This is a genomic window from Glutamicibacter sp. MNS18 (assembly GCF_026107515.2).
Classification (GTDB): Bacteria; Actinomycetota; Actinomycetes; order Actinomycetales; family Micrococcaceae; genus Glutamicibacter.
Genome location: NZ_JAPCHW010000003.1, coordinates 287,644 through 345,314, shown reverse-complemented (window position 1 = coordinate 345,314; position 57,671 = coordinate 287,644). Strand labels below are relative to the sequence as shown.

At 62.9% G+C, this 57,671-nt stretch carries 57 protein-coding genes and 1 pseudogene (2 of these 58 only partly in view); 31 read left to right on the top strand and 27 right to left on the bottom strand.

Going from position 1 to position 57,671, the window contains the following annotated elements; genetic code table 11:
- The 17 genes from OK351_RS05190 to OK351_RS05110 form a co-directional block, all read left to right on the top strand.
- Positions 1-101 carry the 3' portion of a hypothetical protein gene (locus OK351_RS05190; RefSeq protein WP_265156468.1) on the top strand. 1,720 nt of this gene lie to the left of the window's left edge, so 101 of the gene's 1,821 nt are visible here — the last part of the coding sequence; the start codon falls outside the window, past its left edge; the stop codon is at positions 99-101.
- 9 nt (positions 102-110) lie between these two features.
- A complete protein-coding gene (locus OK351_RS05185; RefSeq protein ID WP_265156466.1) occupies positions 111-824 on the top strand; it encodes an HAD family hydrolase in 714 nt (237 codons plus the stop codon).
- Entirely contained in the window at positions 821-1,942 is a 1,122-nt protein-coding gene (locus tag OK351_RS05180; RefSeq protein WP_265156464.1) for a site-2 protease family protein, read from the top strand. Before OK351_RS05185 ends, OK351_RS05180 begins: the two co-directional genes overlap by 4 nt.
- Before the next feature lie 48 nt (positions 1,943-1,990).
- Positions 1,991-3,022, top strand: a complete 1,032-nt coding sequence (locus OK351_RS05175) for a tRNA (adenine-N1)-methyltransferase (protein WP_265156462.1) — start codon at positions 1,991-1,993, stop codon at positions 3,020-3,022.
- 168 nt (positions 3,023-3,190) lie between these two features.
- A complete protein-coding gene (arc, locus tag OK351_RS05170; protein ID WP_265156726.1) occupies positions 3,191-4,828 on the top strand; it encodes a proteasome ATPase in 1,638 nt (545 codons plus the stop codon).
- Positions 4,825-6,450, top strand: coding sequence for a depupylase/deamidase Dop (dop, locus tag OK351_RS05165; protein ID WP_265156460.1), 1,626 nt, complete (start codon positions 4,825-4,827; stop codon positions 6,448-6,450). Before arc ends, dop begins: the two co-directional genes overlap by 4 nt.
- A 57-nt stretch (positions 6,451-6,507) precedes the next feature.
- Positions 6,508-6,678, top strand: a complete 171-nt coding sequence (locus OK351_RS05160; RefSeq protein WP_371931383.1) for a ubiquitin-like protein Pup — start codon at positions 6,508-6,510, stop codon at positions 6,676-6,678.
- A 45-nt stretch (positions 6,679-6,723) separates the two neighbouring features.
- Positions 6,724-8,097 carry a Pup--protein ligase gene (pafA, locus tag OK351_RS05155; RefSeq protein ID WP_265156456.1) on the top strand — a complete coding sequence of 458 codons (1,374 nt, stop codon included), beginning with the start codon at positions 6,724-6,726 and terminating at the stop codon, positions 8,095-8,097.
- Positions 8,098-8,211: 114 nt separating this feature from the next.
- Entirely contained in the window at positions 8,212-9,144 is a 933-nt protein-coding gene (locus tag OK351_RS05150; RefSeq protein WP_265156454.1) for an FKBP-type peptidyl-prolyl cis-trans isomerase, read from the top strand.
- Between the two features lie 39 nt (positions 9,145-9,183).
- Entirely contained in the window at positions 9,184-9,579 is a 396-nt protein-coding gene (locus OK351_RS05145) for an FKBP-type peptidyl-prolyl cis-trans isomerase (protein WP_265156452.1), read from the top strand.
- Positions 9,580-9,671: 92 nt separating this feature from the next.
- On the top strand, positions 9,672-11,666 hold the full coding sequence (locus tag OK351_RS05140) for a helix-turn-helix transcriptional regulator (protein ID WP_265156450.1): 1,995 nt from the start codon (positions 9,672-9,674) through the stop codon (positions 11,664-11,666).
- Positions 11,666-12,025, top strand: a complete 360-nt coding sequence (locus tag OK351_RS05135) for a hypothetical protein (RefSeq protein WP_265156448.1) — start codon at positions 11,666-11,668, stop codon at positions 12,023-12,025. Before OK351_RS05140 ends, OK351_RS05135 begins: the two co-directional genes overlap by 1 nt.
- Positions 12,026-12,061: 36 nt before the next feature.
- Entirely contained in the window at positions 12,062-12,280 is a 219-nt protein-coding gene (tatA, locus tag OK351_RS05130; RefSeq protein WP_265156446.1) for a Sec-independent protein translocase subunit TatA, read from the top strand.
- Between the two features lie 77 nt (positions 12,281-12,357).
- Entirely contained in the window at positions 12,358-13,110 is a 753-nt protein-coding gene (gene tatC / locus OK351_RS05125; protein WP_371931382.1) for a twin-arginine translocase subunit TatC, read from the top strand.
- A gap of 67 nt (positions 13,111-13,177) precedes the next feature.
- Entirely contained in the window at positions 13,178-15,961 is a 2,784-nt protein-coding gene (locus tag OK351_RS05120; protein ID WP_265156441.1) for a DEAD/DEAH box helicase, read from the top strand.
- Between the two features lie 37 nt (positions 15,962-15,998).
- Positions 15,999-17,597, top strand: a complete 1,599-nt coding sequence (locus OK351_RS05115; protein WP_265156439.1) for an amidohydrolase — start codon at positions 15,999-16,001, stop codon at positions 17,595-17,597.
- 372 nt (positions 17,598-17,969) lie between these two features.
- Complete coding sequence (locus OK351_RS05110) at positions 17,970-18,701, top strand: polyprenol monophosphomannose synthase (RefSeq protein ID WP_265156437.1); 732 nt, start codon at positions 17,970-17,972, stop codon at positions 18,699-18,701.
- A gap of 99 nt (positions 18,702-18,800) precedes the next feature.
- Here OK351_RS05110 and OK351_RS05105 read toward each other — a convergent pair whose 3' ends face one another.
- From OK351_RS05105 to zapE, 6 genes are all read right to left on the bottom strand, one after another.
- A complete protein-coding gene (locus OK351_RS05105; RefSeq protein WP_265156435.1) occupies positions 18,801-19,148 on the bottom strand; it encodes an RNA polymerase-binding protein RbpA in 348 nt (115 codons plus the stop codon).
- 169 nt (positions 19,149-19,317) lie between these two features.
- Positions 19,318-20,247, bottom strand: a complete 930-nt coding sequence (locus OK351_RS05100; protein ID WP_265156433.1) for an SPFH domain-containing protein — start codon at positions 20,245-20,247, stop codon at positions 19,318-19,320.
- Between the two features lie 51 nt (positions 20,248-20,298).
- Positions 20,299-20,769, bottom strand: coding sequence for an NfeD family protein (locus OK351_RS05095; protein ID WP_265156432.1), 471 nt, complete (start codon positions 20,767-20,769; stop codon positions 20,299-20,301).
- Between the two features lie 116 nt (positions 20,770-20,885).
- The gene (locus tag OK351_RS05090) at positions 20,886-21,719 is read right to left on the bottom strand and encodes a putative RNA methyltransferase (protein ID WP_265156430.1); all 834 of its coding nucleotides are present in this window, start codon (positions 21,717-21,719) and stop codon (positions 20,886-20,888) included.
- A complete protein-coding gene (locus OK351_RS05085) occupies positions 21,719-22,360 on the bottom strand; it encodes a peptide deformylase (protein ID WP_265156428.1) in 642 nt (213 codons plus the stop codon). Before OK351_RS05085 ends, OK351_RS05090 begins: the two co-directional genes overlap by 1 nt.
- A gap of 15 nt (positions 22,361-22,375) precedes the next feature.
- On the bottom strand, positions 22,376-23,428 hold the full coding sequence (zapE, locus tag OK351_RS05080) for a cell division protein ZapE (protein ID WP_265156426.1): 1,053 nt from the start codon (positions 23,426-23,428) through the stop codon (positions 22,376-22,378).
- 315 nt (positions 23,429-23,743) lie between these two features.
- Here zapE and OK351_RS05075 point away from each other — a divergent pair, with 315 nt between their 5' ends.
- Positions 23,744-24,094 (top strand): ArsR/SmtB family transcription factor, encoded by a 351-nt coding sequence (locus tag OK351_RS05075; RefSeq protein ID WP_265156424.1) that lies wholly within the window; start codon positions 23,744-23,746, stop codon positions 24,092-24,094.
- Between the two features lie 788 nt (positions 24,095-24,882).
- On the opposite strand, the gene OK351_RS05070 is transcribed toward OK351_RS05075, so the two are convergent.
- Positions 24,883-25,653 (bottom strand): VOC family protein, encoded by a 771-nt coding sequence (locus OK351_RS05070; protein ID WP_265156422.1) that lies wholly within the window; start codon positions 25,651-25,653, stop codon positions 24,883-24,885.
- A 336-nt stretch (positions 25,654-25,989) separates the two neighbouring features.
- On the opposite strand from OK351_RS05070, the gene OK351_RS05065 reads away from it, so the two are divergent.
- On the top strand, positions 25,990-26,589 hold the full coding sequence (locus tag OK351_RS05065) for a class I SAM-dependent DNA methyltransferase (protein ID WP_265156420.1): 600 nt from the start codon (positions 25,990-25,992) through the stop codon (positions 26,587-26,589).
- A 358-nt stretch (positions 26,590-26,947) separates the two neighbouring features.
- Here the strand turns inward: OK351_RS05065 and OK351_RS05060 are convergent, their stop codons facing one another.
- Entirely contained in the window at positions 26,948-28,063 is a 1,116-nt protein-coding gene (locus OK351_RS05060; protein WP_265156418.1) for a DNA alkylation repair protein, read from the bottom strand.
- Between the two features lie 188 nt (positions 28,064-28,251).
- Between OK351_RS05060 and OK351_RS05055 the strand changes: the two genes are divergently transcribed.
- Positions 28,252-28,632: a DUF3054 domain-containing protein gene (locus OK351_RS05055; protein WP_265156416.1), complete on the top strand. Its 381-nt coding sequence runs from the start codon at positions 28,252-28,254 to the stop codon at positions 28,630-28,632.
- On the opposite strand, the gene OK351_RS05050 is transcribed toward OK351_RS05055, so the two are convergent.
- Both OK351_RS05050 and OK351_RS05045 read right to left on the bottom strand, forming a co-directional pair.
- Positions 28,615-29,157, bottom strand: a complete 543-nt coding sequence (locus tag OK351_RS05050) for a hypothetical protein (RefSeq protein WP_265156414.1) — start codon at positions 29,155-29,157, stop codon at positions 28,615-28,617. The two genes, OK351_RS05055 and OK351_RS05050, sit on opposite strands and share 18 nt — an antisense overlap.
- Before the next feature lie 8 nt (positions 29,158-29,165).
- Positions 29,166-29,657, bottom strand: coding sequence for a SatD family protein (locus tag OK351_RS05045; RefSeq protein WP_265156412.1), 492 nt, complete (start codon positions 29,655-29,657; stop codon positions 29,166-29,168).
- 265 nt (positions 29,658-29,922) lie between these two features.
- On the opposite strand from OK351_RS05045, the gene OK351_RS05040 reads away from it, so the two are divergent.
- Positions 29,923-30,204: an Lrp/AsnC family transcriptional regulator gene (locus tag OK351_RS05040; protein ID WP_265156410.1), complete on the top strand. Its 282-nt coding sequence runs from the start codon at positions 29,923-29,925 to the stop codon at positions 30,202-30,204.
- 99 nt (positions 30,205-30,303) lie between these two features.
- On the opposite strand, the gene trpD is transcribed toward OK351_RS05040, so the two are convergent.
- Positions 30,304-31,377 carry an anthranilate phosphoribosyltransferase gene (gene trpD, locus OK351_RS05035; RefSeq protein WP_265156408.1) on the bottom strand — a complete coding sequence of 358 codons (1,074 nt, stop codon included), beginning with the start codon at positions 31,375-31,377 and terminating at the stop codon, positions 30,304-30,306.
- 288 nt (positions 31,378-31,665) lie between these two features.
- Between trpD and OK351_RS05030 the strand changes: the two genes are divergently transcribed.
- The 4 genes from OK351_RS05030 (at position 31,666) to OK351_RS05015 (ending at position 35,957) form a co-directional block, all read left to right on the top strand.
- The gene (locus tag OK351_RS05030; protein ID WP_265156406.1) at positions 31,666-32,304 is read left to right on the top strand and encodes an aa3-type cytochrome oxidase subunit III; all 639 of its coding nucleotides are present in this window, start codon (positions 31,666-31,668) and stop codon (positions 32,302-32,304) included.
- Positions 32,305-32,380: 76 nt separating this feature from the next.
- On the top strand, positions 32,381-33,172 hold the full coding sequence (locus OK351_RS05025) for a cytochrome bc1 complex diheme cytochrome c subunit (RefSeq protein ID WP_265156404.1): 792 nt from the start codon (positions 32,381-32,383) through the stop codon (positions 33,170-33,172).
- A gap of 68 nt (positions 33,173-33,240) precedes the next feature.
- Positions 33,241-34,290, top strand: a complete 1,050-nt coding sequence (locus tag OK351_RS05020; protein WP_265156402.1) for a cytochrome bc1 complex Rieske iron-sulfur subunit — start codon at positions 33,241-33,243, stop codon at positions 34,288-34,290.
- Between the two features lie 2 nt (positions 34,291-34,292).
- Positions 34,293-35,957, top strand: a complete 1,665-nt coding sequence (locus tag OK351_RS05015; RefSeq protein WP_265156400.1) for a cytochrome bc1 complex cytochrome b subunit — start codon at positions 34,293-34,295, stop codon at positions 35,955-35,957.
- A 541-nt stretch (positions 35,958-36,498) separates the two neighbouring features.
- On the opposite strand, the gene OK351_RS05010 is transcribed toward OK351_RS05015, so the two are convergent.
- Together OK351_RS05010 and OK351_RS05005 are read right to left on the bottom strand one after the other, a co-directional pair.
- On the bottom strand, positions 36,499-36,930 hold the full coding sequence (locus OK351_RS05010) for an arsenate-mycothiol transferase ArsC (protein WP_265156398.1): 432 nt from the start codon (positions 36,928-36,930) through the stop codon (positions 36,499-36,501).
- A gap of 3 nt (positions 36,931-36,933) precedes the next feature.
- Positions 36,934-37,320: an ArsR/SmtB family transcription factor gene (locus OK351_RS05005; RefSeq protein WP_265156396.1), complete on the bottom strand. Its 387-nt coding sequence runs from the start codon at positions 37,318-37,320 to the stop codon at positions 36,934-36,936.
- Positions 37,321-37,409: 89 nt separating this feature from the next.
- On the opposite strand from OK351_RS05005, the pseudogene arsB reads away from it, so the two are divergent.
- From arsB to OK351_RS04990, 3 genes and pseudogenes are all read left to right on the top strand, one after another.
- Positions 37,410-38,528 (top strand): annotated as a pseudogene (arsB, locus tag OK351_RS05000) (ACR3 family arsenite efflux transporter).
- The gene (locus OK351_RS04995) at positions 38,525-38,965 is read left to right on the top strand and encodes an arsenate reductase ArsC (RefSeq protein WP_265156393.1); all 441 of its coding nucleotides are present in this window, start codon (positions 38,525-38,527) and stop codon (positions 38,963-38,965) included. Before arsB ends, OK351_RS04995 begins: the two are co-directional and overlap by 4 nt.
- A 6-nt stretch (positions 38,966-38,971) precedes the next feature.
- The gene (locus OK351_RS04990; protein WP_265156391.1) at positions 38,972-40,384 is read left to right on the top strand and encodes an FAD-dependent oxidoreductase; all 1,413 of its coding nucleotides are present in this window, start codon (positions 38,972-38,974) and stop codon (positions 40,382-40,384) included.
- Between the two features lie 94 nt (positions 40,385-40,478).
- Here the strand turns inward: OK351_RS04990 and OK351_RS04985 are convergent, their stop codons facing one another.
- From OK351_RS04985 to OK351_RS04955, 7 genes are all read right to left on the bottom strand, one after another.
- On the bottom strand, positions 40,479-41,156 hold the full coding sequence (locus OK351_RS04985; RefSeq protein WP_265156389.1) for a hypothetical protein: 678 nt from the start codon (positions 41,154-41,156) through the stop codon (positions 40,479-40,481).
- 18 nt (positions 41,157-41,174) lie between these two features.
- Entirely contained in the window at positions 41,175-41,957 is a 783-nt protein-coding gene (locus tag OK351_RS04980) for a GntR family transcriptional regulator (protein ID WP_265156387.1), read from the bottom strand.
- An 89-nt stretch (positions 41,958-42,046) separates the two neighbouring features.
- Positions 42,047-42,448, bottom strand: coding sequence for a cytochrome c oxidase subunit 4 (locus OK351_RS04975; protein WP_265156385.1), 402 nt, complete (start codon positions 42,446-42,448; stop codon positions 42,047-42,049).
- A 2-nt stretch (positions 42,449-42,450) separates the two neighbouring features.
- Entirely contained in the window at positions 42,451-44,169 is a 1,719-nt protein-coding gene (gene ctaD / locus OK351_RS04970; protein WP_265156383.1) for an aa3-type cytochrome oxidase subunit I, read from the bottom strand.
- A 6-nt stretch (positions 44,170-44,175) separates the two neighbouring features.
- Entirely contained in the window at positions 44,176-45,066 is an 891-nt protein-coding gene (gene coxB, locus OK351_RS04965) for an aa3-type cytochrome oxidase subunit II (protein WP_265156724.1), read from the bottom strand.
- 211 nt (positions 45,067-45,277) lie between these two features.
- The gene (locus tag OK351_RS04960) at positions 45,278-45,652 is read right to left on the bottom strand and encodes a HesB/IscA family protein (RefSeq protein WP_265156381.1); all 375 of its coding nucleotides are present in this window, start codon (positions 45,650-45,652) and stop codon (positions 45,278-45,280) included.
- Positions 45,653-45,789: 137 nt separating this feature from the next.
- Positions 45,790-47,199: a dipeptidase gene (locus tag OK351_RS04955; RefSeq protein WP_265156379.1), complete on the bottom strand. Its 1,410-nt coding sequence runs from the start codon at positions 47,197-47,199 to the stop codon at positions 45,790-45,792.
- A gap of 169 nt (positions 47,200-47,368) precedes the next feature.
- Here OK351_RS04955 and OK351_RS04950 point away from each other — a divergent pair, with 169 nt between their 5' ends.
- Entirely contained in the window at positions 47,369-47,956 is a 588-nt protein-coding gene (locus tag OK351_RS04950) for a DUF3043 domain-containing protein (RefSeq protein WP_265156377.1), read from the top strand.
- 344 nt (positions 47,957-48,300) lie between these two features.
- Here the strand turns inward: OK351_RS04950 and OK351_RS04945 are convergent, their stop codons facing one another.
- Complete coding sequence (locus OK351_RS04945; RefSeq protein ID WP_265156375.1) at positions 48,301-49,365, bottom strand: quinone-dependent dihydroorotate dehydrogenase; 1,065 nt, start codon at positions 49,363-49,365, stop codon at positions 48,301-48,303.
- A gap of 62 nt (positions 49,366-49,427) precedes the next feature.
- Between OK351_RS04945 and OK351_RS04940 the strand changes: the two genes are divergently transcribed.
- Positions 49,428-50,459 carry an alpha/beta hydrolase gene (locus OK351_RS04940; protein WP_265156373.1) on the top strand — a complete coding sequence of 344 codons (1,032 nt, stop codon included), beginning with the start codon at positions 49,428-49,430 and terminating at the stop codon, positions 50,457-50,459.
- Positions 50,460-50,462: 3 nt separating this feature from the next.
- On the opposite strand, the gene OK351_RS04935 is transcribed toward OK351_RS04940, so the two are convergent.
- The 3 genes from OK351_RS04935 to leuA form a co-directional block, all read right to left on the bottom strand.
- Positions 50,463-51,272: an isoprenyl transferase gene (locus OK351_RS04935; protein WP_265156371.1), complete on the bottom strand. Its 810-nt coding sequence runs from the start codon at positions 51,270-51,272 to the stop codon at positions 50,463-50,465.
- Positions 51,269-52,018: a DNA repair protein RecO gene (recO, locus tag OK351_RS04930; RefSeq protein WP_265156369.1), complete on the bottom strand. Its 750-nt coding sequence runs from the start codon at positions 52,016-52,018 to the stop codon at positions 51,269-51,271. The genes OK351_RS04935 and recO overlap by 4 nt, the downstream gene beginning before the upstream one ends.
- A 140-nt stretch (positions 52,019-52,158) precedes the next feature.
- Entirely contained in the window at positions 52,159-53,901 is a 1,743-nt protein-coding gene (leuA, locus tag OK351_RS04925; RefSeq protein WP_265156367.1) for a 2-isopropylmalate synthase, read from the bottom strand.
- A gap of 292 nt (positions 53,902-54,193) precedes the next feature.
- On the opposite strand from leuA, the gene OK351_RS04920 reads away from it, so the two are divergent.
- Positions 54,194-55,372, top strand: a complete 1,179-nt coding sequence (locus tag OK351_RS04920) for an FAD-dependent oxidoreductase (protein WP_265156365.1) — start codon at positions 54,194-54,196, stop codon at positions 55,370-55,372.
- 19 nt (positions 55,373-55,391) lie between these two features.
- Here the strand turns inward: OK351_RS04920 and era are convergent, their stop codons facing one another.
- The 3 genes in view from era to ybeY are tightly spaced (at most 3 nt apart) and all read right to left on the bottom strand, a layout consistent with a single transcriptional unit that may run on beyond the window.
- Positions 55,392-56,354, bottom strand: coding sequence for a GTPase Era (gene era / locus OK351_RS04915; protein ID WP_265156363.1), 963 nt, complete (start codon positions 56,352-56,354; stop codon positions 55,392-55,394).
- The gene (locus OK351_RS04910) at positions 56,347-57,636 is read right to left on the bottom strand and encodes a hemolysin family protein (protein ID WP_265156361.1); all 1,290 of its coding nucleotides are present in this window, start codon (positions 57,634-57,636) and stop codon (positions 56,347-56,349) included. Before OK351_RS04910 ends, era begins: the two co-directional genes overlap by 8 nt.
- A 3-nt stretch (positions 57,637-57,639) precedes the next feature.
- Positions 57,640-57,671, bottom strand: the 3' portion of a protein-coding gene (gene ybeY / locus OK351_RS04905) for an rRNA maturation RNase YbeY (RefSeq protein ID WP_265156359.1). It continues 442 nt past the right edge of the window; 32 of the gene's 474 nt are visible here — the last part of the coding sequence; the start codon falls outside the window, past its right edge; the stop codon is at positions 57,640-57,642.

The window sequence follows — 57,671 nt, the reverse complement described above, 5'->3', positions numbered from 1 at the left end:
TCGAGCAGAACGAACCGCTGACCCTCAGTCGGCGCGGTCCAGGGCCCACGCGCCGTCGTCTGTTGGCCGGCGGACAGCGCCGGTTTGCTTCCCTCACGTAGAATTGAGTCATGCCAACCCACAGTTCGACACCACACCCCGCACATCCCACCAGCCACCTGCAGGCCGTGCTGTGGGATATGGACGGAACCCTGATCGACACCGAACCCTACTGGATGGCCGCCGAGGCCAACCTGGTCACCTCCTTCGGTGGCAGCTGGAGCCCGGAGCAGGCCCACGCGCTGGTCGGTGCCGCGCTGCCCGATGCGGCCACGGTGCTGCAGCAGGCGGGGGTGCGCCTGACCTCGCGCGAGATCATCGACGCGCTGTCGGGCGAGGTGATCCGCGGGCTGCGGACCGAACTGATCTGGCGCCCCGGGGCGCTGGAACTGCTCGCCGCACTCTCCGCGGCAGGCATCCCCCAGGCGCTGGTGACCATGAGCGAACGCGGTATCGTCAGCGACTTCCTGGCGCAACTGCCCGGCAGCTACTTCGACGTGACCGTCGCCGGTGATGAGGTGCCCAGCGGCAAACCCACCCCGGTGCCCTACCTGCGCGGCCTGGAACTGCTCGGCGAGAAATTCGAAACACGGCTGGACCCGGCCCGCTGCGTGGGATTCGAGGACTCCCTGCCCGGGATCACCGCCGCCAGCCGGGCCGGGCTGCATGCGGTGCTGGTTCCCAACGCCACCGATCCAGGCCAGGGGCCATGGCGCCGTCTGGACAGCCTGGCGGACCTGACCCCCGGCCACCTCGAGAACTGGTTGGAGCCGATCAACGCGTGAGCGCAACGAAAGACAAAGCCCCCGGCCTGAAGCTCGGGCGGATTGCCGGGGTGCCGGTCTACCTGGCCTATTCGTGGTTCCTGATCACCGCGGTGATCACCGTGGTGTTCGGGATGCAACTGCAACGTGCGCAATGGGTCCCGGCGCCCACCGCCTACCTGCTGGGGTTCACTTGTTCGATCATGATCGCGTTGGCGGTGCTGATCCACGAGGTCGCCCACGCCATGGTGGCGCGGCACTACAAATGGCCCGACGCGCATATCGTGTTGACGCTCTGGGGCGGGCACACCCAGTTCGGTTCGTTCAAGGCCACCCCGGGCGCGTCGCTGGCCGTGGCCCTGGCCGGACCGCTGAGCAACTTCGTGATCGCCGGGGCCGGCTGGCTGGTGAACTCCCTGGTGGAGCTGCCCTTCGTTCCCGGGGCGATCCTGAACTTCGTGATCTACGCTAACCTGCTGCTCGGGGTGTTCAACATCCTGCCCGGACTGCCGCTGGATGGCGGACGGCTGGTGGAAAGCGCGGTCTGGAAGGCCACCGGAAGCCAGGAACGCGGCACCATCGCCGCTTCCTGGGTCGGTCGGGCCATCGCCGTGGGCATCGTCATCTGGTTCGCGGTCATCCCGCTGGTCAGCGGACGTGAACTGGAGATGACCACCCTGGTCATCGGGGTGATGGTGGCGCTGTTCATGTGGCAATCCACCACCGGGCTGATCGCCCATTCCAAGCTGCGCATGCGGCTGCCTGCGCTGAAGGCCGGAAGCCTGATGAGCCCTGCCAGCGGGATGGGCAGCTCGGCTACCGTCGCCGATATCCGCCACCGTCTGGCCCAACGCGGCGGGCAGATCGTCCTGGTTAGCCCGCAGGGGATGCCGATCGCCGTGGTGGACCAAGGGGCGCTCAGCGCGGTGCCGGAATCCGCGGCCGCGCAGACCCCGGCCACCGCGATCAGCCGCGCCCTGGGTAATGGTGCGGTGATCGCCGACGACGCCGACGGGGACGCGCTGATCCACTACCTGGCCACCGTGGAAACCGCCGAGTACGCCGTGATCAACGACGAGGGTTATATTGTCGGGGTGCTGCACCAGGAACAGATCCTGCGCGCCCTGAACGTGCGTTAACCAACTCTTCAACAACTTCGTGATGCAACTAGTCAAAGGAACAGCTCAGTGAGCCAGAACAGCACCACCCAGCCCACCGGGGCGTCGTCCCGTCGAGGCCCCTTCCGGATCGGCGACCGGGTCCAGCTGACCGACGAGAAGCGCCGGATCAACACCATCACCCTGGAAGCCGGAGGCACCTTCCACTCGCATAAGGGCATCCTGCCGCACGAGGACATTATCGGGCTGCCCGACGGCTCGGTGATCGAGAACGCCGACGGCTACCGCTACCAGCTGCTGCGTCCGCTGGCCAAGGACTTCGTGCTCTCGATGCCACGCGGGGCCGCGGTGATCTACCCGAAGGATTCGGCCCAGATTGTCGCCTTCGGCGACATCTTCCCCGGCGCCCGTGTGGTGGAGGCCGGGGTGGGTTCCGGGGCGCTGTCGATCTCGCTGTTGCGCGCCATCGGCGATCACGGGTCCCTGCACTCCTTCGAACGGCGCGAGGAATTCGCCGAGATCGCCCGCGGCAACGTGGACACCGTCTTCGGCGGACCGCACCCGGCCTGGAAGATCTCCATCGGGGATTTCCAGGACAAGGTGGTGGAACTGGAGGAGCCGGGCAGCGTGGACCGCGTGGTGCTGGACATGCTCAGCCCCTGGGAATGCCTGGACGCGGTCGCCACCGTGCTGGCCCCGGGCGGGGTGTGGACCAACTACGTGGCCACCGTCCCGCAGATGTCCCGCGTGGTGGAAGCCATCCGCGCCTCCGGCCAGTTCACCGAGCCCGACTGCTTCGAGACGCTGGTACGCGGATGGCATGTGGACGGGCTGGCGGTCCGCCCCGACCACCGCATGGTCGCGCACACCGCATTCCTGATCACCGCCCGCCGGCTGGCCGATGCCGCCTCGGGCATCCCCAAGGCCAAGCGGGTCAAGGAGCACAACTTCGCCGCCGAGGACGTCTCGGCCTGGACCCGGGACCATGACGACGAGCAGTGGAACCCCCAGGCCCTGGGGGAGCGCGGGATCTCGGATAAGAAACTGCGTCGTGCCGCCCGGGATGCCTCGCGTCCTGCGCGGGCCCGCGAACAGGAGTAGATTTCACTATGTGGGCAATATCGCGTCGCCGAATTCCGGTGACGCGGTGTTCCTTCGTAGGATGACCTAATACGGGCCGGCCGGAAATGGGTAGGGTGCCGTTGCCGATGTCATGGGAGTGATCAAGTGTCCGAGCAGAACGAACCACAGCTCACCGAACGCCTGTCGATGAGTGAACGACAGGTCAATGTGTTGCGGGAGAAGAACCGCAACCTGGATCGGCAACTGGCCACGCTCAGCGGCAACAACCAGCGGCTGGTGGCGATGCTCGAGCGCACCCGCGAACAGATCATCGATCTGAAGTCCGCGCTGGAAAAGGACGGGGACACCCCCTTCAGCCATGGCACCATCCTGGCCAAGTTCCCGCGCAAGCACCCCGAACCGGGCCTGGGGATCGAGTCCACCGCCGTGCAATCGGTGGATGTCAGCCAGGGCGGACGGCGCCTGCGGGTGGGCATCAGCCCGCTGCTGGACTTCGACAAACTGCATATCGGCCAGCAGGTGCTGCTGAATGAGGCGATGGTCGTGGTGGCCGGACTGGGCTACGAGAACACCGGTGAGCTGGTCACGGTGAAGGAGATCCTGGAGAACCACCAGGTGGTGGTGATGGCCCGGGCGGACGACCAGCGGGTGATCGAGCTGGGCCAGCCCTTGCGTGAGGAGCACCTGCGGGTCGGCGACCAGCTGACCCTGGACGGGCGTACCGGTTTAGCCATGGCCCGGGTGCAGCTGACCGACATGCAATCATTGGTGCTCGAGGAGGTCCCGGATATCTCGTATTCGGATATCGGAGGGCTGAGCAACCAGATCGAGGCGATCCAGGATGCGGTGGAGCTGCCCTTCAGCCACCCGGAACTGTACCGCGAACACGGGTTGAGCGCGCCCAAGGGGATCCTGCTCTATGGCCCTCCGGGGTGTGGCAAGACCCTGATCGCCAAGGCCGTGGCCCATTCGCTGGCCCAACGGGCTGCCGCCAAGTCCGGGCGGGAGACCGCGCGCAGCTACTTCCTGAACATCAAGGGCCCGGAACTGCTGGACAAGTACGTGGGCGAAACCGAACGCCACATCCGGCTGATCTTCGCCCGCGCCCGCGAGAAGGCGCTGCACGGGGACCCGGTGGTGGTGTTCTTCGACGAGATGGACTCGCTGTTCCGCACCCGTGGAACCGGGGTGTCCTCGGATGTGGAAACCACCATCGTCCCGCAGTTGCTGGCCGAGATCGACGGTGTGGAACGGTTGGACAACGTGATCGTGATCGGCGCCTCGAACCGCGAGGACATGATCGACCCGGCGATCCTTCGCCCGGGACGGTTGGACGTGAAAATCAAGATCCGCCGCCCCACCGCTGAAGGGGCCGCCGAGATCTTCGGCAAGTACCTGACCACCGAACTGCCGCTGCATGATGCGGAGGTCGACGCCGATAACGGCAACGCGCAGGCCACCGTGGAACGGATGATCGCCAAGACCGTGGAAGCAATGTACGCACTGGAAAGCTACAACGAATACCTTGAGGTCAGTTACGTCAACGGGGATACCGAGATCCTGTACTTCAAGGATTTCGCCTCCGGAGCGGTGATTCGCAACGTGGTGGACCGGGCGAAGAAACAGGCCATCAAGGCGCTGCTGACACAAGGCGAGCGCGGGCTGAAGATGGACTACCTGCTCAACGCGGTCCGCGAGGAATTCGCCGAGCACGAGGACATGCCCAATACCACCAACCCGGATGACTGGGCCCGGATTTCCGGGCGCAAGGGCGAGAAGATCAGCCACATCCGCACCCTGGTCAGCTCGCGGGGTACCGCGTGAGTGCCCGCCGGCTGGTGGGCCTGGAAACCGAATACGGCATCATCCGCCCTTCCATGCCCAAGGCCAACGCCACGGTATTGTCGGCGCAAATCGTCGATGCCTACGCCCAGCTGGTGCGCCAGGGCCGGATCCACCTGGGCGCGGCACGCTGGGACTACAGCGATGAAAGCCCGTTGCAGGATGCCCGCGGCTACCGGGTCAGCCGCGAGAACGCGCACCCCACCCAGCTGACCGACGTGGAACCCAGCGTGGGGGAGCAGCGGGTCTGGGACGCCGAATCTGTGGCATTGGACGCCGGGGATGCGCGGATCGGGCAGACGATCTACCAGGAGCAGGACAGCAACGAGGTGGTCATGAACATGGTGTTGGGCAACGGGGCCCGATTCTATGTGGACCACGCCCACCCCGAGTACTCCAGCCCCGAGGTCACCACCCCACGCGCCGCAGTGCTCTGGGATCAGGCCGGGGACGAGGTGATGCGCCAGGCCGCCGAACAGGTGCGGTTGCTCGGCGGCGGGGAACTGCTGCTGTACAAGAACAACACCGACAACAAGGCCGTCTCCTACGGGGCACACGAGAACTACCTGGTGCCGCGCGCGGTCGAGTTCTCCTCCATTGTGGCGGGGCTGACCCCGTTCTTCGTCTCCCGCCAGATCTTCTGCGGCTCCGGACGAGTGGGCCGCGGGCAGCTGGGCCAGGACCCGCACTTCCAGATCTCGCAACGTGCCGACTTCTTCGAGGCCGAGGTCGGACTGGAAACCACGGTCAACCGCCCGATCATCAACACCCGGGATGAACCGCATGCCAGCTGGGAAAAGTACCGCCGGCTGCATGTGATCATCGGGGATGCGAACCTCGGCCAGGTGTCCACCCTGCTGCGGGTGGGCACCACCAACCTGGTGCTGGAGCTGATCGAGACCGGAAACGCCCCGGTACTGGAATTGGACGACCCGGTGGCGGCCCTGCAGCAGATCAGCCACGACACCGGGCTGCGGGCCACCGTGCGTTTACGCGACGGCCGGTTGATGACCGCGATCGACATCCAGCACGAGTACCTGAACGCCGCCGAGGCCTACTGCGCCCAACACCTGGTCACCGATGCGGACACCACCGAGATCCTCACCCGCTGGCGGCGGACCCTTGAGCTGCTGGCCAGCGACCCGGCCGCGGCGGCCTCCACCGTGGACTGGATCGCCAAACACCAGTTGATGACCTCTTTCGCCCAACGCCACCAGGTCGGTTTCGACGACGCGCGGATCGCGCTGATGGACCTGCAATGGGCGGATCTGCGCCAGGACAAGGGCCTGTACTACAGGTTGGCGGCCCGCGGCCGCATGGAAACCCTGTTCAGCGCCGAACAGATCGCCCACGCCGTGACCAGCCCGCCGGAGGACACCCGCGCCTACTTCCGTGGCATGGTCCTGCAGCGTTACCCGGAGAACGTGATCGCGGCGAACTGGGATGCGATGTCCTTCTCGCTGCCCGGGGCACGCAAACTGCGTCGGGTGCCGATGCCCGACCCGCTGGCATCGAACCGCGCCGAACTGGGCGCACTGTTCGACGCCGAGCTGGAAATCAGCGAATTCATCGGCGAACTGGCCAAACACCAGTCAGTTGGCTGACAATGGCCCCAGCAACCACCCATACCATCCAAGGAGCAGAAGATGAGCCAGGAAAGCATCTCAGCACGCAGCAACAAGCAGACCCAGGGCCAGGAGGTCGACCAGCAGGCCATCAACGTGCAGGGCACCGATGCCGGGGTTGACGACCTGCTTGATGAGATCGATTCGGTGTTGGAGTCCAATGCCGAGGAATTCGTGCGCGGCTTCGTGCAAAAGGGCGGCCAGTAACCCGATCCCGGCATATATCCGCAGCACGCTTCGAAGGGAAAACAGGTGGATCGCAGGATCTTTGGCATTGAAACCGAATACGGACTGAACTACGTCCCCAGCGACGGCCGCCGGCTGACCCCGGAGGACGCCGCCCGGCACCTGTTCAAACCGGTGGTCGAATGGGGCAGGTCCTCGAATGTGTTCCTGGGCAACGGCTCTCGGCTGTACCTCGATGTGGGCTCCCACCCGGAATACGCCACCGCAGAATGCGACCAGATCGACCAGCTCATCGCCCACGACCGGGCCGGTGAAATGATCCTGCTCGATCTGGTGGAACAGGCCGAGGAGGAGCTGGCCGACGCCGGGCACCGGGGGCGGCTGTTCCTGTTCAAGAACAACGTGGATTCGGCCGGAAACTCCTACGGCTGCCATGAGAACTACCTGATCCCGCGGCGCACCGAGTTCAAACGGCTGGCCGATATGCTGATCCCGTTCCTGGTGACCCGCCAGATGCTCACCGGTGCCGGGAACCTGGTGAAGGTCCAGGACCAGACCCGCTTCGTCTTTTCACAGCGGGCCGACCACGTCTGGGAAGGGGTCTCCTCGGCCACCACCCGGTCCCGGCCCATCATCAACACCCGCGACGAGCCGCATGCCGATGCCGAGCACTACCGCCGGCTGCATGTGATCGTGGGCGACTCATCGATGAGCGAGACCACCCAGTTGCTGAAGATCGGCGCCACCGACCTGGTGCTGCGGATGATCGAATCCGGTGAGATCTACCACGATTTGCGCCTGGAAAACCCGATCCGCTCCATCCGCCAGGTCTCCCATGACTTCACCGGGCGCAGCGTCGTGCGCCTGATGGGCGGGGATGAACCTACCGCCCTGCAGATCCAATGGCAGCTGCTGGAACTGGTCAGCGACTTCGTGGCACGCCACGGTGCCCACAACGAGCACGTGCCGAGGGTTCTCGAATTGTGGGAACGTACCCTGAACGCCGTGGAAAGCCAGGACTTCAGCACGATCGATAGGGATATCGACTGGGCGATCAAGCACAAGCTGATCACCGGCTACGCACGGAAGAACGGGCTGGATCTGGATTCGCACCGGGTCGCGCAACTGAACCTGACCTACCACGACATCGATCCGGAGCGTGGCCTGTTCCACCTGCTGGCCCGACGCAATCTGGCCAGCACGGTGCTGACCCCGGATCAGGTCAAACACGCGGTGATGAACCCCCCGGCCACCACGCGGGCGGCCATCCGCGGCAAATTCGTCACCGCCGCCAGGGCCACCGGACGCCGCTACTCCACCGATTGGGTCCATATGAAATACGAGGAGGGGCCCGGGGGAGTGGTGCTGTGCAAGGACCCGTTCGCCACCGAGGATGCGCAGGTCGATGAGCTGATCGAACTGATGCGGCAACCCGTTTAACCAGCGAAAGATTAGAACTTTCACAGATACCACCATTAATCTGGAATCAGTGGTTCGTGCCCCCCGGGTCCACGACACCAGAGATAACCAACCCCTGCTACGAAAGTAGAACCTGTGCGCAAAGTCCTGGCAGCATCCGCCCTTGCCTCCATCCTGGCCCTGGCCGCCTGTGGCTCCGGCTCCGGCGGAGCCCTGAGCGACATCGAGGTCAAACCCGGTGCGGATGAGAACAGCGAACCGTCGGTGCAGATCGATGCGCCGCTGCTGACCGAGAAGTCCGAAGCCGTGGTGCTCATCGACGGCGAAGGCGAGCAGATCAGCGAAGGGCAGAACATCACCCTGAAGTCCGGGATCTACAAGAACATCGATGGCCTGCAGACCGATGCCAACTTCACCGGTGCTGCCGTGCCGATGACCGTGGATGCGGCCATGAAGGAACAGATGCCCGAGCTCTACGACGTGCTGCTGAAGGCCAAGGTCGGTGCCTGGATCGCCTACACCACCGTGGACGGCACACCGAACCCCGATGGCAGCACCGCCGAACCGGTCGATGGTGCCCGCGCCGAACGGGTCATCGTGCTCAACGTCCAGTCCGCCAGCAGCCCGAGCAGTGCGCTGGGCGATGAGGAGGTCAGCGAGCTGAAGGACAGCGGCAAACTTCCCAGTGTCGACACCAGTGGCGATGAGCCGACCATCAGCATTCCCGAGGATACCGACGCCCCGGCCGGCCTGGCCATCGACGTGCTGGAGGAAGGCGACGGCGAGGTAGCCACCGAGACCTCGGATGTGGAGGCCTTCTACACCGGCGTCCGCTGGGAGGACGGCGAGGTCTTCGACGGCAACTTCGACAGCGACAGCGCCGCCGCCTTCAACCTGCAGGGTGTCATCAAGGGCTGGACCCAGGGGTTGAGCGGCCTGAAGGAAGGTTCCAAGGTGCTGCTGAGCATCCCGTCGGACCTGGCCTACGGCGAGGATGAGAGTTCCGGACGGCCCACCGGCCCGCTGGTGTTCTACGTAGAATTGACCAAGGTTAGCAACGCCGAGTAATTCGGCAACCATCACGGAAACAAGAGGAAGGCCACAAGTATGTCCTTTGGCGAACGCAACTACGATCGCACCAAGCCGGAAATCGATTTCCCGGGCACCGAGGCACCCACCGAACTGGTCATCACCGACCTGATCGAGGGCGACGGCAAGGAAGTCACCGCCGGGGCGACCGTCCAGGCCCATTACGTGGGTGTGGCCTGGTCCACCGGCGAGGAATTCGACGCCTCCTGGAATCGCGGCTCCACCCTCGATTTCCCGGTGGGTGTGGGCATGGTCATCAAGGGCTGGGACCAGGGCCTGCTGGGCATGAAGGTCGGCGGACGCCGCCGCCTGGAAATCCCCTCGGACCTGGCCTACGGTGCTGCCGGCGCCGGCGGGGCCATTGGCCCGAATGAAGCACTGATCTTCGTCGTCGACCTGATGGGCATCAAGTAATCCACCGCCCGGAACTGTGGCCCCGAAAGCTTTTCGGGGCCACAGGCGCTTAACCTGGCAAATCATCTACCAAGATTGGTTATTGTAGGCTCGTGAGCACTAAGCAAAGTGAAGGGCCCACCAGGGCCGAACGGCTGACGAGCCTGATCTACGCGTTGGCGACCAACGAGCGCCAATGGACCAGCGAACGGATCGGGAAGTACCTGAATCCCGAGGGCACCGAGGAGGCGCGTCAGAAGGCGATCGAACGGGCCAAGGACGAGATCCGCAACGAGTTCGGCCTGCGCCTGCTGGCCGAGGACCACGGCGGGGTGGTGCACTACCGGATCGACACCACCGACTGGTACCTTCCCGCCATCGAGTTCAGTGCCGCCGAAAGCGCGCTGATCGCCCTGGCTTCCAGCCTCTGGAAGGACAGCAAACTGCAGTCGCTGGCGTTGAACGCCACCAGCCGCATCACCGGGGAAACACACACCGAAGCGGATATCGCCCCCTATCTGGGCACCTACCTGCCGCGTTTGTCGATGGACGATCCGAACTTCAAGGACTGCGCCCTGGCGGTCTTCAACCGCAAAACCGTGCACTTCAGCTACCGGGCCGCCAACGGGCAGAAAAGCAGGCGCATCCTGGACGTGTGGGGCATCGGACAGCGCTTCGGTTACTGGTACTTCACCGGCTGGGATCACACCCGGGCCGATACCCGGGTGTTCCGGCTCTCCCGGGTGGTGGGCAAGATCACCCTGGGTAACGCCCCCAAAACCGGTGGCGGCTACCGGAAGCGTCCGGCCGGGTTCTCGATGAGCCAGGTGCTGCAGGACTTCGACCTGCACAACCCGGCCCACCTGGCCACCATTGAATTGCATGGCCAGGCAGCGATGCCGTTGCAGGCCCGTGCCCTGGAACGCGACGGGGACACCATCACCCTGGCCTACGCGGATCTGGAGGCGCAGGCCACCGAACTGGCCAGCTACGGCCCCAACCTCAAAGTGCTCTCGCCGCTGGAGCTGGCCGCACGGGTGCGGGAACTGCTCGCGGCGGCACGCCAGGCCCAGGAACAGGCCATCACCGGTCTGGGTTCCGGAACGGTGAAATACCATCCCACCCGCGCCGCAGGACGCACCTCCACGGCCTCCCAGGTCATGCGCAATATCGACATGATCCAGTACGTGGTCGCCCACGGCGTGGCCACCGTGGACGAACTGGCCCAACGCTACGGAATGACCGCGGCCAAGGTGCGCCAGGAACTGTCGCTGATCATGATGTGCGGTGTGCCCGGCGGGCAACACGACGAGCTGATTAACGTCAATGACGGGGACCTGGACTCCGAGTCGGTGTCCATCTCCAACGCGGCGCTGCTGGCCGAACCGCAGAAGCTGGCGCCGATGGAAGCGGTGGCCGTGCTGGGCGGGCTGAATGCGCTGGCCTCCATCCCCGACTTCGAACACCGGTCCACCCTGGATTCGGCGCTGGGCAAGATCAATGACGCCGTGGCCCGCTATGAGGGCTGGAATGGTGCCCTGGGTTTCGCCCTGAGTCAGGTGCAGGAACAGGACTCCGACATGATGCTGGCCACGGCCATCCGGGAGCACCGGGTGGTCGAAATCGACTACTACTCCCCGAAAGCCGGAAGTCACCAGCTGCGCTTGGTGGAACCGGTACGGATCTTCGAGGACGGGGACCTGCGCTATCTGCGCGGCTACTGCCGCACCCGGCAGCAGCTGTTGACCTTCCGGCTGGACAGGATCCTGCAGGCACGCGCCACCGAGGAGTCCTTCGAACCGACGGCCCGGCACCGGGACGACACCCGGATCGAGCTGCGCTACAACGCCAGCGAGGCGGACGTGGAGGTCGAACTCTACCTGCACCAGGACGTGTTGCCGGTGATCGAGGCCTACAAGCCCATTGCCTGGTCCTCGAAGGTCGGCTCCGGCTACCTGGCCAAGGTGCGCTTCTCCCACCACTCCGTGTTGGCGCCCTTGCTGGCCCGCCACGCGGGTAGGATTGCTGTGGTCGCTCCGCAGTCCACTGCGGATCAGGTCAACCTGTGGCTGGATAGTGCAATGCAAGTTTACGAGGATGGTGCCTAATGCTTCCCTGGTGGTTTTGGATCCTGATCTGGACCGTACTGGTGCTGTCCATGCTCCTGGCCGCCGTGCTGGCCGGGATCCGGCTCTTCCGGCAGGGCATGGGGGTCATCGGCGCGTTGGGGGATGCTGCGGAGAAGTTCTCCCACGACCTGGCGCAGGAGGGGACCGTGGTGCAGTACACACCGCGCACGCGCATCTACCCCTCGGGTACCGACGCCACCCACGCCGATCCGGAGTGGATCAGGCAGCTGAAAGACACCGGGAAAGCCGAGCGGATCGAGGCCCGTCGCATCCGGCGTGTGGCCCGGCGTACGGCGCGTTCCCAGCCGCAGAACGTGTACGACCTGCACTTGTTTTAGCGTAGACTTTGAGGCAAGAGAAAGAAGGGAAACCCCGTGGGTGGAATTCAGGGATGGCATCTGGTCATCATCATTGTGTTGGCACTGTTGCTGTTCGGTGCCCCGAAATTGCCTGGAATGGCACGTTCCATGGGACAGTCGCTGCGGATCTTCAAGTCCGAGGTGCGCAAGATGAAGGACGACGACGAGGATCCCAAGGGTGAAACCATCGACGGTCACGTTGTGGATCCCAAGACCGACGAAAAGAACGACTGATAACGCTTTCGAAAGTGGCAAAAAAACCAGATTCCGGCGCACCAAGGAAGAAGCGACCCAAGAACGCCGAAGGGCGGATGGCGCTACGCGAACACCTCGCCGAAGCCCGAACCCGTTTGTTCAAGTCCCTGATCGCCCTGGCCCTGGCCACGGTTGGCGGATTTTTCCTCTATAACGAGATCCTCGAGTTGCTGATCCGCCCGGTGAATGCCGCCGGTGGGGCAGTGAATTTCGTCGCGGTGATGTCGCCCTTCGACATCATGCTCAAGGTCTCGCTCTTTGTCGGGCTGGTGCTCTCCTCCCCGGTGTGGATCTACCAGATCTGGGCGTTCATCGTCCCCGGACTGAAGAAAAACGAGCGCCGCCTGGGGTACTCCTTTGCTGCGGCCGCCGCCCCGTTGTTTGTCGGTGGGGTGGCGATGGCCTACTTCGTCTTGCCTTTTGCCCTGCAATTCTTCATCAGCCTGGCCCCGCAGAACTCCGAGATGCTGGTCAGCATCGACACCTACCTGCCTTTTGTCTTCCGGCTGCTGCTGGCCTTCGGTCTGGCCATGCTGGTCCCGGTGCTGATGGTCGGACTGAACATGGTCGGCGTACTCAAGGCCAGGATGATCCTGAAGAACTGGCGAATCACCGTCTTCCTGATTGCGCTGGTTGCCGCCATGGCGGCCCCCGGCGGAGATGCGATCACCATGTTCGCGCTGGCCGGCCCGCTATTTATCACCTTTGCCGCGGCCACCGTGATTTGTTGGCTCAATGACCGCAAACGTGTGAAGAAACTGGCCGCCCAGGAAGCGGAAAACGAACGTATGGCCCGCGGAGAGGGCTAAGCCCCCTGGTTGCCGGGACCAACCCTCCGGCAACCGACACCCCAACCCAAGGAGACTGCGACACAAAGTGAGCACCCCGGCGGAACGCTACCAGCAGGCCAAGGCGCGAACGGTGGAACGCGGAACCGTCCTGCCCGACTTCAGAGCCAGCATCGGATTCGAGCTTGATCCCTTCCAGGAGCAGGCCTGCCAGTCGGTGGCGCAAGGCCACGGGGTGCTGGTGGCCGCTCCCACCGGCGCCGGGAAGACCGTTGTTGGTGAATTCGCGATCTTCCAGGCCCTGGCCGAGGGCCGCAAGGCCTTCTACACCACGCCGATCAAGGCGCTGAGCAACCAGAAGTACTCCGATCTGGTCAAGGCCCACGGGGCCAAGAAGGTCGGGCTGCTCACCGGGGACACCTCCATCAACTCCGAAGCACAGATCGTCGTGATGACCACCGAGGTCCTGCGCAATATGCTCTACGCCGACTCGCAGACCCTGGACGGGTTGGGCTATGTGGTGATGGACGAGGTGCACTACCTGGCCGACAAGTTCCGCGGTGCGGTCTGGGAGGAAGTGATCCTGCATCTGCCGCAGAACGTGCAGATCATCTCGCTGTCGGCCACCGTGTCCAATGCCGAGGAGTTCGGCGGGTGGCTGGACACCGTGCGCGGGAACACCGACATCATTGTCTCCGAGCACCGTCCGATTCCGTTGTTCCAGCACGTGCTGGTGGGCAACCGGATGCTGGACCTGTTCGCCGAGGACCTGTCCTTTGACGAAAGCGCCGGCCAGGAGGGTGCCAAGGCGGTGGTTAATCCCGAACTGCGCAAACTCACCAGGTCCTTCCGTCCCGGTGGGCGCAACCTGCGCGGCCGCGGACCCAGGGACCGTGGGCGGGAGAACCGTCCGGATGCCAGCCGTGCCACCCGTTCGCAGACCATCATCTCGCTGGATCGGGCCGGGTTGCTGCCGGCGATCTTCTTCATCTTCTCGCGCAAGGGCTGCGATATGGCGGTCCACCAATGCGCGATGGGCGACCTGCGGCTGACCACCGAAGCCGAAGCGGCGCAGATCGCCGAGGTGCTCGACGAGGTCGCCTACCGGATCCCGTCCGACGACCTGGAAGTGCTGGAATTCTGGTCCTGGCGCGATGCGCTGATGCGCGGTTATGCCGCACACCATGCCGGGTTGTTGCCGATCTTCAAGGAGATCGTCGAGGAGCTGTTCACCCGGGGCCTGCTGAAGGTGGTTTTTGCCACCGAGACCCTGGCCCTGGGCATCAACATGCCCGCCCGCAGCGTCGTGCTGGAGAAACTGGTCAAGTTCAACGGCGAATCCCATGTGCAGATCACCGCGGGGGAGTACACCCAGCTGACCGGGCGCGCCGGCCGGCGTGGCATCGACGTGGAAGGCCACTCCATCGTGGTGTGGACCCCGGAAGTTGAACCCGAGTCCCTGGCCGGTCTGGCCTCGAAACGGACCTACCCGCTGAACTCCAGCTTCCGCCCCACCTACAACATGTCCACCAACCTGTTGGCCCAATTCGGCCGGGAACAGACACGCCAGATCCTGGAATCCTCCTTCGCCCAGTACCAGGCGGACCGTTCGGTGGTCGGCCTGGCCCGCCAGGTCCGCTCACGCGAGGACTCCCTGGCCGGATACCAGAAGTCCATGGAATGCCATCTGGGGGACTTCGGCGAATACGTGGCCCTGCGCCGCAAGCTGACCACGGCGGAAAAGAACGCCTCGAAGAACCGGCAGCATGAGCGCCGGTCGGCGGCCGAGCAATCGATGCAGTCGGTGATCCGCGGCGACGTGGTGGATCTGCCGGGTAGCCGGACCTTCGGCAGGGCGGTCATCGTGGAAGTGGATCCCTCGCTCTACGGGCCGCGGCACACCATCCTGACCGAGGAAGGCCGCCTGAAGCGGTTGTCCGTCGCGGATTTACGCGGTCCGTTGCAGATCGTTTCGCGGATCAAGGTTCCCAAGTCCTTCAGTGGCAAGTCACCCAAGGAACGCCGCGACCTGGCCTCCTCGCTGCGCAACGCCATCCATGAACACCGTCCGCCGCGTAAGGACGCCTCCAGCTTCGACTTCACCGGGGCCGACGACTTCGAGCGCGAGGTCGAATCCCTGCGCACCGCCTTGGCCAACCACCCGTGCCATCACTGTTCGGACCGCGAAACCCATGCACGTTGGGCCGAACGCTATTGGAAGCTGAAGAAGGAAACCGACCGGCTGCGCCGCCAGATCTCCGGGCGCACCAACACCATTGCCAAGCAGTTCGACAAGGTCTTCTCGGTCCTGGAACACTTCGGATACCTAAGCCAGGACCAGGGCGACGGGGAATTGGTGATCACCGATTCCGGGCGCCGGTTACGCCGCATCTACGGGGAGAAGGACCTGCTCACCAGCCGGATCCTGGAAGCCGGTGCGCTCCAGGGGCTGAACGCCGAGGAGCTGTGCGCCGTGGTCGCCGCCCTCGTGTACCAGAGCCGCAGGGACTACGATCGCGCCGACCCGAAGATGCCCACCGAACGGATCACCACGGTCTGGGACGACCTGGTCCGCGCCTGGGCCGAACTGTCCGACGTGGAGGAGACCAAGGGCATCGAACCCACCGACCCGCCGGAGTCCGGATTGATCTGGCCCATGTACAAATGGTCCCGCGGGGCATCGCTGAACACCTGCCTGCGCGGGTCGGATTTGGCCCCGGGAGACTTCGTGCGCTGGGCCAAACAGGTCATCGACACCCTGGACCAGCTGGCCAAGAACTCCGAGCTGCCCCCACGCCTGGTCAAGAACGCCCGCAAGGCGGTTGACCTGGTCAAGCGCGGTGTCGTCGCGTATTCGAATGTATTGGACTAGTACCGGGTACACGGTGCGAACTGAGGACAGGAAGAACATGGCTCTCACGCTATACCGCAACGGATCGATCTATTCCCCGGCCGATCCCTTCGCCACCGCGATGCTCGTTGACGGGAACACCGTCGCCTGGCTCGGGGGCGAGGAAGCCGCCGAGCGCCAGGGGCAACGCGCCGAGACGGTCATCGACCTGCAGGGTGCGCTGGTCACCCCGGCCTTTGTCGACTCGCATACCCATCTGGCCGCGCTCGGCGCGGTGCTTGCCGGTGCCGACCTGTCCTGCACCGCCAGCGCCGCCGACCTGCTGCAGGCCGTCCGCGAGGCGGCAACGGCCGGCTCCCGGCAGGTGACCGGGCACGGGTGGGATGAATCCGGTTGGTCCGATCCGACGCTGCCCACGGCCGTTGAGCTGGAACAGGCCGGCGCCGGACAGGGTGTCTACCTGGCCCGTGTTGACAAGCACAGTGCCCTGGTCAACCAGCGGCTCCTGCAGGAGCTGGGACTGCACGGGATCACTGCCGGGCTGGTATCCGGCCAGGAGCATGAGCGGATCTGCCGGGCCCTGGTCCAGGACCCGGCCAGGGTGGCCGCCGACCAACGCAGGGCCCTGGAACACTACGCCTCCCGCGGCTTCGCCGTCGTGGTGGAGATGGCCGCCGAGCACCACGGAGGCCGCGCGGGCCTGGAACAGCTGCTGGCCCACGCGGATCCGGCGCTGCCCGAGGTCTACGCCTATTGGGGCGAAGCGGTTCAGGGTGCCGAACAGGCCAGGGAACTGGTCGCCGGGTTCAACTCCAGCAGGTTGCTGGGCCTGGGCGGCGACCTGTTGGTTGACGGCTCGCTGGGCAGCCGGACCGCGGCACTACGCGAACCCTATGCCGATGAACCGTCCAGCCGCGGCACCCTGTACCTGGACGCGCGGCAGATCGCCGCCCACCTTCTGGCATGTACCGCAGCCGGGATCCAGGCAGGATTCCACGTCATCGGGGATGCGGGGCTCGATGAGGTGCTCGCCGGCTTCGACCTGGCCGCCGAACAGGTGGGTGTGCCGGCGCTGCAGGGCGGACGCCATCGACTCGAACACGTGGAGATGGTGGATGAAGCCAACCGCGAACGGCTGCTGGCCTATTCCATCACCGCCTCCATGCAACCACGCTTCGACGAATACTGGGGCGGCGAGCACGGGATGTACCAGGCCCGGCTGGGGGAGCGCGCCGGGATGATGAACAACCTGGCGGCCATGCTCTCGGCCGGTGTGCCGGTGGTCTTCGGCTCCGATGCGCCGGTCACCGCGGTTGATGGCTGGGCCGTGGTGCGTTCGGCCATGGCGCTGAACAATGTGTCCGGACGGATCTCCGCCCGCGCCGCCTTTATCGCGCAGAACCGTTCGGCCTACCGCTCCATTGGGATGATGAACCCCTATGCGGGACAGCTGGTGATCGGTGCCCCGGCCACCTTCGCCATCTGGAGCGCCTCGGAATTGGCCGTGCAGACACCGGATAGCCGTATCTCCTCGTGGTCCACCGACGCCCGGGCCGGAACCCCGCTGCTGCCGGTGGTGGACGAGGAAATCCCGCAGTGCCTGCGGACCGTACGTGAGGGCGTGACGCTGTTCGACGCACTGTCCGTCAGCGCTTAGCCATGAGCGAAACAAAGCCCAACCGCAACTTGCGATTTTTCCCGAATTGTAGACTGACATGGGAAAAATTTGTGTATCTTGTGGTCACGTTGCGGTTGACACAACCCGTGGGTAGGGGGCTAGGCTGGTGATCAGCGCCACGTCGTGGAGCCCGGGTTCTCCGGCTTCGCGCGACGCAGCATAACTGGTTAATCCCCGGAGACATTAGATAACATCACGCGTCGGTTGAGGTGTGATAGGGCCGAAGTCACCGGGGATTAGCTGTGTCCAATCAGGGTTCACCCAATCCCGGGTGCCTATAATTTGTGTTTGGACTAGATTCTCGGGCCAACGAGCCTTGGGAAGTAGTGAACACTTCGAGAAAGGTGTCGCGTGCGCGTCATTACGATCATCCCCACGTATAACGAGCTGGAATCACTGCCATTGACAGTGGGGCGGCTGCGTCAGGCAGTTCCGGAGGTTGACGTACTGATCGCCGATGACAATTCCCCGGACGGTACCGGTCAACTGGCGGATAAGCTGGCCGCGGAGGATTCGCAGATCCATGTCATGCACCGCAAGGGCAAGGAAGGGCTGGGTGCGGCCTACATCGCCGGGTTCCGCTGGGCCCTGGAACGCGACTACGACGTGATCGTGGAAATGGATGCCGACGGTTCGCATATGCCCGAGCAGCTGCCTCGCCTGCTCGAAGCCAGCGCAGCCGGTGCGGACCTGGTGATCGGTTCGCGGTGGGTCAAGGGCGGGGAAGTGGTGAATTGGCCGGTGAGCCGCAAGCTGATTTCCCGCGGTGGCAGTTTCTACTCCCGGACCCTGCTGGGCCTGTCTCTGAAGGACATCACCGCCGGTTACCGCGCCTTCAAACGCGAGACCCTGGAAGCCATAGATTTCGATGCCATCGAATCACGCGGCTACGGTTTCCAAGTTGACATGACTTTCCGTGTGGCACGGCTAGGCAAGAAGATCGTGGAGGTTCCGGTGACCTTCGTTGAGCGTGAACTGGGCGTATCCAAGATGAGCGGGAATATCGTGGTGGAAGCCATGCTGAACGTGACCCGCTGGGGGCTTGGGGCCCGCTGGGAGAAGCTGACCTCCAGAAGGCGCTAGCCGGCACGGCCGAATGGGCCAAAAGAACAAGGCACTGGCCTGATCATCATGGATGATCAGGCCAGTGCCTTGTATGAGTTAAGGGCGGAAGCCTTGGCCCTAGACCGCTTCACCGCGCGAGGCGCGCAACTGGGTCAGACGGTCGGAGAGGATCTTTTCCAATTCCTCTTCCGAGCGGCGCTCCAGGAGCATGTCCCAGTGGGTACGCACCGGCTTCTCATTGCTCGGCTCTTCTTCCTTGGCTTCGCCGTGGACGAGCTTGGCTTCCTTGCCGGTCTTGGTCAGCCAGATGGCTGGAATTTCGGCCTCGGCGGCGAAGACCACGAAGACCCGCTCGCCATCCTCGCACTGGTACTCCACACGCTGACGTGCAGCCGGCTCGACGCCTGCCTCAGATTCCATGCTCTGTGCGCCCAGGCGCATGCCTCGTAGGCTGCGATCGCTCATGTTACTCCTTACGAGATACTTCGAATACGCTACATGGTTCAACGGCTGGTGCGGTCAAAAGATTCCCGTCCGACCTGATCCGCGCCCAAAGTAACCATTATACGCACCTGCGGCGGGACCCGTAGACCGGGCCCCGCCGCAGGCCACCGCAATCATCGCGGTGCTTTGCTCACACCTGGTGCTGTGGAGGTTCGCTGTCGCCGGACTTGTGCGAATCGGCGACACCACCGAATGCGCCGCCGATGCCCTTCAAAGCCTCGGTCAACTCGCTGGGGATAACCCACAGGGTGTTGGACGTGCCCTCGGCCAGCTTCGGGAGGGTCTGCAGGTACTGGTAGGCCAGCAGCTTATCGTCCGGGCGTCCGGAATGGATCGCGTCGAAGACCTTCTGGATCGCCTGGGATTCACCGTCGGCACGCAGGATAGCCGCCTGGGCATCACCTTCGGCCTCCAGGATCGAGGCCTGGCGGGCACCTTCGGCGGTCAGGATCGAGGACTGCTTGGTGCCCTCGGCGGTCAGGATCGCGGCGCGGCGGTCACGTTCGGCACGCATCTGCTTCTCCATCGAATCCTGGATCGACAGCGGCGGCTCGATCGCCTTCAACTCAACGCGCGAGACACGGATACCCCACTTGCCAGTGGCCTCGTCCAGCACACCACGCAGCTGGCCATTGATCTGGTCGCGGCTGGTCAGCGCCTCTTCCAGGTTCAGGCCACCGACGACGTTACGCAAGGTGGTGGTCGTCAGCTGCTCGACAGCCTGGATGTAGTTGGCGATCTCATAGGTGGCTGCACGTGGCTCGGTCACCTGGAAGTAGACCACGGTGTCAATGGACACCACCAGGTTGTCTTCGGTAATCACCGGCTGCGGCGGGAAGGAGACGACCTGTTCACGCAGATCAAGCAGCGGAAGCAGGCGGTCAACAAAGGGGATGAGGATAGTCAGACCGGGGTTCAGGGTCCGGTTGTACTTGCCCAGGCGCTCGACAATGCCGGCACGTGCCTGCGGAACGATGCGCACGCTGCGCAGCAGCACCACGATCACGAAGACCGCCAGCACCACCAGTACGATGATCAGCCCAAGTGAATTGGACTCCATGGGTACTCACTTTCTTAGTGCGTTGTTCGGATGAAAACTACTGGCCGAACCCTAGTGGTTCGGCTCGGCATTCAGCTTCAGGTAGGCGGTGGCCCCGTCGATGCGACTGACCACGGCATAGGTTCCGGGATCCATGGTCGGCTGGTTGGCATCGGTGCGGGCAGTCCAGACCTCTCCGGCGATCTTTGCGCGACCCGAAACCCGCGATACCGGCTCGAGAACCAAGGCATCCTTGCCGATCAGGCGTTCGATATTCGTCCGGAAACCAACCGGCGAACGCCGCAGATGTCTCATGGCAATCGGCCTGACCAGGAAAATCATGGTCAGCGATACCAGACCGAACACCACTACCTGCAACCAGCCCGGACCGTCGGCCAGGGCTACCGACAGGCCGCCGAGGGTTCCAACACCGAGCATGATGAAGTACAGATCCAAAGAGAGCATCTCAATGATCGCTAGCAACAGGAACGCCGCAAGCCAGATGACCCAGGCGTTATCCAGAACCCATTCCGCTGTACTCAATGCCTTTACCTTCACTCACGAGTTTGACCAGCCCCATTATCTGGCCAGCTTTCTTCCATTCTGCCGTACTTGGCTGTGGATGTCGGTAGTCACTTAGGGGGATATTTGGATTCTGCCTAAGCGAATGAATAAATGCCGAAGGCCGCCGTGACCTGCTGGGGGCCCAGTTCGCGAACGGTGTGGCGTAATCGGTCGGGATCCAGGTGATGACCGGCCGGTCCCATGAAGGCCAGGTTGAACAGATCTTCGGTATCCAGCTGCATGGGATAGCGCAGTTCCCTCGAACCGGTCAGCTCCAGTCCGGTGTCGGCGAACCGGGAGACCAGCTGGGATTCCTTATCCTGGCCGATGCCCAGCATTCCCAAGGGGGAACGCACCTGTTCCAGATGCTCCGGTAGGGCCGTGACCACCAGGCACACCCCGCCCGGGGCCAGGACCCTGCGGAATTCGTCGGCATTATGTGGTGCGAAGCAGTTGAGCACCACATCGCGTGAGGCATCCGCGGTAGGCAACCTCCGCCATACGTCCCACACCACGGCCGTGGTGCGCCGAACCTTCGCTGCACGACGCATGGCGTAGCGGGAAATATCCAGAGCGAGTGCCTCGGTGTCGTTGCCGGCCAGCGCATCGATCAGCACACCGAGGTAGTAGCCGGTGCCTGCTCCGGCATCCAGGATCCTGTACGGTGTGGCGGTGGCCTCGGTGGCAGCCAGGGTGATGGCCGTGGCCAGCGGGCGGTAATGGTGGCGGGCCTGGAAGGCATCCCGGGCCGCAACCATGCCGGCGCTGTCCTCGGTGAAGTTTGTGCCCTTGCCGGTAAGGAAGTTGAAGTAGCCTTGCTTGGCGGCATCAAAACGGTGCCCGTCGGGACAGGCCAGCGAATTACGTCGCGCAGGGTCACGGTCCAGGAACTGCTGGCAATGTGGGCACAGGATGGAGGTTGAGGTCATCAGAATCCCAGTGTGTTGCGTGCTTGGTCCAGGTCGAACCCCGGATAGCGGATGGCTTCGGACTGGGAGACCAATGAGCGGGTCTCTGCCTTGTCGATATAGACGCAGCCTGCCAGGTGGTCGATCTCGTGTTGCACGATACGGGCCTGCCACCCGGTGAAATCCCGCGTGATCTGTGTGCCGGCACGGTCCTGATAGGTTGCCATGACCATTGTGGGGCGGGTGACCACGGCTTGGAACCCCGCAAAGGACAGGCATCCTTCGTAGAAGGCGGCCTGCGCCGCCCCATGTGGGGTATAGCCGGGGTTGATGAACTCCAGGTATTCCAACGGCTGGCGGTCGCGTTCAGTGGCTGACTGTTCACTGATTTCGTACTGGTCCTCCAACACCGCCAGGGCCAGGGGCACGCCAATCTGGACGGCGGCCAGGCCGACGCCGGGTGCCGCGTGCATGGTGGCGCGCATGACCTCAAACAGCCGATCAAGCATGGATGGATCCAGCTGTCCGGTGTAGGCCAGCGCGGGTTGGCGCAGTGCCGGATGTCCCAACTGCACGATCGGTGCGACCTGATCGGGGGCCTGTTCGAGAATGCCGTCGACCAGTGCAGTGATCTCTGCCGGGCCCATTGTGTTGTAGTCCATGTTTCCTTGGAGTCCTCAGGTTCGAATAGGGGAGTGTCGCATCAATTCGGCGAGCCGTGAGGTCAGCCGCTGCCTCTCGGTGCCGGGCAGGTCCTTGCCCAGGGAGCCAAGATCATCCGAGCAGTAGAGATCCAACCGGATATCCCGGTCGTAGAGCACATCCACCAGGTTCGCGAAACGGCGCTGTTCGTCGGTGGGCATGCTGTCGCCGGCCGGAATTCCCTCGATGATCCAATGCCCGAACTTTTCGGCCATTTCAATGTAATCCCGGGTGTTGCGCCTGGTGCGGCATAACAACTCGAAACCGATGCGGAGCTGTCCGGACCACAGATATACCGGTGCCAGCGTATCGTATCCGATCTGCAGCGAAGTCGGTGGCGCGGAAGGCGTTGGGGGAGTAGCCGCGGTGTAGAGGCTACCTGCCCGGTAGCCAGTGCGTTGCCGAGTCCCCTGGTCCAGTGTCCGGTAGTCGACGCCGTGATCCAATTCGACAACGTGGAAACTGGACCGGATTTTCGCGATTGTCGGTTCAATCAGGTGGTGGAAGTACGGGTCGGCAAGTAAGCCTTCGGGTTCGTAGTTCGAGGTGGTGAGCAGGGTGATGCCGTGCTCCTGGCAGAAGTTGACCAGGCGCGCCATGAACATGGCGTCCCCGGGCTCAACGCAATGGAACTCGTCGAAACACAGCACCGTGATACCTTCCAGCTTGATTGTCAATCCGCGCAGGAAGATCGACCCCATCGAACCGGAGGGTGCCTGTCCGGATGCCTGGTGGATGGAGTGGAAGAAGTCATGAAAATGGTACCGCGCGGCCGTGCGCTGATCGAGGGTGGCAAAAATGGCATCAACGATCATTGACTTGCCACGCCCCGGTGGCCCGTAGATATAGCACCCGGCATATCCGCTGGATGCGGTGCCCGGTGCCAGGCAGCGAGCCAGTGCCTCTACCAGGTTGCGTTGGGTTGCATCGAGGTCAATTCCCCGCGATTTCAGATCGTGGATGATCCGATGGCTACGTTTCACCGGGTGATTCCGGCTTAACAGCAGACGGGGAACCAAGGTTTTCATGCCCCAAGTCTGCCAGTGAAGTAGGGGCCAACAAATTCGATTGATCGGATGCTACCGATCACCGCAAGGCGCAAAATACCGGAATGAAATCGGATCAAATGGAAAAATACCATGTCAGCATGGAATTTGTTGTCAAAATACGGAATTATCGCAGGGGAGTGGCGTCAAGGAGTTCACACCTAAAGCACTGTTGATTCCACCCAACCCCTCGCAAAACCAGCCGTCGATGCCCATAATGGGTACACCAAAGGGCAAGCGGCCTTCGGCATCGTGTCGAATGGAACAGGCAAACCTCGCGGAGGGAAGGTGAATGTCATGACGGATCATGCGGTGCGGCCATCTCGGGATGAAATCATTTCCAACGAGCAGCTTGAGATGTCGATGACCATATTGAAGACTTTGGCGGATCCGGCGCGGCTGCAGATGCTATCGGCGCTGTCGAAGTCCGACCATTCACTTTCCGAACTGTCCCAGTTTGTTGGTGTTAGTCCGTCGGTGGCCAGCCAGCTACTTGCGCCCTTGCGGGCCAAGGAAGTCTTGCAGTCCCGCAAGGATGGCCGTCACGTCATCTACTCGATGAGTGATGAGCGACTCAAGGAGTTCATTGCCCAGACGCTGGACTTCGCTGCCTATCGGCTGGCCGCCAGGGATCCGGGCAACGAGTAGATCATGGTCGGATTCCGTGGTCTACCCAACCACATAAGAAAAGCCGATAATCTACATTATGTAAAGTAATGGTTTTCCGGGACTTCCCCAGTAGGCTTCTGCCTCCGGGGTTTGGTGCGCCGTATCGCCTGACAGGTGATGTGTATCGTGCGTTTAGGGTGTTTCCACGGGCCGCGCCATGGCGGTGTCCGAAACCGACAACCCGGACGCTCCACTCCAGCTAGTGAACCAGGAAGCAGACCTCGGCTTCACGGGCGGGTATGCTCCTGGGCACAGAACCAGGATGGGTGTTCCTTGCCGTGGGCTCAATTGGCGTATTCGGATGACTGGGTGCAGCAGTGCTTCTCGCCGCAATGTGGTAGAGCGCACGCACCGAGCAGCGCTGGGTCGGAAGCTATCCATCCCCCGGTTGTCGCTCTTGAGGCGGTGCCACAAGCGGCGGAGGATTAATCTCCTGCATCTGTAGGTGGTATGGGTGTCCGAGTCAGCAGTCATCAAAGTACGACCAGGGAACAGTCATGGTGCAAGAAATTGGTATGTCACTCCCCTAGCGGTTTTGTAGAAGCCGTTCGGCTCAGTGATCCGAGGCCCGGAAATGCCGGTTTTCCCAGTAGCTGGATTCTTCGAAGGTTGCAACTGCAAGGTCGTTTCCTGCATCCTGGTGAGGCCCTGGCGGTGGGATCTGACCTGGGTGCCTTACCGGATGTGATGTAGATCTTGCATAGTTAGGATGCCCATGAAGGCATCGTATGGGGCGTGCTTAGCCGGGAGCTTCGTGGATGCCCCAGTTAGCGTCCCGTGGGAAGGTCGAGTTCATTGACCTCATCCAAGGCTGTCATCACCGGACCCTTTTCCTTCGGGGTGAGCTCCGGTAACGCGGCTATTCTCCTGACCTCCGCCGCAGCCGCTTGGGCACCGTCGAAGTCTTTCCCGCGAACGTGCAACTCGGCAAGATAGGCCCAGGCGGCGGCAAGATCCGCGACCGATGAATCGACCTGCCGAGCTAGGGCGCCGGCCAGAATCCTTTGAGCCTGCCTCACATCTCCATGGGAGTCGGCAATCACGATGGCGTTTTCCACGGCACGGGCAAGTGCACCCCCACCGGAACTGACCCACTCAGTCCGGTCGTCAACAGCCTTGGGTTGCTGCTCCTGGCGAGGCCGGCGCGACACTCTGATCCAGTTTCCCGCCGGGTCGATGAGGCTGAAACCACTGAGCCCGGCATTATTTGCACGTTTGCGCGCACGCCTCAGTCGGGGTGTACCGCTCAGCGGCACCTTTCCGTAGAGGGAGCGCAAGCCGTCCGTGAACAACTGGTGGATCGGCGACGTATCCGTCACCACAATCAAGCACGTCGAGTGATTCTCGCTCGGCTCCAACCCGGGCAGCGCATAGTAATGAAGTACCAGTGCATTGCGCTCCATGGCGAGGTATGGATTGGGGCGAAGCTGCCGGTACGTCGTGTGAAGCCCCAAAGCTGTCCAGAACCGCTGCATCTCTTCGATGTCCGTGCACGGAAGCATCGGCACCATCGTCACATCCTGGGTCACATCAGACATGTATCGATCATAGTTGGCCGACTTCCTTGGGCTTTGGTGCTTTCAGGGTTGAATGTGCGGTGTTCCAGATGGAGACGACGGCCGCACGAGCGGGCTCGAGGAAGCCGCGACACTGCGCGTGACCATCCACTAGCCACGCGACAGCAATACCGCCGCAGCGGTGTGCCTACCGACGGTCATAGTCGCTCCACGACCTGTCCCGAGCCGGTTTTCCAGATCGGCATGAACCATGCGGGAAAGACCGTACCCAGGTTCCCAACGAGAGACGGTGGCCCAGCTGACACCCGCCGCACATGAGGTCGAAGAGGGGCCACGCGCGAGCACTATCATGATGAAGTGAGCGATCATCATGTACGTATGGCCTACGGAAGTCGAGCTGCTGAATATATCTCACTCCTGGGCAACCAGGAGCAGATGCACCACCAGGACCGCCGGCTCATCCTAGGCTGGGGTGAACAAGTCGCTGGCCCCGTGATCGATGCCGGTTGCGGTCCCGGGCATTGGACGGAGCTACTTCGACAGCAGGGATTGGACATTACCGGGATCGATATCGTTGCCGAATTTGTAGCCAGTGCGAACCGACGCTTTCCTGAGACCACCTATCGTCTGTCATCGCTACGTTCGCTTGGTGTCCCGGACGGAAGCCTGGCAGGGGTGCTCGCGTGGTACTCCCTCATTCACATTCATCCCTCGGACATGCCCTTGGTCATCGCCGAGTTTGCACGTGCCATCAAGACCGGCGGTCGGGTGCTGCTCGGGTTTTTCGAGGGAGACTCACCAAGGTCATTCGATCATGCCGTGATCACCGGATTCTATTGGCCGATCGAGGAGATGAAGCGACTGCTCGAGCAGGCCGGATTCCAGGTCGAGGGCATTGATCGTCGCCATGACCCAGGATCAAGATCCCACGCGGCGATTTCCTGCATCTTGCGTTAGAAAGGCCTTGGGCCGTTAGCCAACCGAAGCAGCTGGATCATCCACCGCGTGAATCGGACCGGTAAGCCGCGAAGGAATCCCTTCGGGGCCTGGTCACGGCGAATATCAGCAAGACGAGCCCTCCGCCGATAAGGACCCATCCAAGGAGCCCCAACGTCGTTGTAGAGACAACCACGACCCCGGCAACGATCAACACCAAGGATATCGACAGGTAAAGCAGGGCACTTTTGGTCAGCGTCATGACGCCTATCTTATGGGAGTGTCCGGAAGCTTCGGATCGTTGGCCGGAAACTGGATGCGGTGAGTAGGTTCCAGCTACTCCCCCAGCACGTCAGAACGGACATCGTGCAACGTGCAGCTATTTCTCATGGGTCACTCCACTCAGTCGGAAAGGGACGGGCTGGGTCTGGAGGCCGTTAACTTGGAGCGCCACGGCATGGACGCCGTTGTAGTAGCGGCGGGTGGTGATCTCACGGAACTTGTGCTCGCGGGACACCTGTATTTCCTGGCCGGGTGCCAAGGTCCTGGACGTGAGTTTGAAGGTCTTCGGCGATTGCGTTCCGTTGGCGCGTAGATGGTAAAGCACGTAGTCCAGGGCGATGCGGGCCGTCTCCATCCCGTCATTGCGGATCCGTGCGGAAAAACCCAAGGTTCCCGGGAAAGTGACGTCAACGGAGAGTACCTCAAAATCTTCGACCACGAGATCGGTCCCCGAATAGCCCAGAAGGGCCAGTGCCTGGGCATTACCCTGTTTGACCAGGGTCCGCAGTCCGTGGCGGAGCACCCACGCTGTGGATTCTCCGGGCGCTTCCGACCACCGGGCCGCGGCCTGAAGCACCGCTTCCGGTGCATGCCGACTCAGATCATTCAGGTGGTTGGCCACAGAGCGGCGTACGTATTCCGATTCATCGTTGTACAGGGCGTCCAGGATGGGCAACGTGTGCTCTGGACGAGTGGTCAGTTCCGGTACACGCAGCGCCCAAGGCAAGTACGGACGGGTACCCTCGCTGGCCAAGCGGCGGATATGCGGATCGGGTGAACCTGCCCAAGCGTGTGCCGTGGACAAGACCCTAGGCAGGTCGGCGCGCAGGAGAATCCGGAGCGCGAATTCCGAGCTCAGCCGGGAAGTCAAGGAGGCGAGCAGATCCAGGGCTCCGTCAAGTGCCTGCGGTGAAGCCTCGCTGGCGGCCCGTTTGGCCAAGGCGACAGACACCGGCCAAACCATCCAGCCATCCAGCTGCGGTGTCTGGTCACGGGCGGTGGAAACGAGTCCCGCCAGGGCGTCGAACTCCCCCGGGACATCGGCAATAAGCGCATCGGCCAGGGCATCCACGCGTTCGCGTAGTGCTTGGCCGGTCAGTCCCCCGCAGGCATTCTCCAAGGTCGTGAACCGCACGGCTGGGGCTGCGGCACGCAATGACTCCAATAAGCGCAACGCCACCTGGTCCCCGAGAAGTTCGTCCGCTGTTGGCATCTGCGTTGTCCTGTTCCATGGCTGGGTCATAGCTTTGGCAACATGAGACTACCGGAGGATCTGCCGATCGTTGCCAATTTTCTGGCTGCATCAGGTGGGTTGTCCGTCGGCGTATGACCTGCGCAACATCTCGGGTCCTACATGGTGCTGGTCCTCGGTCCGCGAGTGGATCGGCCTAAGATTGAGCCATGACTGTGAAAGTGCGCCAGTGGCCGGTATGGCTCGTGGTTGATGTGGTTCTGATCGTGATTTTTGCAATCCTGGGTCGTCGGGAGCATGAACATGCCCTTTCGGCGCCGGGAATCGTGCAGACGGCGGCACCCTTCGTGGTCGCGTACCTGATTATGGTCTTGATCTCGCGGCCGTGGTTTACCATCAATCGGATCTGGCCCACCGGGTTATTGATCTGGTTCGGGACGGTCGCTGTCGGCCTGGCCTTGCGCATCGGCTTCGGGGCCACCGCCGCGGTGCCATTCATTATCGTGGCCGCAATAGTGCTGGGCCTCTTCCTGGTTGGTCGCCGGCTAGTCACCGGGCTGATCGCGCGCCGCTCAGCCCACCAGCAGTAGCCCGATGCCGTAGGCGGCACAGGCGCATAAGGCGCTGGAGAACGTCCCGAGGATGAACTGTTCGGCGGCCTTGTGGTTTTTCAGTTCAGAGAATCGGCCCAGTCCCTTGATGGCCAGGACGATGGCGATTCCCTCAGGCCATGAGGCCCACAAGGTGCTTACGATCGCGGTGCGTTCGAGCAAGCCGATCCACAACCCGCCACGAAGTGGTGATTCGGCCGAAGGGGTTGTAGCCCGTTTGGCCTGTTGGTTGGCCGCGAGGTGGAAGACGAGTTCGGTATAGGGGCTGCCGCTGCCCACGGCGAAGGCGACCGAGGCAATCACCACCAAGACCAGCGGCAGGTTCCCGCCACTCCCCTGGTGCCAGGCGATGCTGGCCAGCACGGCGGCCGTGATAGCCAGCCCGAGTGACGAGATCGTGAGAAGCACCCTCGCCGGTGTGGGCTTCTTGGCCGGGCGCAGTAGGTGCGTGGTCGCGGCGAAGGCGGTTGAGAGCAACAGCAGGCTCCAGGCGATCCAATCCATGGCGGCTCCTACGGGTCGATCAGCTTGTCCAGCGCTTTGGCTGCTTCCAGCATCATCCTATTGGTCTCGAACCACAGGCTGGACGCTAGGCGCATTGACACGGCCTGTTGGGAAATACCCAACTGCTCGGCCACCTGGGTCTGGGTCATCCCCTGGTCCATCAGCAGGCCGGCTTCCCATGAGGTGGCGCGACGCTTGGCAACGATACTCGCGGTCAACTGGAGTTCGGCTTCCAGGCGTTCGGCTTCGGGGCCGGAGGACGAGACCGCAATGCTGCCCGATGCGCGCTTGGCACGCTCAACCGCATCCCGAGCATACTCGAACGCAGCTCCCCGCCCAGCGCGGGTTTCCTCCGGTAGTGGTTCTTCCACCCGACCGAATCCCAGGCCAACGCTCCAGTCCCCTGATGCGGCCAGCATGACGGCCAGGTGTACGGCCTGACCTGCATGATCCATGATTCCCTGGACTTCATCGCCGGCGGTGCGTTGAAAGGGACGCACGGGGCCTACCGTAGAATTAGCGCGGTGAATCAAGTTCTCAACCTTGTCCTCATTCTTGCGGGAACGACGTTGGTCTATGGTTAACACGATCATACAACAAGCATATAACCTTGTAGTGGCTGATACAAGTTATTGGCATTGTATGCTCGATCGGCAGGCCTTCACCCCGTTTCGCTCGAAATCTGGTCTCGGTGCTCGATTGCATTAGACTCAAAGTAACGCATCGAGGCTCTAACAGGCCTCCGGATTTTCGAGAGAGGCACTAATGGTTACCGCATTTGTCATGATTCAGACGGCCACCGACAGCATTCCTGAATGTGCGCAGCAGATCTCGGAGATCGAAGGGATTAGCGAGGTCTATTCGGTAGCCGGTGATTGGGATCTGATCGCGATCGCCCGTGTGCGCCGCCATGAGGATCTGGCCACGGTGATTCCCAATGAGCTTTCGAAAGTACCAGGGGTGCGCCAGACGCAGACGCACATTGCCTTCCGGGCGTATTCCAGCCATGACCTGGAAGCCGCTTTCTCGCTGGGGCTCGACGGATAGGTCCTGCCCTCCGGCGACCACAAAGGCGCCCACTGTACGGGGAAACCCGGTTGCAGTAGGCGCCTTTGGTTTGTCTTTCGACCGGCTTGCGCCAGCCGTCTAACGTGTACTTGCGTGGGCGCGCTGGTTGGCCTCGGCCCACCGCTGCAGGGCTTCGGCAGTGGCACCGGAATCGATCGACTTTTCGGCGCGCTTCATGGCTGCGGCGATCCGGTCGGTGAAGCTGCCAGACGCCTGTTCGTCATAGGCGACCATGCCCGCGGCGGCGTTGAGTACCACGGTGTCCCGGATCGGTCCCGTTGCTCCGTTGATGACCTCGTGGACAACCCTGGCATTATGTACGGCGTCGGCCCCGCGTAGCTGTTCCAGGCTGCTGTGCTCGATGCCCACTTCGGTGCAGTCGAAGGTGAATTCGGCAACCTTGCCCTCGCGTACTTCCCAGACCTTGTTCGCGGTGGTGGTGGTCATTTCATCCAGGCCGTCATCTCCGCGGAAAACCAGGCCCCGGGCCCCGCGGTTGGCCAGTACACCGGCCATGATCGGGGCCATGCGCAGATCCGAACAACCGATGGCCGAGGCGGAGGGAAGGGCCGGGTTGGTCAGTGGGCCCAGGAAGTTGAAGGCCGTGGGGATGCGCAGTTCGCGGCGGGCGACGGCGACGTGGCGCATGGAGGGGTGGAAGAGGTTCGCAAAGCAGAAGGCGATGCCGGAATCCTCGTAGACCTGTACAAGCTTCTCGACTGGTACATCCAGGTGGACGCCCAGGGCCTCCAGGACATCGGCCGACCCCGAGGTGGATGAGGAGGCCCGGTTTCCGTGTTTCACCATCTTCACCCCGGCGCCGGAACATACCAGTGTGGACATCGTGGAGATGTTCACCGTGTTCTGCCGGTCTCCCCCTGTGCCCACAATGTCCAGGGTTTGTCCTTCGATGTGGATCCTGCGGGCGTTGCCGACCATGGAGTCGACCAGGCCGGTCAGTTCCGCCACGGTCTCCCCCTTGGCGCGCAAAGCCACCAGGAAGCCGGCGATCTGCACGTCCGTGGCATTGCCGCTCATGATCTCGTTCATGGCCCATGCCGCGTCATCGCGCTGCAGATTCCTGCCGCTGATGAGGGTGGCCAGCAGATCGGGCCAGGTGGGGAACTTTTCGAAATTCTGGGTCGTTGACACGGTTGTAAGCCTAGCGATTTCCGTACGGAACCTGCCACTTCGTTGCGTCGCATGAGTCACATCAAATACGTGGAAATCAGCGCAAAATCGCCAATAAATAGGTCATGATCCTGTTCCTTAAACGACGGGTTACGGCAACTCGCGCGACACGGCTCTACAAATTGTAGAAACAGTTTCTTCGTTACTTCCGCGAGTTTCCGGGGATGTGGCGTGGATGTGGTGCAAAAAACCATTGTCACGTGCCGTTTGCATTGGTAACTTCGGGGCTTTTAGAGACATAATGTCAGTGTGACAACTGCGACTCATGCCCCAAATACACCGGTGCCAAGTGCACCGAACCGCCCCAACATGGCGTCGGTGGGAACGATGGTGTGGCTCTCCAGCGAGCTCATGTTCTTCGCCGCCCTCTTCGCCATGTACTTCAGCCTGCGCGCCGCGGCGCCAGAGCTCTGGGCGATAGAAACTGCCAAACTCAACGTGCCGTTCGCGCTGACCAACACCTTGATTCTTGTTGCCAGCTCGTTCACCTGCCAGCTCGGGGTTTTCCGTGCCGAGGAGTTCAAGGCCCGCCGTACCGGTGGACTGCTGAACTTCAAGTCATGGGGAATGATCGAGTGGTTCGTCCTGACCTTCATCATGGGATCGATCTTCGTGGCAGTGCAGGCATATGAATACGTCATCCTCGTTAGCGAGGGTGTCGCTATGAGCTCGAACTCCTACGCCTCGGCCTTCTACATCACCACCGGCTTCCACGGCCTGCACGTGATCGGTGGCCTGATTGCGTTCCTGCTGATCATCAGCCGCGCGATGCTGGCCAAGCGTTTTGGCCACTTCGAAGCGACTGGCGGCATCGTCGTGTCCTACTACTGGCACTTCGTTGACGTCGTGTGGATCGCGCTCTTCGCGATCATCTACTTCCTGAAGTAGGCACCTAAAAACAACTCGGTTGCCTCCACAGAAGTAGGGCAACACCACACCAAGATAATAAGTGAGGAACCAGCAAGTGAAGGCTCTTTCGAAGAAGCGCCGCCACCCGCTCGCCGCTGTGGCCCTGCTCTTGTTCGGTCTGCTGGTCACCGGCAGTCTGTACGCGGCAGCCGGCAGCATCAATGAAGCAAAGGCGGCCACCACGACCGCTTCGGCCGCGGACATTGAGGAGGGTCAGAAGCTATTCGTTGCGAACTGCGCGACCTGCCACGGTCTGAACGCTGAAGGCTCCGATGCCGGACCGACCCTGATCGGCGTTGGCGCCGCATCGGTTGACTTCCAGGTGGGCACCGGCCGTATGCCGATGCAGATGCAGGGACCACAGGCACAGATCAAGCCTGTCCAGTTCGACGACGAGCAGATCTCCCAGCTCTCTGCCTACGTGGCCAGCCTGGGTGCCGGACCGTCCATCCCGGACGAGGAATGGCTTGATACCAGCAAGGGCGATGCAGCCCATGGTGGTACCGTCTTCCGCGTCAACTGCGCCATGTGCCACAACGCCGCCGCATCCGGTGGTGCACTGACCCGCGGTAAGTTCGCCCCGACCCTGCACGGTGTTTCCGAAAAGCACATCTACGAAGCAATGGTTACCGGCCCGCAGAACATGCCAGTGTTCAACGACTCGAACATCACCCCTGAAGAGAAGCGTGACGTGATCACCTTCCTGAAGACCATTGAAGCCAACGGCACTGCCGGTGGCGCGGCACTGGGTGGCTTGGGTCCTGTGGCTGAAGGCCTGTTCGTCTGGACTGCCGGACTGGGCATCATCATCGGGTTTGCCGTTTGGTTGACCGCGCGTCCTTCCTAAGACGCCTGCGGCATATGCCGTAACCATCACTACGTACATTAATTCTTGAGAGAAGGATGAGAGACAACATGGGCAACCATAGTCACGGCAGTCCCGAGGACTCGGGCACCGTTGCTAAGGCTGACGATGTGGCTCAGGATCGGTTCCCGGATCCGGGTCTACCACCGCACCGTCCGCGTATCGCCGACAGCGATCCGCGCCAAGCCAAGCGACACGAGCGTCAAGTAGCGCTGCTATTCATTATCTCCATCATCGGCACCGCGCTGTTCTTCGTTGCGTACTTCGTCCTGGGGCACCTGGGCGACATGACCTTCGCCGAACTGCGGGTACAGAATGCGGTTCTCGGTCTGGGAACCACCTTCGCCATGTTGGGTATCGGTGTTGGCATCGTTCACTGGGCCAAGACCCTGATGCCGGACCATGAGCTCGTTGAGGAACGCCACGAAATCCGGACGGAAGAGGACCGTCAGGACGCAGTGGAAATCATCGACACCATCGTCGAGGAGTCGGGGATCAAGCGTCGTCCGCTGATCCGCAACACGCTGATTGCAGCCATCGCTGTAGCTCCGATCCCAGCGATCTTCATGTTCCGCGACCTGGAACGCAGCGGCAAGACCGCACACGAAATGGTTGAGCAGTTGCGTCACACCATGTGGGATACCGGCGTCCGCCTGACCCGCGACCCATCCGGCACCCCGATCAAGGCCGCCGACATCCAGATCGGTTCGGCGGTCCACGTGATCCCCGAGGGCCTGAACGAAGCCGAGAACATGCTTAACGAGAAGGCCAAGGCTGTTGTCCTGGTCATGCGCATGAACCCGGCCGATATGCAGATCTCCGAGGGACGCGAAGACTGGCATGTGGACGGCATCGTCGCCTACTCCAAGATCTGCACCCACGTCGGTTGCCCGATCGCCCTGTACGAGCAGCACACCCACCACCTGCTCTGCCCGTGCCACCAGTCGACCTTCGACCTGGCCCAGGAGTGCAAGGTCGTCTTCGGTCCTGCCGGTCACGCCCTTCCGCAGTTGCCAATCATGGTTGACGACGAAGGCTACCTGGTAGCCCGCAGCGACTTCCACGAGCCGGTTGGCCCAAGTTACTGGGAGCGTGGTTAATCATGTCGAGCACCACTGAATACACCCCGAAGACCAGCACCGGACGCATTGCCAACTTTGTGGATTCCCGCGTTGGCGGTTCGGCCATGGTCAAGGAATTCGGTCGCAAGATCTTCCCCGACCACTGGTCGTTCATGTTCGGTGAAGTGGCACTGTACACCTTTGTGCTGCTGCTGCTGTCGGGAACCTTCCTGACCTTCTTCTTCGATCCATCGATGACCCACGTCACCTACAACGGCTCCTACGTGCCGTTGAAGGGTATTGGCATGTCGGTGGCCATGCAGTCCACCATGGACATCTCCTTTGATGTGCGTGGCGGCCTGTTCATGCGCCAGGTCCACCACTGGTCGGCCCTGCTGTTCGTCGCCTCGGTTTCCGTGCACATGCTGCGCGTGTTCTTCACCGGTGCGTTCCGTCGCCCGCGTGAACTGAACTGGGTTGTCGGCGGCGTGTTGCTGATCCTGGCCCTGGCTGCCGGCTTCACCGGTTACTCCCTGCCCGATGACCTGCTTTCCGGCAACGGCCTGCGCATCATCGATGGCGTGATCAAGGCGATCCCGATCGTCGGTACCTACATCTCGATGTTCTTCTTCGGTGGCGAATTCCCGGGCATCCACGTGATCCCGAGACTCTACTCGTTGCACATCATGATTGTCCCGGCCATGATCATCCTGATGATCGTGATCCACCTGTTCATGGTTGTGACCCACAAGCACACCCAGTACCCAGGTCCGGGACGCACGAACACCAACGTGGTCGGTTTCCCGGTTGGCCCGGTCTACGCTGCCAAGGCCGGTGGATTCTTCTTCATCATCTTCGGTATCGTGGCCTTCATCTCCGGCTTCTTCCAGATCAACGCGATCTGGAACTACGGACCGTACGACCCCTCCCCGGTCTCCGCTGGTACCCAGCCGGACTGGTACATCGGCTTCGTCGACGGCGCCCTGCGCCTGATGCCCGGCTACCTGGGCAACCTGCCGCTGGAATGGGTTATCCCGTTCCCGTGGGGAGATAACACCCTGGTGCTCTCGGTGCTGCTTCCGGCCCTGGTGCCGGCAGGTATCCTGTTCGCCGTCATGTTCGCCTGGCCATGGATCGAACGTTGGGTCACCAAGGACAACCGCGAGCACCACGTGCTGGATCGTCCGCGCAACGCCCCGTTCCGTACCGGTGTCGGCATGGCCGGTGTGGTCTGGTACTGCACCATGTGGGCAGCAGCCTCCTCGGACCTCATCGCAACGCACTTCCTGGTATCGCTCAACGATGTCACCTACTGGCTGCGGACGCTGTTCATCGTCGGACCGTTCATCGCGTTCTTTGTCACCCGCCGCATCTGCCTGTCGCTGCAGCGCAAGGATCGCGAGATCGTCCTGCACGGCCGTGAAGCCGGCATCATCCAGATGTCGCCGGAGGGTGGATTCTCGGAGAAGCACGAGGAGATCGACGTCTACAAGCGCTACCTGCTGACCAATTTCGAGGACCGCATGTACATCCCGGCCCAGCCGGATGCTGCAGGACACATCTCCCGCAAGGAGAAGCGTCGTGCGAAGTTCTCGAAGCTCTTCTTCGAAGACCGCGTCGCCCCAGTGACTCCAAAGGAACTGGAAGAGGCACACGGCCATCACGAGGTCGAAGGTGCCCAGCACAGCGATTCGATCGAGAAGTAGGCTCGACACGCATTAGTCACACCAAGGAACGTGGGACCCGCAACCAGCGGGTCCCACGTTCTTTTTAAGCCGGTCTTTTCTCAGCCCGCCGGGCAGGGCTGGTCGAAATCCGGCCGTCCTGTCCCCCGCAATCCGCGCCCGGCCTGCGCCGTACGACCGGGTGGTTGGCGACGGCGTGGGTTCTGGCTGCGGCCTTGCGATCGATTATGCCCACCATGCTGCCTAGGCTGCGTTGGAGTGGGACAGGCAGGGCCGCCTCCCCGGCCCCGCTAACGGACTCGCGGAGCACATGGGACGGCTACCGATGGCGCAGGACTCCTATGGCCGTATCCACGGGCTGGTGCCCTCGATATCGATTGTGGCACTCTCCTGCCCCCGGAAGTTTTCAACGTAACAACCCGGGCAGCAGAATACGCCCTGTCTGCTCAGTCGATTGTCCTTCGGCCACCAATGAGTGTTCACCAACGGGTCCGGACCCCATGCCGCACTGGATGAAGCCGGGGAAGCCTGTAAAAGCGCGTGGTAAAGGAAGCGTGCCGGGTTAACGTGAACCGAGGAGCCGGTACCTGAGGTCCTTGACGCGTGCATGGATGTCATCGCGGACCAGTTCCATGCGCTCCTTGCCCTCTATACCGCGCAGGGAGGGTTCGTCGGTGACCCAGGTTTCGGTTCGCACTCCGTCGATGGAGGGGACCTTGGGTTCGGTGCCAAGCACGACGACAAATCCGGCGGCGCGCATGGCATCCGCGGTCAAGCCCGTGGGCCTCTCGGCAGTAATGTCGATGCCCAGATCCTGCAGGACCTCGGCCGAAAGCACATTGATCGCTGTCCCGGGGCTGGTGCCAGCCGAGCTGACGGTCATGTCCTCGCCGGCCTCGAACTTCATCAGGCCGGCGGCCATCTGGGACTTGCCACCATTCTTGACGCAGACAAACAGGACGGCAGGCCGGGCCGCCGGCGGATAGGTATTCATGGGTCAGGCCTTTGGGGTCAGCGCTGCGGCCAGGGAATCCAATGCGCCGGCAACCAGGGAATAGTAGGCCCAGACCCCGCGCTTTTCCCGGTTGAGCAGACCTGCTTCCACCAGGATTTTCAGGTGGTGGGAGACCGTGGGCTGTCCCAGCCCCAATGGCTCCGACAGGTCACAGACGCAGGTTTCCGCTTCGGGGCTAGTGGAAACGATGGACAGGATCCGCAGGCGGTTCGGGTCCGCCAGCGCCTTGAAGCGGGCGGCGAGGGTTTCCGCTTCCACGGCCAACAGTGCCTCTTCTCCCCGGCTGGGCACACAACACTGGACTTCGCTTTTGATGCGGGGTTCCGCGGAACCGTGTCCGCTTGTTGACGTGGCGACCGGAGTTGGCATGTGTCCGTCCTCGCTTTCGCTCGATTCCCGATCGGGAGATTGACAATGATCGATATATCCAAGCATACTCGGAACATCGATATCCGTCGATGTCTAGTTTCCGGAGAGAGTTCGCCGTGACAAACACTACCGCACCCGCTGCCCCGGGGCCCATCGCCGCCAGGCTATCCACCCTGGACCGCTATCTGGTCCTCTGGATCCTGGCGGCCATGGCCCTCGGGCTCGGACTGGGACGAGTCGTTCCCGGGCTTGGCGAGGCACTGGAATCAGTTCAAGTTGCAGGGGTATCCCTGCCCATCGCCCTGGGCCTGCTGGTGATGATCTACCCGGTCATGGCCAAGGTCCGCTACAACGAAACCGGGCGCGTGCTTGGGGACAAGAAACTGATGATCACCTCCCTGGCGATCAACTGGGTCCTGGCCCCCGCCTTCATGTTCGTTCTTGCGTGGATCTTCCTGGCTGATGTGCCCGAATACCGCACGGGGCTGATTATCGTCGGACTTGCCCGCTGCATCGCCATGGTCTTCATCTGGAACGACCTGGCCTGCGGGGACCGTGAGGCCGCAGCCGTGTTGGTGGCCATCAACTCCATTTTCCAGGTCTTCGCCTTTGGGGCCTTGGGGTGGTTCTATCTGCAGTTGCTGCCGGGCTGGCTCGGGTTGCCGACCACCAGTGCGGATTTCTCCGTCTGGTCGATCACCCTCTCCGTGCTGGTCTTCCTCGGCCTCCCGCTCATTGCCGGGTTCCTCACCCGAATCTACGGTGAAAAGACCAAGGGCAACGACTGGTAAGAGAACACGTTCCTGCCGGCAATCGGCCCTTGGGCCCTCTACGGGTTGCTGTTCACCATCGTGGTCCTCTTCGCCCTGCAGGGTGACACCATTATCGCCAAGCCGCTGGACGTTGCACGTATCGCCCTGCCGCTGCTGGTCTACTTCACCGTGGTCTTCGGCGTCTCAATGCTCATCGGCCGTGGTCTGGGCCTGGGGTACGCACGCACCACCACCCTGGCCTTTACCGCGGCCGGCAACAACTTCGAACTTGCCATTGCCGTGGCCATCGCCACTTTCGGCGTGACCAGCGGCCAGGCCCTGGCCGGCGTTGTCGGCCCCCTCATCGAGGTACCCGTACTCGTCGCCCTGGTCTACCTCGCGCTGTGGTCCCGCAAGTTCTTCCCCGCCACCACCGCACAGGAACTCTCCTCATGAACACCATCACCAAGCCCTCCGTCCTGTTCGTTTGCGTCCACAACGCGGGCCGCTCCCAAATGGCCGCCGCTTTCCTGTCCAACCTCTCGGGCGGGCTGATCGAGGTCCGCTCCGCAGGATCGGCTCCCGCAGACACGGTAAACCCCGCAGCGGTGGCGGCAATGAATGAAATCGGCATCGACATGTCCACCGAAGTCCCCAAGATCCTTACTGCCGAGGCCGTCAGGGAATCCGACGTGGTCATCACCATGGGCTGCGGCGACACCTGCCCGATCTTCCCGGGCAAGCGCTACGAGGATTGGAAGCTCGATGATCCAGCAGGTCAGGGCATCGAAGCAGTGCGCCCCATTCGCGATGAAATCCGCACCCGCATCCAGACCCTGATCTCCGACCTGCTACCCACTACCATGCAGCACCCCGTCGCTACCCAGGAGTAGAAGACCATGAACCAGGACTACCCAATAACCATAATCGGCGCCGGTCCCATCGGGCTGGCCGCCGCAGCGCACCTCATCGAGCGCAACCAGCAGGTCCGTGTCCTCGAAGCAGGTTCCACCGCGGGGACAGCCATCCGGGCCTGGGGACACATCAGGCTATTCTCCACCTGGCGCTACAACATCGACGCCGCGGCCCGCCGCCTTCTCGAAACCCCGACCGCAAACTACGCCGGAAACTGGCAGGCACCCCGGGAGACCCGCCGGCCTTCGGGGGCGGATATGGTCACCGAGTACTTGGAGCCACTTGCCGCCCACCCGGCCCTGTCACCCGCAATCAGCTACGGGCACCGCGTCACCAATGTCACCCGTGTCCAGGCCGATGGCCATGGTGTGGACAAGACCAGGTCAAAGGCCCGCGGGGATTCACTCTTCCTGCTGCGAACGGAAACCGCCACGGGCACCAAGGACCTGTTGGCCCGAGCGGTCATCGATGCCTCCGGAACGTGGATGACACCCAACCCGGTGGGACGTTCGGGCATCGAAGCCATCGGCGAGGACGAAGCCCGCAGGGCGGGATCCATCACCCCTGCCCTACCGGACCCGCTGGGCGCCGATGCCGAGGCTTTTGCCGGGAAAACCATACTCGTTCTGGGGGCCGGACACTCGGCGGCCAACACGCTGATCAGCTTGGGCCGCTTGCGCCAACGGCACACGGAGACCCGGATCCTCTGGGGCCTGCGCGGGGCAGCCAACCCGGTTCGCCTCTACGGAGGCGGGCCGGCCGACGAGCTGCCGGCTCGCGGACAGCTGGGCACCTCCCTGCGCCGTTTCGTGGAAAACGGTGACATCACCCTCATGGAAAACGTCTGCGTCACCGCCGTGGAAACCGGCGACCGATTAACAGTGGTCCTGGCCGATAACCGCAACCTCGTCGTGGATCTGCTGGTTCCAGCCACCGGCTTTCGTCCCGACCTGGCTCCGCTCTCAGAGTTGCGCTTGGACCTGGACCAGATCGTGGAGTCACCGCGCGAGCTCGGGCCCTTGATCGACCCCGAATTCCACAGCTGCGGCACCGTGCCTGCCCACGGCGAGTCGGTGTTGTCGCACCCGGAATCCGGCTTCTATATCGTCGGCATGAAGAGCTATGGCCGCGCCCCGACGTTCCTCATGGCCACGGGCTACGAGCAGGTTCGCTCGATCGCGGCCGCCCTTGCCGGGGATCGTGCAGCCGCCGAACAGGTGGAGCTGGACTTACCCGAGACCGGCGTATGCTCAACCGATTCGGCGAGTAGCTGCGCCTCGCCGGAGCCCGACGCCGAGGTTGTGTCCTGCTGCGGCACATCAGAACCAGTAGCCATCGGGTTCGCCACTGGAACGCTGCACGGTCACACCGAGCTACTCGCCGCGCAGAAGAACTAGGGAAACCGGACACGTGCATCCCCCTGTCACGGGACACGAGTGGATGCCACCTCCGAGAGCACCCGTGCCCTAGCGGGTCGATTGTGCGCATGAGTCAGGACATTACTGCGATGAGCCTACTGACTTCTTGTGCCACGAGTGCCGGATCCCGAAGCATCCCCAGATGACCCAGGGACAGCTCGGCTGTCGGCCACCCGGCATCCCGGGCCCGGTCGAGCTCCGCCTGGTAGCCCGGACTGAGCAACAGATATCCCGCGGGAACGTCCAGATGCCAGGCACGGGGTACCCGAAGCCGCTCGTGCAGGTAGGCCTCGGGCACTTGTGGCGTCTGTTCCAGCAGCTCCTGGTACTCTGCCTCCTCCGTCACCAGATCGCGGATCGCGGCGGCGGGCCACCAGCTGGTCCAGGGCGGCAGCAACCCGTTGACGGCCCGGGCAGACAAGTCCTTTCCCAGATCCGCAGGTACGGTCGGCAACTGTCCGCCGGTAAAAGCCGGAACGATGCAATCCATGAAAACCGCCGACGTTTGTGTGGAACCAGCCAACAATGCGGGCAAGTAGAGACCGGCGTTGGAATGGGCGAGAAGCACCTGTGGGCCTTCGGCTGACAAGGACTCACGGTACCGCTGAAGGACCAGGTCCGCTGAGGCCCCGTTCGGGCGCGCGCAAACGTCCGTACGGTAGCCCAAATCCCCCAGACGGTGGGCCAAGGGGACCATACTTTGCTCGGACAGGAAGACGCTGCCCAGCAGGAGGATGGTTGACGTGGCCATGGAGATACTCCCGGAGGGCTACAGCGACGTTGAATAGCGTGGGGTACGCGTCCCCAGACGCTGCAAGGGAACGAACAACTTATAGCGATCCGAGCGGTACAGCGAGACTGAATAGTCGGCCAGGCGTTCGCCAATATAGGCATAGCGGGTGATCTGCAGCAGCGGGAAGCCCGCATCCACGCCCAGCAGGTGGGCTTGTGACGGCGTGGCCGCGGTACTTTCGACCTGGTCTTCGCCCCATTCCAAAAGAATGCCATAGCGCTCGTGCAGGGCCTGGTACAACTTGGACGGTGCCGGATCCTCCACGAACCCGGGGACCAGGTCCGCGGGCATGTAGTTTTCATCCAGGCTCATCGGAATGCCGTCGGCCAGCAGCAGGCGCTTGAAGCGGACCACATGGGTACCCTCCTCCACCATCAGCTGGGCCGCCAAATGGGCCGAGGCCCTGATCTCATCGAATTCAAGGACGTGGGCGTCGGGGACCATACCGCGCCGCATCATGTCCTCCGAATAGGAGTGCAGCCGTACCCGCAGGTCCAACTTTTCCGGCACCACGAAGGTGCCGATCCCCACCACCCTCTTGAGTACCTGCTCATCGACGAGGGCATCGATGGCTTGGCGTACGGTCTTGCGAGCCACGCCGAAGTGCTCGGACAGTTCACGCTCGGGCGGTAGCTTGTAACCCGGTTGGCAGGACTCCCGGGCATGGGTCTTCAGGATCTGACGGATCTGCCGGTATTTGCTTTCCCCGCTCTCGGGATCCAACGTGGCCGTGACTACGGGAGTCGGTGCATATCGCACGGCAGGTGTCCTTTCGTGGCGGGCTGCTTGTATCCATTAAACGCCACAGGGCGACGAGTCGAAATTCGTCGCCCTGTGGGTTGATTCAATTAATGTGCGTGATCGCCACGGCTGAATTCGTTGACCCAGCCGACCACACCGATGACGGCCAAGCCGGCGCCGATGTAGAAGATCCACCAGCCCACGGCAATACCGAGGAAGCAGATCGCTGCGGCGCTAGCCAGAATCAGCGGCCACCAGCTCCATGGAGCGAAGAGGCCAACGTCACCGGCATTCTCGTGGATCTCGCCGTCGACACGGTCTTCCGGACGAATGCCCACGTTCTTCGCGGTCATCATCAGGTACCAGCCGACCATGCCGGACATACCCGCCAGCATCAGCAGGGCAAGCAGGCCAACCCATTCGCTCCAGTTGGTCATGTATCCGTAGACCACGGCCACCGGGGTGAAGAAGAAGACGCCGCCCATGAAAATCCAGGATTCAATTTTCATATTTACTTGTCCTTCTGGTCAGCCGGGCCGAAGATCTTGGCCACCGGGGTCGCAGGGGTCGCACGACCGCTGAGCTCCGGGTGGTGCAGATCCAGAGCCGGACGCTCGGAACGGATACGCGGGATCGAGTGGAAGTTGTGACGCGGAGGAGGGCAGGAGGTTGCCCACTCCAGCGAAGCACCAAAGCCCCACGGATCGTCAACGGTGACCTTCTTGGCCTGGCGATGGGTGATCCACACGTTCCAGAAGAAAGGAATCAGGGACATGCCCAGCACGAAGGAGAACACGGTCGATACCTGGTTCATCAGGGTGAAGCCGTCTTCAGGCATGTAGTCGGCGTAACGACGTGGCATACCCATGACGCCCAGCCAGTGCTGGATCAGGAAGGTTCCGTGGAAGCCGACGAACAATAACCAGAAGTGGATCTTGCCCAGGCGTTCGTTGAGCATGTGCCCGGTCCACTTTGGCCACCAGAAGTAGAAGCCGGCGAACATGGCGAACACGACGGTACCGAAGACCACGTAGTGGAAGTGGGCCACAACGAAGTAGGTATCCGAAACGTGGAAGTCCAGCGACGGAGCCGACAGGATAATACCGGTCAGACCACCGAAGAGGAAGGTCACCAGGAAGCCGATGCTCCAGAGCATCGGGGTTTCGAAGGTAATCGAGCCCCGCCAGAGGGTACCGATCCAGTTGAAGAACTTCACGCCGGTTGGAACCGCGATCAGCATCGTCATGAAGCCGAAGAACGGCAGCATGACCGCACCGGTGACGTACATGTGGTGTGCCCACACGGCGACGGACAGCGCGGCAATGGCGATGGTCGCGAAGACGAGGCCCTTGTAGCCGAAGATCGGCTTGCGGCTGAAGACCGGGAAGATTTCCGAAACGATGCCGAAGAACGGCAACGCGATGATGTACACCTCTGGGTGACCGAAGAACCAGAACAGGTGCTGCCACAGGACCGCACCGCCATTATCCGGATCGAAGATGTGCGCACCCAAACGACGGTCGGCACCCAGGGCGAATAGCGCGGCTGCCAGCGGCGGGAAGGCCATCAGGACCAGGATCGAGGTGATCAGGGTGTTCCAGGTGAAGATCGACATGCGCCACATGGTCATACCGGGTGCGCGCAGGCAGATGATGGTGGTGATGAAGTTCACCGCACCGAGAATGGTGCCGAAGCCCGACAGGGCCAGACCGAAGACCCACAGGTCACCACCGACGCCCGGGGAGAATGTCGTATTGGACAAGGGGGCGTAGGCGAACCAGCCGAAGGAGGCCGCACCCTGCGGGGTGAGGTAGCCGGCCAGGGCGATGGTCGAACCCAGGGAGAAGAACCAGAACGCCAGGGCATTCAGTCGCGGGAAGGCCACATCGGGTGAACCGATATGCAGCGGCATCATGACGTTGGCGAAGCCCGCGAAGAGCGGGGTTGCGAACATCAGGAGCATGATGGTCCCGTGCATGGTGAACAGCTGGTTGTACTGTTCCTTGGTCTGCACGATCTGCATGCCCGGCTCGAAGAGCTCGGCACGGATCAGCAGCGCCATCACACCGCCGATGCAGAAGAACACGAACGACGAGATCAGGTACATGTACCCGATCTTCTTGTGGTCGGTGCTGGTGATGTAGTCGACGAAGATGCGGCCCTTGGACTTCGGAACAACGGCCGAATTGAGGGCCTTCACATCATCAGTTGCATATTCAAAGGTAGTCATTACCGCTTACTCCCCTTCCTCAGCACCGTGGTGCTCGATGATCTGAGAGTTCACCTTGTTCGGCTGGCGATCGTACTCCTCGCCGATGTGACCATCGTTGAGCTGCGCGAGCTGGGCCTTGAACTCGGCTTCGCTGACAACCTTAACGTTGAACAGCATTTCCGAGTGGTACTCGCCGCACAATTCGGCGCACTTACCGTCGAAGGTTCCCTCAACCTGAGGTGTCAGGTAGATGTAGTTGGTGCGACCAGGAATCATGTCCAGCTTCTGCAGGAACGCAGGAACCCAGAACGAGTGGATGACGTCGCGGCTGTTCAGCTCCAGGGTGACAGTCTTGTTGACCGGCAGGTACAGGGTCGGCAGGGACTCCTGGACTCCTCCGGAGCCGTCAACCGGCAGACGTGCCTGCTCACCGGCGAAGTACTTCTCCTGACCCTGGTAGGAGTAGTTGAAGTCCCAGGCCCATTGCTTGGCGCGGACATCCACCACAACCTCGGAATCAACCGGAGTGTTAAGCGACTTCTCGACGGTGTTGTTGAAGCTGAAGAAGACCAGTACGAGGACCAATGGAATGGCCGTGTAGAAGATCTCGATCGGCAGGTTGTAGCTGAGCTGACGCGGGTAGCCGGTATCGTTCTTGCGGCGACGGTAGGCGATGATGCACCACAGCATCAAGCCCCAGGTCAACAGACCGATAATGGTAACTGCGATCCACGAGTTAACCCACAGGTCCTGAATCATCCCGGTGTGGTTGGTCGTGTCGCGCGCTTCGTTGGGGAGCCAACCGCGCTTTACCTCCGCTGAACATCCCGTCAACAGCAGTGCGCCAGTGCCAACCAGAGCCATGACTTTGGCTTTGGCTGACCCGCGACTGCCGGTTCGGTCTTGCGAACTCACAGACGGCCCTTCCTCTTTGTTGGTGCAGGTGTGGTCTTCGTAGGTCACCTCGCGTTTACGAGCGTGTACCGTGAGCTGGCCCACGAAGCGAAACATAGTTTTACTACTTAATGTAGAGCTTACCCTCTTCATTGTCCGAATGCAGAAAAAACACCTCTGTTCGAACGAAAGTTTCATTAACGTTTGAACAGAGGCGTTAGTTCCCGCTGACCTAGTGGAACGAGTCTCCGCAGGCGCATGAACCGGAGGCTGCCGGGTTGTCGATGGTGAAGCCCTGCTTGGAAATGGTGTCCTCGAAATCGATCGAGGCGCCACTGAGGTAGGGCACGCTCATCTTGTCGACAACAACCTCGACACCGTCGTATTCGCGGATGTGGTCGCCCTCGAGCAGCCGCTCGTCGAAGTACAGCTGGTAGATCAGGCCCGAGCAGCCGCCGGGCTGGACGGCGATACGCAGCCGCAGGTCGTCACGCCCCTCCTGCTCGAGCAGTGAGCGCACCTTCTCGGCGGCCACATCACTGAGATTGACCTCGTGGGTTGGCAATTCCGTTGGATCGCCCTTGACGTCATTTGCTGGTGCAGTCATGATTCTCCTCCCATACTGCGAAGGTGTCCGCCAAGCCCGGTAAGTCCGGGGCCCGGTGTGCACCTAGTGTTCTTGTAACTATCCTACGACCGTTTGGCGTTGATGCACCCATTGGCCGCTTCACACTATGAGCGGTGTCATAGTCCCTCGTTGTTCAGTCGGGCCAGAAGCAGTGACTCGGCGACAATCGCGTTCTTGAAGTCCCCTACATGCAGCGACTCGTTGGCCGAGTGTGCCCGGGAGTCCGGATCCTCAACCCCTGTCACAAGGATCTGGGCTTGTGGGAAGACCTCGAGCAGGTCTGCGATGAAGGGAATGGAACCGCCCAGGCCCATGCTGACCGGCTCGGTCCCCCAGGCTTCGGCCAACGCCCAGCGCGCGGTGTCGGTGGCCGGAGCCCCATCCACCGCCTGGAAGGCGTTCCCGGCTTCGGTGGCGGTAAAGCTCACCTGGGCGCCAAGCACATCCTGCTTCATGATGTGCGCCTCCAATGCGTCAAGGGCCGAAGCCGGATCCTGCCCCGGTGCCAAACGCATCGAGATCTTGAACCGCGTGCGCGGGATCAAGGTATTCGAGGAGTGGTCGACATCGGGTATATCCATTCCAATGACACTGAGCGCCGGCTTATTCCACAAACGATCGGTGAGTTTGCCGGTGCCGGCCAATTGCATCGAGTCCAATACTCCGGAGTCGGCACGGAATTGCTCTTCGGTGTAGTCGACGGTGGCACTGTCGTTGGCGACCAGGCCCGCCACAGCGACGGAGCCGTCGGCGGCGTGCAACGAGGCGATGAGCTTTGCCGCAAGGACCGGAGCATCCAATACGGGGCCACCGAACATTCCCGAATGCACCGCGTGGTTCATGGAGCGTACTTCCACCTCGGCCGCGGCCATGCCGCGCAGCGAGGAGGTCAGTGCCGGGGTGCCCACCGCCCAGTTGGAGGAGTCGGCCACGATGATCACATCGGCGGCCAGCTTTTCCCGGTGGGCCTCCAGGAAGTTGCGGAAGGATGGCGAGCCTGCTTCCTCCTCCCCTTCGAAGAAGAAGGTGACCCCGACCCCGAAGTCCTCGACCTCGTCGAGGACGGCGCGCAGGGCCGCCACGTGGACCATGATGCCGGCCTTGTCATCCGCCGCGCCGCGGCCAAAGAGCCGCTCGCCGAGCCGGGTGGCCGTAAAAGGCGGGGTGTTCCAGTCGGCCGTGTCCCCCGGGGGCTGGACGTCATGGTGGGCGTAGAGCAGAATGGTCGGTTTGCCTGGTTTGGCCGCCCGCTGCGCGACGACCGCCGGGCTGCCCATGGTCCCCTGATCGGTCGGTTCGCGCAGGATCTGAACGCTGTCGACACCGATGGCTTGAACGAGGGAGGCTACCGCTTCCGCGCTCTTTTCCAGGTTGGCAGGGTCGAAGGAGTCCCAGGCGATCCCGGGAATCGCGACCAAATCGGTCAGTTCCTGCAGGATCGTGTCGAAATTGGCGTTGACATGGTTGCGCAGCGCCTGAATGTCCACGCCATGATTGGTGGCGTTCACCGAAGTGTTACTAGTCATGTTCCCAGCGTAGCAACCAATGGCCCTGGCCTTCCGGCTGCCGTATACACGGGGAACCGGTCCCCACGATGCCGCAAGCCACGGGTAGAAGCAGTGCGCGACCACAGGCCGGCTCCCGCCCATGACATGCAATGTCACGTCCGGTGCCCGGAGCCGATAGGATGGACGGGTGTTTGGACGTAAGAAGGATGAACCTCAGCCCCCGCCGGAGCAGCCCTCGGAAGCATCAGCCTCCCCCGATGGCCGCAAGACCGGCCCCACTCCGAAGCGCAGTGAACAGCAGGCCCGGCTGCAGCGCCCGCTGGTACCCAGCGACCGCAAGCAGGCCAAGGAGATGGAGCGTAAGCGCCGCATCGAAGCCCAGGAGCGTTTGCGTATCGCGAACGAAACCGGCGACGAGCGCTACCTCATGCCCCGTGACAAGGGGCCGCAGCGTCGATTCGCCCGTGACTTCGTAGACTCCCGGTGGATGTTCGGCGAGTTCATGATGTTCATCATCCTGGCTTTCCTGATCGCCTCCCTCGGCTTCAGCCAGAACATCAATGTCCAGGTCTACGTGCAGTTCGGCCTCTGGATCGTCTTGGCTGTGGTCCTGATCGAGGCCTTCCTGACCGGTTGGTTGCTCAAGCGCGAGCTCGTTAAGCGATTCGGGACGCTCGAACGCGGCGTGCGGCTCTATGCGGCCATGCGCGGCATGCAGTTCCGCAAACTGCGCCTGCCCAAGCCTCAGGTCAAGCGCGGAACCAAGCTGGACTAATTCCAAGCACCCAAATCAACCAAAGAAGGCGGATTCCACAAGGAATCCGCCTTGTTTATTACCCGTGATACTCTCTGCCCGGTAGTGACCGTTGCGGGAAGCCGGACTGCCCGCGACAGTCAATCACAAGGACATGGAGTTGTAGTGTCCTAAACAAGGCCTGGGCCTTGTGCGAGGCGGGTCGGCTGAATTGCTCTCCCCGGTATCCCCATCCGGCCGCATAATCCGGGGTAGCTTGCAGGTGATGCACACCGGACATGGGAAGTGAAGAAGCCCCAAATACCAATGGCTTGCCGCGCACCGGGTGATCACGGTGGGCAGCAAGCCATGGGGTCGAAGTCCTCCTAGAGCAGGCCCGCCAGCTCGCGGTTGATGGCACGGGCCCAGAAGGGTCCCTCGTAGAGGAATGCCGTGTAGCCCTGCACCAGGTCGGCACCGGCATCAAGGCGCTCCTTGACGTCCTTGGCATCGGTGACCCCACCGACCGAGATGATCGCCATTTGATCGGGGACCAATGCCCGCAACTGACGTAGCACATCCATGGAGCGTTCGCGCAGTGGTGCGCCGGAGAGCCCACCGGCGCCGATGCCTTCCACCATGGAGGGGCCGGAACGCAACCCCTCCCGTCCGATGGTGGTATTGGTGGCGATAATGCCATCCAGTTCCAGCTCGATGGCCAATTGCGCGACCTCTGCCAGATCCTCGTCGCTCAAATCAGGGGCGATCTTCACCAGCAACGGCAGGTGCCGCCCGGCAACCTCATCGGCCTTCTTCCCGACCTGTTCCAGCAGCGGGCGCAAGGACTGGACGCTTTGCAGCAATCGTAATCCCGGGGTATTCGGGCTGGACACGTTGACCACCAGATAGTCGGCGTGGTTGGCCAGCTGGCGGGTCGATTCCAGGTAGTCCTCCACGGCGTCCTCGAGCTCGACGATCTTGGTTTTTCCGATATTCACACCGATCACCGGCCGGTGCTCGGTGTATTCGCGCTTGAGTTTCTGCCGCGCGCCGGCCACGCGGGCCGCCACCACTTCGGCTCCCTCGTTGTTGAAGCCCATGCGGTTGATGACCGCACGGTCCTCGATCAGTCGGAAGAGTCGTGGGGTGGGATTGCCCGGCTGCGGCTGTCCGGTCACCGTACCGATTTCCACATGCCCGAAGCCGATGTCGCTCAGGGTGAGGATCCCGGTGGCGCCCTTGTCGAAGCCGGCAGCCAGTCCGAAGGGCGATGGGAAGTCGATTCCCATGACGGTGCGCCGCAGCGACGGGGCAGGAGCGAAGAATTTGCGGGTCAGCTTGGTCAGTCCGACACGTTCGGCCAGCTTCAGGGCATCAAAGGCCAGATGGTGGGCCTTTTCCGGATCCATCCTGCTGAAGAACTGGTTAAAGACAAAGGGGTAGATGCGCATATGTCCAAGTCTCCCCGGTGATGGATGCCGCCGCCAAATTCTTTACCGGATAGGCTAAGTGCATGAAGGTTCCGGAGTATCTGCCAGCAAGCCAGTGGTCCCGGTTCTCCGCCAATACACGGCCTGGCCAGTGGGTGCCCGATCCCTTGGGCCCCGGATACCAGTACACCACCCTGGATTTCGGCGTAGACGACGAGGGCCCGGCGGTGGGGACCCTGGTGCGCTATCAACCGGCCTGGCAGCTCAGGGAACTGCTGGCCCGGCCCAAGGGCGCGGTGCTGAGCCTGCACGGCTGGAGCGACTACTTCTACAACCGCGAACTGGCCGGATTCTGGCATCGCCAGGGGTACCGGTTCTATGCCCTGGACCTGCGCCGATACGGCCGGAGCCTGCGGCCGGAACATGAGCTGGCCGGGTATACCGATAACCTGGCGGAGTATGATGCGGAAATCAACGCCTCCTACGACCTGATCCGCCAGGAACATCCCAAGTTGCCGATCCTGTTTATGGGCCATTCCCTCGGCGGGCTGGTGCTCAGCCTGTGGGCCCAACGCACCAGCCGCCCGATCGCCGGACTGGTGCTCAATGCCCCATGGCTGGAATTCCAAGGTACCCAGTTCCTCCGGGTCCCAGCCCAGGGCCTGCTCGAATCCCTGGTCAAACGCTCACCGAGACGGCGACTGCACCTGCCGGAGCTGGATAACTACTGGACTTCGCTGTCCCGCGAAGCGCACGGGGAATGGGACCTGCACCCGCTGTGGCGTCCCCGGCATGCCTTCAAGCCCACCACCGGGTGGCTGAAAACCGTTCTCGATGGCCACGCCACGGTGGCCAAGGGACTGGGGCTGGAACAGCCGGTCCTGGTGCTGACCTCGGAACAGTCCCATTTCGGCGCCGTATACGATCCGCTGATGCAACGGACGGATTCCATTGTCGATGTGAACCTGGTGCGATTGCGCAGTTTGAAACTGGGTAACTTCGTGACCAACGTGATGATCCACGAGGCCATGCACGATGTCTTCACCTCGGCCGAGCCTGCCCGGTCCGTCGCCTACCGGGACCTGGCCCTGTGGGTGCGGATGCTGCCGCGTTGAGGCTCAGCCCTTCACCGGTTGGTCCACCGCCCCGCCGTAGCGGCGGTCCCGGCGGGCATACTGCTCCACCGCCTCGAACAACGTGCGGCGGTCCACATCTGGCCACAGTTCATCCAGGAACACCATTTCGGCGTAGGCTGACTGCCAGAGCAGGAAGTTGCTGGTGCGCTGCTCCCCCGAGGTGCGCATGAAGAGGTCCACATCCGGCAACTCGGGGGCATGCAGGTAGCGACCGATGGTCCTTTCGCTGATCCCCTGCGGCTTCAGTTTGCCCAAGGACACGTCCCGGGCCATGGCGGACATGGCATCGGCCAGTTCGGCCCGTCCCCCGTAGTTCACGCACATGGTCAACTGGCAGCCGAGGTTCTGCAGGGTCAGCTCCTCGGCGGCCTTCAACTCGTTGATCACGCTCTTCCACAGCCGGGGTTCCCGTCCGGCCCAGCGGATGCGCACCCCCCAGGAGTCCAGGGTGTCGCGTTGCCGGCGCAGCACATCACGGGAGAAGCCCATCAGGAAACGGACCTCATCGGGGCTGCGCTTCCAGTTCTCGGTGGAGAAGGCGTACACCGAGACGTATTTGATACCCAACTCCACGGCCCCGGCCATCACATCGAGCAGGGCAGCTTCCCCGGCACGGTGCCCTTCGGTGCGCGGCAGCCCGCGCTGGTTCGCCCAGCGGCCGTTGCCGTCCATCACTATGGCCACATGCTGCGGTAGCACCGTGGCCGGGATCTGCGGTACCGCAGGATTCTCAGGGTGCGCGTAGGGTTTGGCCACCCCGGGGCGACCGGTGATCGGCGCGAGCTTGTTCATGTTCTCTCCACATGACGTAGGGACTTCACGGCACGCTCCAGGTGCCATTGCAGGTAATTGGCCACGATCTTCGCCGCCTGGTCGCGGGCCTTGGGGCCGGTGGCCGCGACGGTATCCCAGTCGCCTTCCAGCAACGCCTGGAGGTAGCCGATGGTGACCGGGTGCGGTGCGATGGAACCCGATGGCCGGCAGTTGACGCAGACCACTCCCCCGAGTTGCACGTGCAATGCGCTGTGCGGGCCGGGTGCCGAGCACCGGATGCAGTCGGTGAAGGACGGCGCCCAGCCGGCGATCGACAGGGCGCGCAGGATATAGGAATCCAGGATCGGTCCAGGGGGCACGGTGCCGCGGGCCAGCAGCGCGATGGCCCCGTGCAGCAACCGGTACTGCAGCGCCGTGGAGTCCGCGTCGGCTTCCAGCAACCGTTCGGCGGTTTCCACCATGGCGGTGGCCACGGTGTAGGCCGGGTAATCGGCGACTAGCTTCTGCCCGTAGGGGGTGCGCAGTTGCGCCTGCGAGATCACGTGCAGGTTGCGGCCGATCACCACCTGGGCGTCGACTTCCATGAAGGGTTCCAGGGTGGCCCCAAGCCTCGAGGAGGTACGCCGCACGCCCTTGGCCACGGCCCGAACCAGCCCGGTGGGGGTGATCAGGGTGATGATCCGATCCGATTCGCCCAGCTTGTGGGTTCGCAAGACAATGCCGCGGGTGCGGTAGCTGCGTGAAGCGAATCCTGATCTGGCCACGCAGATGATTATCTCACCTTTCGTCCCCGGCCCCTGCCACCAGGCCGTGTCGCGTGCCGTATCCCGCCGGTTAACGGCACGGTGCCGGGGTGCGTATCCTGCATCCTGGATACGCACCCCGGCACCGGCCGGTTGCGATGTTAGGCGTTGTCGCGGATCACCCGGTTGACCGCGGAGATCACGGCCTTCAACGAGGCGATGGTGGTGTTGGCATCCAGGCCCACACCCCACAGGATCCGGTCACCCACGGCGCATTCGACGTAGGCCGCGGCCTGGGCGTTGCCGCCTTCGCTCAGTGCGTGCTCGGTGTAGTCCAGCACCCGCAGGTCCACGCCGTCGTCATTGAGCATCCGCACCAGGGCCGAGATCGGTCCGTTGCCCTCGGCGGTGCGTTCCTGGGCCACCCCGTCAACCAGCAACTTGGTGCGCAGCACGAAACTTCCGTCCTCGGCCGATTCGGCGGTGGCCGAGGCGATCTTGTAGTAGCCCCATGGTTCCAGGGTGCTGTCCTCGGTCGCCGGCAGGTATTCATCCTGGAAGACGTTCCAGATGGTGGCCGAGGAGATCTCCCCGCCTTCGGTGTCGGTCTTGCGCTGGATCACCCCGGAGAACTCGATCTGCGCGCGGCGCGGCAGGTCCAGGTTGTGGTCGTTCTTCAGCAGGTAGGCGACCCCGCCCTTGCCGGACTGGGAATTCACGCGGATCACGGCCTCGTAGGAGCGGCCGATGTCCTTCGGGTCGATGGGCAGGTACGGTACTGCCCAGACCAGGTCGTCCAACTCCTTGCCCTCCGCCTCGGCCTTGACATCCATGGCCTCCAAGCCCTTCTTGATCGCGTCCTGGTGCGATCCGGAGAAGGCGGTGAACACCAGGTCCCCGCCATACGGGCTGCGCTCGGGCACCGGCAACTGGTTGCAGTACTCCACGGTGCGGCGGATGTGGTCCATGTCGGTGAAATCGATCTGCGGGTCAACGCCCTGGCCGAACATGTTCATCCCCAGGGTCACCAGGTCCACGTTGCCGGTGCGCTCGCCATTGCCGAACAGGCAGCCCTCGATGCGGTCCGCGCCGGCCAGGTAGCCCAACTCGGCTGCGGCCACACCGGTGCCACGGTCATTGTGCGGGTGCAATGAGATGATGATCGAATCGCGGTTGGCCAGGTTGCGGTGCATCCACTCGATCGAGTCGGCGTACACATTCGGGGTGGCCATCTCCACGGTGGCCGGCAGGTTCAGGATCATCTTGTTCTCCGGGCTGGCTTCGAGCACCTCGGCCACGGCCTCGGAGATCCGCTTGGCGAATTCCAGCTCGGTGCCGGTGTACGACTCCGGGGAGTATTCGTAGGTGATCTTGGTGCCGGTCAGCTGCTCCTCGTATTTCTTGCACAGCCGGGCACCGTTCACCGCGATGTCCACGATGCCGTCCTGGTCCTGGCGGAAGACGACCTCACGCTGCAGGATCGAGGTGGAGTTGTACAGGTGCACGATCGCCTGCTTGGCGCCTTCCAGAGCCTCGTAGGTGCGCTCGATCAGGTGTTCACGGGACTGGGTGAGCACCTGGATGGTGACATCTTCCGGGATCCGGTCCTGTTCGATGAGCTGGCGCACGAAGTCGAAGTCGGTCTGCGAGGCCGACGGGAAGCCGACCTCGATTTCCTTGAAGCCCATCTGCACCAGCAGGTCGAACATCTTGTGCTTGCGTTCGGGGCTCATCGGGTCAATCAGCGCCTGGTTTCCATCACGCAGGTCAACGGCGCACCAGCGCGGGGCCTTGGTGATGTACTTGTCGGGCCAGGTGCGATCGGGCAGGTTGACCTCGATCTGGTCCTGGAACGGAACATACTTGTGGATAGGCATGTTCGAAGGCTTTTGCATGTTCTGCATTTCGGTTGTCCCCTAGACAAAATAGTGCGTTGTTGTGTGGGGCCAGACAAGAGCAACTCCGCAACGAGGGGTCGGCCGAGGGACCACTAGCGGTCCGTTGGATCCTCGCAGCGGCTAAGTAGAAGTAGAAGCTCGAAATGCACGTGTCGAGCATAACACCATGTCCCCGGGGTGCAGAACTTGTTGCATGAATGTGTCACGGTAGGCCGTGGATGGGCACTGGACAGCCGGCGGTGGACGGCGAAGAATGGGAGGCCACATTCTATTGCCGGGCCAGGAAACCGGGTGGATCATGCACGTTGTGATAATCGGCGCGGGCGTCGCCGGGCTGGTGGCCGCACGGCAACTGGGGTTGGCCGGCTGGCAGGTCAGTGTCCTGGAACGGTCCCGGAGTCCGCGCCCGGAGGGCTACATGATGGACTTCTTCGGCCCCGGTGTCCTGGCCGCCGAAAGTATCGGCATCTATCCGCGGCTGGCCGCGGTGGCCCACCGGGTCCAAACGGCCAGCTACATCGATTCCCGTGGACGGGAAACCGCTCATATCAACTACGAGCGGTTCTCCCGGCTGGTCGGGGGCAAGGTGCTCAGCCTGCTGCGCCCGGAGCTGGAAACCGCCGTGCGCGAATCCCTGGAGGATGTGCCGGCCGGCCGGGTCCAGTTGCGCTACGGCTGCACGGCGGTGAAGGTGCGGCCTACCGCCGGCGGGATGGCCATCTGGTGTGCCGAACGGGACAAGCCGTTTACCGCTGACCTGCTCATCGGTGCCGACGGGCTGCACTCCGTGGTGCGTTCGCAGGTGTTCGGCGGGCAGGAGCAGTACCTGCGGGATCTGGGCATGCGGGCGGCGGCCTATATCGTGCAGGCACCGGAGATGAACCGGCGGATCCGCGGACGCTTCCTGCTCACCGACAGCATCGGACGCACCGCAGGATTCTACGGGCTGCCCGGCGGCCGGGTGGCGGTGTTCCTGGTCTACCGTCCCGCTCCGGTGCCGGAGGAAGTGCCACCGGGGACCGCCGAGCGGTTGCGGTGGCACCTGCGGGGCTTGGGATCCCAGGTGGAGCAGTTGCTGCGGCTGTGCCCGCAGGACCCCTACGATGACGCGGTGGCCCAGGTGGTGATGCCCCAGTTCCACCGCGGGCATACCGTTCTGCTCGGGGACGCCGGTGGCGCGGTGTCGCTGCTGGCCGGCCAGGGAGGTTCGCTGGCGCTGGCCGGGGCCGTCGAGCTTGCCCGGCAGCTGCATCCTGTGGGCACACCCGAACAGATCCCGGGGGCCTTGGCTGCCTTCGGGGACCGGTGGCGCCCGATAGTCCGCACCGCGCAGGCCTCGGGCCGGCGCGCGGCGGCAAGTTTCCTTCCGGCGAACCGCTACCGGCTGCTGCTGCGCCGGGCGGTGCTTACCGCGGCCAACCTGCCGGGCGTGGACCGTTTGGTGGCCCGGCAGATCGGTGCGCGGATAGCCAAATAGCCGCGCGGTGGACGGTCGGCTAGAAGCCCAGGCGGCCCAGCTGCTTCGGGTCGCGCTGCCAGTCCTTGGCGACCTTCACATGCAGGTCGAGGTAGACCTTGGTGCCCAGCAGCTTCTCGATACCCTTGCGGGCGTTGGTCCCGACCTCACGCAGTCGTGATCCACCCTTGCCGATCACGATCGCCTTCTGGCTGGGGCGTTCGACATACAGGCTGACGTGGATGTCGATCAGCGGGTTGTCCTCGGAGCGGCCTTCGCGGGCCACCATCTCCTCCACGACCACGGCCAGCGAGTGCGGCAACTCGTCGCGTACCCCCTCCAGGGCGGCTTCGCGCACCAGCTCGGCGACCATCACGGATTCGGGTTCGTCGGTCAGCTCCCCATCCGGGTACAGCGGCGGGCCCGCAGGCATGTTCTCGGCCAGCACGTTGGCCACCTGCTCCACCTGGAAGTCCTTGACCGCGCTGACCGGGACGATGGCCGCGAACCCGTCCGGGCCGAAGCTCTCGCTGCCCAATTCGGTCACGGCGATCAGCTGGGCGGCCAACGCCTCGCGGTCCACCAGGTCGGCCTTGGTGACCAGCGCGATAATCGGCTTGCGCTGCAACTGGGCCAGCTGCGCGGCAATGAACCGGTCTCCGGGGCCGATCTTCTCATTGGCCGGGATGCAGAAACCGATCGCGTCCACCTCGGAGAGCGTCTCGGCGACCAGGTCGTTGAGCCGCTGGCCCAGCAGGGTCCGCGGACGGTGCAACCCGGGGGTGTCCACCAGCACCAGCTGGGCATCCTCCCGGTGCACGATCCCGCGAATGGTATGGCGGGTGGTTTGCGGCTTGGCCGAGGTGATGGCGATCTTCTGCCCGACCAGCGCGTTGGTCAGCGTGGACTTGCCGGCGTTGGGCCGTCCGACGAAGGAGGTGAATCCGGAACGGAAGTTCTCGGGCCACTGGCCGGTGACCGGCAGGATGTTCTTTTCAGCCATGGGTTGGTTCCTCTGTGGTTTCTTTATCGTCAGAAGCGCTCTGGGTGAGGCGCTCTACATGGATTTTGCCGATGCGGTTGCGCCGCCCGGCAAGGGATACGACTTCCAGCCGCAGCCCGTGGGTTTCGGCGGTCGATCCCAGCACCGGCACCGATTCCAGGGTCTTGGACAGCAACCCGCCGACGGTATCGACATCCTCTTCCTCGATCTCGATATCGAAGTGGTCGGCCAAGTCGTCAATCGAGGCCACCGCCTGGACCACCACGGAACCGTCCTCGTTCTCGATCAGGTCCACCCGGGTGCGATCGTATTCGTCGTCGATCTCACCGACGATCTCCTCGATCAGGTCCTCCAGGGTCACCAAACCGGCGGTACCGCCGTACTCGTCGACGACGATCGCCAAATGGATGGCTTCCTGCTGCAGTTCCTGCAGCAATTCGGCGGCATTCTTGGATTCGGGGACGAAGCGGATCGGCCGGGCCAGCTCGGAGAGGTTCGAGGCCTGTTGCAGACCGTGGACCTCGCGGATCAGGTCCTTGAGGTAGATCACTCCCTGCAGGTCATCGGAGTCCTCCCCGGCCAGCGGGATACGTGAGAAGCCCGAGGCCATGAACAGGTCCAGGGCCCGGTGGATGGTGGTATCGGAATCGAAGTAGACCATCTCGGTGCGCGGCACCATGACGGCCCGGACGTTGGTTTCCTCCAGGTCCATGACCGAGGAGATCAGTTCCGCGGATTCCTCCTCCAGATCCGTGCCCTCACTGGCACGGTCCACGATGTCGCGCAGCCGGTCCTTGTCCAGGTAGCCGGACTGGTGGTTGGCCGCCGAGGGCGAGAGCGCGGTGCCGATGGAGGCCAACCAGTTGGTGACCGGCCCCAGCAGCAAGCGCAGGGTGCGTACCAGCGGGGCCGTGAAACGCACCACCGTGGCGGCGTTGGCCTGCCCGTAGCGCCGCGGGGAGACCGAGACAAGGACGAATCCCAGTCCGGCCATGGTGATGGTGGCGAACAGGCCGGTGAGCCAGATGTTCTCCAGTAGCAGCGAGTAGACCAGGGCGATGGCCACCGCCGAGGCCGTTTCGAACCAGATCCGCCAGAAACGGATCGACTGGGCGTGGGTGCCGGTGTCCTCCAGGATCTTGCCCAGCGCCTTGGAGCGGGCCTCGACGCGCAGTTTTTCCGCAGCGTGCCGACTCAGTGCGTAGAAGGCGGAATCCGCTGCCGTGAGAACCGCCGCGGAGGCCATGAAGACCAGGGCGGCGATGACTAGGACCGTGATCACCGGCTATTCCACCGTCTCCTTCGGGGCCGGGCGGC

What these genes read in the sequence shown, in the direction of transcription:
- OK351_RS05185 (WP_265156466.1), top strand. Translation starts at nt 111, where the DNA reads ATGCCAACCCACAGTTCGACACCACACCCCGCACATCCCACCAGCCAC.
- arc (WP_265156726.1), top strand. Translation starts at nt 3,191, where the DNA reads ATGAGTGAACGACAGGTCAATGTGTTGCGGGAGAAGAACCGCAACCTG.
- OK351_RS05145 (WP_265156452.1), top strand. Translation starts at nt 9,184, where the DNA reads ATGTCCTTTGGCGAACGCAACTACGATCGCACCAAGCCGGAAATCGAT.
- OK351_RS05135 (WP_265156448.1), top strand. Translation starts at nt 11,666, where the DNA reads ATGCTTCCCTGGTGGTTTTGGATCCTGATCTGGACCGTACTGGTGCTG.
- tatC (WP_371931382.1), top strand. Translation starts at nt 12,358, where the DNA reads ATGGCGCTACGCGAACACCTCGCCGAAGCCCGAACCCGTTTGTTCAAG.
- OK351_RS05115 (WP_265156439.1), top strand. Translation starts at nt 15,999, where the DNA reads ATGGCTCTCACGCTATACCGCAACGGATCGATCTATTCCCCGGCCGAT.
- OK351_RS05105 (WP_265156435.1), bottom strand. Translation starts at nt 19,148, where the DNA reads ATGAGCGATCGCAGCCTACGAGGCATGCGCCTGGGCGCACAGAGCATG.
- OK351_RS05100 (WP_265156433.1), bottom strand. Translation starts at nt 20,247, where the DNA reads ATGGAGTCCAATTCACTTGGGCTGATCATCGTACTGGTGGTGCTGGCG.
- OK351_RS05090 (WP_265156430.1), bottom strand. Translation starts at nt 21,719, where the DNA reads ATGACCTCAACCTCCATCCTGTGCCCACATTGCCAGCAGTTCCTGGAC.
- OK351_RS05085 (WP_265156428.1), bottom strand. Translation starts at nt 22,360, where the DNA reads ATGGACTACAACACAATGGGCCCGGCAGAGATCACTGCACTGGTCGAC.
- zapE (WP_265156426.1), bottom strand. Translation starts at nt 23,428, where the DNA reads ATGAAAACCTTGGTTCCCCGTCTGCTGTTAAGCCGGAATCACCCGGTG.
- OK351_RS05075 (WP_265156424.1), top strand. Translation starts at nt 23,744, where the DNA reads ATGACGGATCATGCGGTGCGGCCATCTCGGGATGAAATCATTTCCAAC.
- OK351_RS05070 (WP_265156422.1), bottom strand. Translation starts at nt 25,653, where the DNA reads ATGTCTGATGTGACCCAGGATGTGACGATGGTGCCGATGCTTCCGTGC.
- OK351_RS05060 (WP_265156418.1), bottom strand. Translation starts at nt 28,063, where the DNA reads ATGCCAACAGCGGACGAACTTCTCGGGGACCAGGTGGCGTTGCGCTTA.
- OK351_RS05055 (WP_265156416.1), top strand. Translation starts at nt 28,252, where the DNA reads ATGACTGTGAAAGTGCGCCAGTGGCCGGTATGGCTCGTGGTTGATGTG.
- OK351_RS05050 (WP_265156414.1), bottom strand. Translation starts at nt 29,157, where the DNA reads ATGGATTGGATCGCCTGGAGCCTGCTGTTGCTCTCAACCGCCTTCGCC.
- OK351_RS05040 (WP_265156410.1), top strand. Translation starts at nt 29,923, where the DNA reads ATGGTTACCGCATTTGTCATGATTCAGACGGCCACCGACAGCATTCCT.
- OK351_RS05020 (WP_265156402.1), top strand. Translation starts at nt 33,241, where the DNA reads ATGGGCAACCATAGTCACGGCAGTCCCGAGGACTCGGGCACCGTTGCT.
- OK351_RS05015 (WP_265156400.1), top strand. Translation starts at nt 34,293, where the DNA reads ATGTCGAGCACCACTGAATACACCCCGAAGACCAGCACCGGACGCATT.
- OK351_RS05010 (WP_265156398.1), bottom strand. Translation starts at nt 36,930, where the DNA reads ATGAATACCTATCCGCCGGCGGCCCGGCCTGCCGTCCTGTTTGTCTGC.
- OK351_RS05005 (WP_265156396.1), bottom strand. Translation starts at nt 37,320, where the DNA reads ATGCCAACTCCGGTCGCCACGTCAACAAGCGGACACGGTTCCGCGGAA.
- OK351_RS04995 (WP_265156393.1), top strand. Translation starts at nt 38,525, where the DNA reads ATGAACACCATCACCAAGCCCTCCGTCCTGTTCGTTTGCGTCCACAAC.
- OK351_RS04990 (WP_265156391.1), top strand. Translation starts at nt 38,972, where the DNA reads ATGAACCAGGACTACCCAATAACCATAATCGGCGCCGGTCCCATCGGG.
- OK351_RS04985 (WP_265156389.1), bottom strand. Translation starts at nt 41,156, where the DNA reads ATGGCCACGTCAACCATCCTCCTGCTGGGCAGCGTCTTCCTGTCCGAG.
- OK351_RS04975 (WP_265156385.1), bottom strand. Translation starts at nt 42,448, where the DNA reads ATGAAAATTGAATCCTGGATTTTCATGGGCGGCGTCTTCTTCTTCACC.
- ctaD (WP_265156383.1), bottom strand. Translation starts at nt 44,169, where the DNA reads ATGACTACCTTTGAATATGCAACTGATGATGTGAAGGCCCTCAATTCG.
- OK351_RS04960 (WP_265156381.1), bottom strand. Translation starts at nt 45,652, where the DNA reads ATGACTGCACCAGCAAATGACGTCAAGGGCGATCCAACGGAATTGCCA.
- OK351_RS04955 (WP_265156379.1), bottom strand. Translation starts at nt 47,199, where the DNA reads ATGACTAGTAACACTTCGGTGAACGCCACCAATCATGGCGTGGACATT.
- OK351_RS04945 (WP_265156375.1), bottom strand. Translation starts at nt 49,365, where the DNA reads ATGCGCATCTACCCCTTTGTCTTTAACCAGTTCTTCAGCAGGATGGAT.
- OK351_RS04940 (WP_265156373.1), top strand. Translation starts at nt 49,428, where the DNA reads ATGAAGGTTCCGGAGTATCTGCCAGCAAGCCAGTGGTCCCGGTTCTCC.
- OK351_RS04935 (WP_265156371.1), bottom strand. Translation starts at nt 51,272, where the DNA reads ATGAACAAGCTCGCGCCGATCACCGGTCGCCCCGGGGTGGCCAAACCC.
- leuA (WP_265156367.1), bottom strand. Translation starts at nt 53,901, where the DNA reads ATGCAGAACATGCAAAAGCCTTCGAACATGCCTATCCACAAGTATGTT.
- OK351_RS04920 (WP_265156365.1), top strand. Translation starts at nt 54,194, where the DNA reads ATGCACGTTGTGATAATCGGCGCGGGCGTCGCCGGGCTGGTGGCCGCA.
- era (WP_265156363.1), bottom strand. Translation starts at nt 56,354, where the DNA reads ATGGCTGAAAAGAACATCCTGCCGGTCACCGGCCAGTGGCCCGAGAAC.